The organism is Ralstonia pickettii, assembly GCF_030582395.1.
Classification (GTDB): domain Bacteria; phylum Pseudomonadota; class Gammaproteobacteria; order Burkholderiales; family Burkholderiaceae; genus Ralstonia; species Ralstonia pickettii_D.
The window spans coordinates 905,677-961,846 of record NZ_CP104381.1 but is presented as its reverse complement, the minus strand read 5'-3'; the positions used below and the strand labels follow the sequence as shown (position 1 = coordinate 961,846).

The 56,170-nt window shown below is 63.6% G+C and carries 55 protein-coding genes (2 of these 55 running past the window's edge); 25 read left to right on the top strand and 30 right to left on the bottom strand.

Annotation, left to right across the window (positions count from 1 at the left end; genetic code table 11):
• The 3 genes in view from N5B55_RS04470 to N5B55_RS04460 are tightly spaced (each overlapping or abutting the next) and all read right to left on the bottom strand, a layout consistent with a single transcriptional unit that may run on beyond the window.
• Positions 1 to 29, bottom strand: partial view of a Rieske (2Fe-2S) protein gene (locus N5B55_RS04470; protein ID WP_154207259.1) — the 5' end (the start) only. Its footprint begins 373 nt before the window's first position; 29 of the gene's 402 nt are visible here — the first part of the coding sequence; its start codon is at positions 27 to 29; the stop codon falls past the left edge of the window.
• Positions 22 to 681 carry an HAD-IA family hydrolase gene (locus tag N5B55_RS04465; RefSeq protein ID WP_065857414.1) on the bottom strand — a complete coding sequence of 220 codons (660 nt, stop codon included), beginning with the start codon at positions 679 to 681 and terminating at the stop codon, positions 22 to 24. Before N5B55_RS04465 ends, N5B55_RS04470 begins: the two co-directional genes overlap by 8 nt.
• Complete coding sequence (locus tag N5B55_RS04460; RefSeq protein ID WP_304539759.1) at positions 662 to 1,696, bottom strand: RluA family pseudouridine synthase; 1,035 nt, start codon at positions 1,694 to 1,696, stop codon at positions 662 to 664. Before N5B55_RS04460 ends, N5B55_RS04465 begins: the two co-directional genes overlap by 20 nt.
• A 735-nt stretch (positions 1,697 to 2,431) precedes the next feature.
• On the opposite strand from N5B55_RS04460, the gene N5B55_RS04455 reads away from it, so the two are divergent.
• From N5B55_RS04455 to N5B55_RS04435, 5 genes are all read left to right on the top strand, one after another.
• Entirely contained in the window at positions 2,432 to 5,467 is a 3,036-nt protein-coding gene (locus N5B55_RS04455) for an Rne/Rng family ribonuclease (RefSeq protein ID WP_304539260.1), read from the top strand.
• Positions 5,468 to 5,650: 183 nt separating this feature from the next.
• Positions 5,651 to 6,772: a GTP 3',8-cyclase MoaA gene (moaA, locus tag N5B55_RS04450; RefSeq protein ID WP_304539259.1), complete on the top strand. Its 1,122-nt coding sequence runs from the start codon at positions 5,651 to 5,653 to the stop codon at positions 6,770 to 6,772.
• Positions 6,773 to 6,792: 20 nt separating this feature from the next.
• Positions 6,793 to 7,407, top strand: a complete 615-nt coding sequence (mobA, locus tag N5B55_RS04445; RefSeq protein WP_304539258.1) for a molybdenum cofactor guanylyltransferase MobA — start codon at positions 6,793 to 6,795, stop codon at positions 7,405 to 7,407.
• A gap of 32 nt (positions 7,408 to 7,439) precedes the next feature.
• Entirely contained in the window at positions 7,440 to 8,720 is a 1,281-nt protein-coding gene (moeA, locus tag N5B55_RS04440; RefSeq protein WP_304539257.1) for a molybdopterin molybdotransferase MoeA, read from the top strand.
• Positions 8,721 to 8,871: 151 nt separating this feature from the next.
• Complete coding sequence (locus N5B55_RS04435; protein WP_004635681.1) at positions 8,872 to 9,150, top strand: hypothetical protein; 279 nt, start codon at positions 8,872 to 8,874, stop codon at positions 9,148 to 9,150.
• A gap of 84 nt (positions 9,151 to 9,234) precedes the next feature.
• On the opposite strand, the gene rmuC is transcribed toward N5B55_RS04435, so the two are convergent.
• The 5 genes from rmuC to pncB all read right to left on the bottom strand — a co-directional run bounded on the left by rmuC (position 9,235) and on the right by pncB (position 15,270).
• Complete coding sequence (gene rmuC, locus N5B55_RS04430; protein WP_178959850.1) at positions 9,235 to 10,707, bottom strand: DNA recombination protein RmuC; 1,473 nt, start codon at positions 10,705 to 10,707, stop codon at positions 9,235 to 9,237.
• A gap of 12 nt (positions 10,708 to 10,719) precedes the next feature.
• Entirely contained in the window at positions 10,720 to 11,721 is a 1,002-nt protein-coding gene (locus tag N5B55_RS04425; RefSeq protein WP_304539256.1) for a 2-hydroxyacid dehydrogenase, read from the bottom strand.
• 19 nt (positions 11,722 to 11,740) lie between these two features.
• Positions 11,741 to 13,150: a sodium:proton antiporter gene (locus tag N5B55_RS04420; protein WP_304539255.1), complete on the bottom strand. Its 1,410-nt coding sequence runs from the start codon at positions 13,148 to 13,150 to the stop codon at positions 11,741 to 11,743.
• Between the two features lie 141 nt (positions 13,151 to 13,291).
• Positions 13,292 to 14,011: a LutC/YkgG family protein gene (locus tag N5B55_RS04415; protein ID WP_154207253.1), complete on the bottom strand. Its 720-nt coding sequence runs from the start codon at positions 14,009 to 14,011 to the stop codon at positions 13,292 to 13,294.
• A gap of 89 nt (positions 14,012 to 14,100) precedes the next feature.
• A complete protein-coding gene (gene pncB / locus N5B55_RS04410) occupies positions 14,101 to 15,270 on the bottom strand; it encodes a nicotinate phosphoribosyltransferase (RefSeq protein ID WP_304539254.1) in 1,170 nt (389 codons plus the stop codon).
• Here pncB and N5B55_RS04405 point away from each other — a divergent pair.
• From N5B55_RS04405 to N5B55_RS04385, 5 genes are all read left to right on the top strand, one after another.
• Positions 15,263 to 15,535 (top strand): hypothetical protein, encoded by a 273-nt coding sequence (locus N5B55_RS04405; RefSeq protein ID WP_304539825.1) that lies wholly within the window; start codon positions 15,263 to 15,265, stop codon positions 15,533 to 15,535. The two genes, pncB and N5B55_RS04405, sit on opposite strands and share 8 nt — an antisense overlap.
• Positions 15,452 to 16,556 (top strand): peptide chain release factor 2 gene (gene prfB, locus N5B55_RS04400; protein WP_304539253.1). Its coding sequence is split into 2 segments (ribosomal slippage): positions 15,452 to 15,532 and positions 15,534 to 16,556, totalling 1,104 coding nucleotides; the frame shifts between segments, so codons are not numbered across the junction. Before N5B55_RS04405 ends, prfB begins: the two co-directional genes overlap by 84 nt.
• Positions 16,557 to 16,581: 25 nt before the next feature.
• Positions 16,582 to 17,322, top strand: a complete 741-nt coding sequence (locus tag N5B55_RS04395; protein ID WP_304539252.1) for an SDR family oxidoreductase — start codon at positions 16,582 to 16,584, stop codon at positions 17,320 to 17,322.
• Between the two features lie 24 nt (positions 17,323 to 17,346).
• Complete coding sequence (lysS, locus tag N5B55_RS04390) at positions 17,347 to 18,891, top strand: lysine--tRNA ligase (protein ID WP_304539251.1); 1,545 nt, start codon at positions 17,347 to 17,349, stop codon at positions 18,889 to 18,891.
• Positions 18,892 to 19,156: 265 nt separating this feature from the next.
• Complete coding sequence (locus tag N5B55_RS04385; RefSeq protein WP_304539250.1) at positions 19,157 to 19,900, top strand: glycine zipper 2TM domain-containing protein; 744 nt, start codon at positions 19,157 to 19,159, stop codon at positions 19,898 to 19,900.
• A gap of 99 nt (positions 19,901 to 19,999) precedes the next feature.
• Here N5B55_RS04385 and iscX read toward each other — a convergent pair whose 3' ends face one another.
• The 9 genes from iscX to iscR all read right to left on the bottom strand — a co-directional run bounded on the left by iscX (position 20,000) and on the right by iscR (position 26,032).
• Positions 20,000 to 20,194 (bottom strand): Fe-S cluster assembly protein IscX, encoded by a 195-nt coding sequence (iscX, locus tag N5B55_RS04380; protein ID WP_009238557.1) that lies wholly within the window; start codon positions 20,192 to 20,194, stop codon positions 20,000 to 20,002.
• Between the two features lie 31 nt (positions 20,195 to 20,225).
• The gene (gene fdx / locus N5B55_RS04375; RefSeq protein WP_004635701.1) at positions 20,226 to 20,564 is read right to left on the bottom strand and encodes an ISC system 2Fe-2S type ferredoxin; all 339 of its coding nucleotides are present in this window, start codon (positions 20,562 to 20,564) and stop codon (positions 20,226 to 20,228) included.
• Between the two features lie 46 nt (positions 20,565 to 20,610).
• Positions 20,611 to 22,476, bottom strand: coding sequence for a Fe-S protein assembly chaperone HscA (hscA, locus tag N5B55_RS04370; RefSeq protein ID WP_304539249.1), 1,866 nt, complete (start codon positions 22,474 to 22,476; stop codon positions 20,611 to 20,613).
• Between the two features lie 69 nt (positions 22,477 to 22,545).
• Positions 22,546 to 23,085 (bottom strand): Fe-S protein assembly co-chaperone HscB, encoded by a 540-nt coding sequence (gene hscB / locus N5B55_RS04365; protein ID WP_154207248.1) that lies wholly within the window; start codon positions 23,083 to 23,085, stop codon positions 22,546 to 22,548.
• Positions 23,086 to 23,119: 34 nt separating this feature from the next.
• A complete protein-coding gene (locus tag N5B55_RS04360) occupies positions 23,120 to 23,320 on the bottom strand; it encodes a DUF3565 domain-containing protein (RefSeq protein WP_065857385.1) in 201 nt (66 codons plus the stop codon).
• Positions 23,321 to 23,330: 10 nt separating this feature from the next.
• Positions 23,331 to 23,651 carry an iron-sulfur cluster assembly protein IscA gene (gene iscA / locus N5B55_RS04355; RefSeq protein ID WP_027677785.1) on the bottom strand — a complete coding sequence of 107 codons (321 nt, stop codon included), beginning with the start codon at positions 23,649 to 23,651 and terminating at the stop codon, positions 23,331 to 23,333.
• 26 nt (positions 23,652 to 23,677) lie between these two features.
• A complete protein-coding gene (gene iscU, locus N5B55_RS04350) occupies positions 23,678 to 24,079 on the bottom strand; it encodes a Fe-S cluster assembly scaffold IscU (RefSeq protein WP_004635709.1) in 402 nt (133 codons plus the stop codon).
• A 68-nt stretch (positions 24,080 to 24,147) separates the two neighbouring features.
• Complete coding sequence (locus tag N5B55_RS04345) at positions 24,148 to 25,365, bottom strand: IscS subfamily cysteine desulfurase (protein WP_178959841.1); 1,218 nt, start codon at positions 25,363 to 25,365, stop codon at positions 24,148 to 24,150.
• Positions 25,366 to 25,438: 73 nt separating this feature from the next.
• On the bottom strand, positions 25,439 to 26,032 hold the full coding sequence (iscR, locus tag N5B55_RS04340; protein WP_178959840.1) for a Fe-S cluster assembly transcriptional regulator IscR: 594 nt from the start codon (positions 26,030 to 26,032) through the stop codon (positions 25,439 to 25,441).
• Positions 26,033 to 26,456: 424 nt separating this feature from the next.
• Between iscR and N5B55_RS04335 the strand changes: the two genes are divergently transcribed.
• From N5B55_RS04335 to rbsK, 5 genes are read left to right on the top strand one after another with little or no spacing between them, the layout of a single operon-like run.
• Positions 26,457 to 27,416: a sugar ABC transporter substrate-binding protein gene (locus N5B55_RS04335; protein ID WP_304539248.1), complete on the top strand. Its 960-nt coding sequence runs from the start codon at positions 26,457 to 26,459 to the stop codon at positions 27,414 to 27,416.
• A gap of 29 nt (positions 27,417 to 27,445) precedes the next feature.
• Positions 27,446 to 29,026 (top strand): sugar ABC transporter ATP-binding protein, encoded by a 1,581-nt coding sequence (locus N5B55_RS04330; protein ID WP_304539247.1) that lies wholly within the window; start codon positions 27,446 to 27,448, stop codon positions 29,024 to 29,026.
• Entirely contained in the window at positions 29,016 to 30,023 is a 1,008-nt protein-coding gene (locus N5B55_RS04325) for an ABC transporter permease (RefSeq protein WP_154207246.1), read from the top strand. The genes N5B55_RS04330 and N5B55_RS04325 overlap by 11 nt, the downstream gene beginning before the upstream one ends.
• Before the next feature lie 18 nt (positions 30,024 to 30,041).
• A complete protein-coding gene (locus N5B55_RS04320) occupies positions 30,042 to 31,082 on the top strand; it encodes a LacI family DNA-binding transcriptional regulator (RefSeq protein ID WP_116574778.1) in 1,041 nt (346 codons plus the stop codon).
• Positions 31,083 to 31,119: 37 nt separating this feature from the next.
• Entirely contained in the window at positions 31,120 to 32,085 is a 966-nt protein-coding gene (rbsK, locus tag N5B55_RS04315) for a ribokinase (RefSeq protein WP_304539246.1), read from the top strand.
• Here rbsK and N5B55_RS04310 read toward each other — a convergent pair.
• Entirely contained in the window at positions 32,082 to 34,166 is a 2,085-nt protein-coding gene (locus N5B55_RS04310; RefSeq protein ID WP_304539245.1) for a site-specific recombinase, read from the bottom strand. The genes rbsK and N5B55_RS04310 overlap by 4 nt on opposite strands.
• Before the next feature lie 163 nt (positions 34,167 to 34,329).
• Positions 34,330 to 36,420, bottom strand: coding sequence for an excinuclease ABC subunit UvrB (gene uvrB, locus N5B55_RS04305; RefSeq protein WP_304539758.1), 2,091 nt, complete (start codon positions 36,418 to 36,420; stop codon positions 34,330 to 34,332).
• A gap of 336 nt (positions 36,421 to 36,756) precedes the next feature.
• On the opposite strand from uvrB, the gene N5B55_RS04300 reads away from it, so the two are divergent.
• Together N5B55_RS04300 and N5B55_RS04295 are read left to right on the top strand one after the other, a co-directional pair.
• On the top strand, positions 36,757 to 37,953 hold the full coding sequence (locus N5B55_RS04300; RefSeq protein ID WP_304539244.1) for an amino acid aminotransferase: 1,197 nt from the start codon (positions 36,757 to 36,759) through the stop codon (positions 37,951 to 37,953).
• A 205-nt stretch (positions 37,954 to 38,158) separates the two neighbouring features.
• Complete coding sequence (locus N5B55_RS04295; protein ID WP_009238569.1) at positions 38,159 to 39,430, top strand: polyhydroxyalkanoate depolymerase; 1,272 nt, start codon at positions 38,159 to 38,161, stop codon at positions 39,428 to 39,430.
• A gap of 70 nt (positions 39,431 to 39,500) precedes the next feature.
• Here the strand turns inward: N5B55_RS04295 and N5B55_RS04290 are convergent, their stop codons facing one another.
• A complete protein-coding gene (locus tag N5B55_RS04290; protein ID WP_012761622.1) occupies positions 39,501 to 40,196 on the bottom strand; it encodes a TetR/AcrR family transcriptional regulator in 696 nt (231 codons plus the stop codon).
• A gap of 140 nt (positions 40,197 to 40,336) precedes the next feature.
• Between N5B55_RS04290 and rsxB the strand changes: the two genes are divergently transcribed.
• Together rsxB and nth are read left to right on the top strand one after the other, a co-directional pair.
• Positions 40,337 to 41,167, top strand: coding sequence for an electron transport complex subunit RsxB (gene rsxB, locus N5B55_RS04285; RefSeq protein ID WP_178959831.1), 831 nt, complete (start codon positions 40,337 to 40,339; stop codon positions 41,165 to 41,167).
• Between the two features lie 12 nt (positions 41,168 to 41,179).
• Complete coding sequence (nth, locus tag N5B55_RS04280) at positions 41,180 to 41,824, top strand: endonuclease III (RefSeq protein ID WP_304539243.1); 645 nt, start codon at positions 41,180 to 41,182, stop codon at positions 41,822 to 41,824.
• A 60-nt stretch (positions 41,825 to 41,884) separates the two neighbouring features.
• On the opposite strand, the gene N5B55_RS04275 is transcribed toward nth, so the two are convergent.
• On the bottom strand, positions 41,885 to 42,472 hold the full coding sequence (locus N5B55_RS04275; protein ID WP_009238573.1) for a malonic semialdehyde reductase: 588 nt from the start codon (positions 42,470 to 42,472) through the stop codon (positions 41,885 to 41,887).
• A 607-nt stretch (positions 42,473 to 43,079) separates the two neighbouring features.
• Between N5B55_RS04275 and N5B55_RS04270 the strand changes: the two genes are divergently transcribed.
• Entirely contained in the window at positions 43,080 to 44,885 is a 1,806-nt protein-coding gene (locus N5B55_RS04270) for a S10 family peptidase (protein WP_304539242.1), read from the top strand.
• 71 nt (positions 44,886 to 44,956) lie between these two features.
• Here the strand turns inward: N5B55_RS04270 and N5B55_RS04265 are convergent, their stop codons facing one another.
• Positions 44,957 to 45,892, bottom strand: a complete 936-nt coding sequence (locus tag N5B55_RS04265) for a DMT family transporter (RefSeq protein WP_304539241.1) — start codon at positions 45,890 to 45,892, stop codon at positions 44,957 to 44,959.
• A 114-nt stretch (positions 45,893 to 46,006) separates the two neighbouring features.
• Here N5B55_RS04265 and N5B55_RS04260 point away from each other — a divergent pair, with 114 nt between their 5' ends.
• Entirely contained in the window at positions 46,007 to 46,441 is a 435-nt protein-coding gene (locus N5B55_RS04260) for a DUF1841 family protein (RefSeq protein ID WP_009238576.1), read from the top strand.
• A gap of 59 nt (positions 46,442 to 46,500) precedes the next feature.
• Here the strand turns inward: N5B55_RS04260 and N5B55_RS04255 are convergent, their stop codons facing one another.
• Both N5B55_RS04255 and N5B55_RS04250 read right to left on the bottom strand, forming a co-directional pair.
• The gene (locus tag N5B55_RS04255; RefSeq protein ID WP_304539240.1) at positions 46,501 to 46,899 is read right to left on the bottom strand and encodes a c-type cytochrome; all 399 of its coding nucleotides are present in this window, start codon (positions 46,897 to 46,899) and stop codon (positions 46,501 to 46,503) included.
• Positions 46,900 to 46,910: 11 nt separating this feature from the next.
• Positions 46,911 to 47,279, bottom strand: a complete 369-nt coding sequence (locus N5B55_RS04250) for a c-type cytochrome (RefSeq protein WP_012761617.1) — start codon at positions 47,277 to 47,279, stop codon at positions 46,911 to 46,913.
• Positions 47,280 to 47,579: 300 nt separating this feature from the next.
• Here N5B55_RS04250 and N5B55_RS04245 point away from each other — a divergent pair, with 300 nt between their 5' ends.
• The 4 genes from N5B55_RS04245 to N5B55_RS04230 all read left to right on the top strand — a co-directional run bounded on the left by N5B55_RS04245 (position 47,580) and on the right by N5B55_RS04230 (position 50,822).
• Positions 47,580 to 48,461, top strand: a complete 882-nt coding sequence (locus N5B55_RS04245) for an AAA family ATPase (protein WP_065857353.1) — start codon at positions 47,580 to 47,582, stop codon at positions 48,459 to 48,461.
• Between the two features lie 13 nt (positions 48,462 to 48,474).
• Positions 48,475 to 49,083 (top strand): GNAT family N-acetyltransferase, encoded by a 609-nt coding sequence (locus N5B55_RS04240; protein WP_304539239.1) that lies wholly within the window; start codon positions 48,475 to 48,477, stop codon positions 49,081 to 49,083.
• A gap of 16 nt (positions 49,084 to 49,099) precedes the next feature.
• Positions 49,100 to 50,275: a vWA domain-containing protein gene (locus N5B55_RS04235; protein ID WP_012761614.1), complete on the top strand. Its 1,176-nt coding sequence runs from the start codon at positions 49,100 to 49,102 to the stop codon at positions 50,273 to 50,275.
• Between the two features lie 148 nt (positions 50,276 to 50,423).
• Positions 50,424 to 50,822 (top strand): nuclear transport factor 2 family protein, encoded by a 399-nt coding sequence (locus tag N5B55_RS04230; protein ID WP_304539238.1) that lies wholly within the window; start codon positions 50,424 to 50,426, stop codon positions 50,820 to 50,822.
• Positions 50,823 to 50,889: 67 nt separating this feature from the next.
• Here N5B55_RS04230 and N5B55_RS04225 read toward each other — a convergent pair whose 3' ends face one another.
• From N5B55_RS04225 to N5B55_RS04200, 6 genes are all read right to left on the bottom strand, one after another.
• Entirely contained in the window at positions 50,890 to 51,765 is an 876-nt protein-coding gene (locus tag N5B55_RS04225; RefSeq protein ID WP_304539237.1) for a spermidine synthase, read from the bottom strand.
• An 8-nt stretch (positions 51,766 to 51,773) separates the two neighbouring features.
• Entirely contained in the window at positions 51,774 to 52,532 is a 759-nt protein-coding gene (locus N5B55_RS04220) for a tetratricopeptide repeat protein (RefSeq protein WP_304539236.1), read from the bottom strand.
• Between the two features lie 177 nt (positions 52,533 to 52,709).
• A complete protein-coding gene (locus tag N5B55_RS04215; protein ID WP_304539235.1) occupies positions 52,710 to 53,219 on the bottom strand; it encodes a DUF1993 domain-containing protein in 510 nt (169 codons plus the stop codon).
• 278 nt (positions 53,220 to 53,497) lie between these two features.
• Positions 53,498 to 53,995, bottom strand: coding sequence for a DNA-deoxyinosine glycosylase (locus tag N5B55_RS04210; protein ID WP_178959821.1), 498 nt, complete (start codon positions 53,993 to 53,995; stop codon positions 53,498 to 53,500).
• Between the two features lie 8 nt (positions 53,996 to 54,003).
• On the bottom strand, positions 54,004 to 55,926 hold the full coding sequence (gene htpG, locus N5B55_RS04205; protein ID WP_178959820.1) for a molecular chaperone HtpG: 1,923 nt from the start codon (positions 55,924 to 55,926) through the stop codon (positions 54,004 to 54,006).
• A 104-nt stretch (positions 55,927 to 56,030) separates the two neighbouring features.
• On the bottom strand, positions 56,031 to 56,170 hold the 3' portion of the coding sequence (locus tag N5B55_RS04200; protein WP_304539234.1) for an aminotransferase-like domain-containing protein. The gene runs 1,414 nt beyond the window's last position; the window shows 140 of its 1,554 coding nt (coding positions 1,415-1,554); the start codon falls outside the window, past its right edge; the stop codon is at positions 56,031 to 56,033.

The following is a 56,170-nucleotide window of genomic DNA, read 5'->3' as shown; positions in this document are numbered from 1 at the left end:
ACACGAACGGGCTCGACCATGTCAGGCATGTTGCGTCAGCCAATTGTGTAAATCCGGAACCGACTTGGCGCTATACAACGGCGTAAGCGAATCCAGCACATCAGCAGGATGCGCGCCATATGTCACAGCTACGCCAGCCGCGCCTGCATTGGCAGCCATCTGCAGATCGTGCGTCGTGTCGCCGATCATCAACGTGCGCTCGACGTCCATGCCGAGATCGCGAGTAAGTTCGAGCAGCATCGCGGGGTGGGGCTTGGAAAACGTCTCATCGGCGCAGCGCGTGTTATCGAAGACGCCGGTCAGATTCGTGGCTTCCATCGCACGTTGCAGGCCCACACGGGACTTGCCCGTTGCCACAGCCAGCAGATAATTCTGGCGGCGCAGCGCGTCCAGCATTTCGCGTACCCCCGGAAACAGCACCAGATGCGCGTCGCGACTGAGGTAATGAAAGCGATACCGATCGGCCAGCTTCCCGTAGTCGGCCGGATCGAGGGTTGGGACGGCATATTCCAGCGCGTCCCGCAGGCCAAGGCCGATCACGTGGCTAGCTCGCGCATCGTCGGGCACCGGCAAGTCAAGATCCCGGCATGCAAGCTGGATTGACCGGGTGATGGCCGACGTTGAATCCATCAACGTGCCATCCCAATCGAAGACGATCAGATCAAAGCGTTGCTGCGGCATCGGGATCGAAGCTCTGGAAAGCGTTAAGGAAGTCGGTGCACTCGGCGGGCAGCGGCGCACTAAACGTGACGATTTCGCCGCTTTGTGGGTGCGTTAGCTGCAGCCGATGGGCATGCAAGAACATCCGTCCCAGCCGCGGCGAAGCATTCGCGCGGGACAGCGCCTTGTTCAGGGCGAAATCGCCGTACTTGTCGTCGCCCAGGATCGGGAAACCCGCGTGCGCCAAATGCACACGGATCTGGTGCGTGCGCCCCGTCTTCAGTTCCGCTTCCAGCAAGGTGTACGGACCAAACACGCCGACCTTGTTGAAGATCGTGTGCGCCGCCTGCCCATCGGCCTGCACGCGCACGCGGCGCTCGCCTTCCGGCGTGGTGTGTTTATGCAGTGGCGACTTGATATGTTGACGTTTGTGCGGCCAGACGCCTTTCACAGCCGCAAAGTACCGCTTGTCGAGCTGGCCTTCGCGAATCTGCTCGTGCAACGCCACCAGCGCGGAACGTTTTTTTGCAAGTAGCAGCACGCCCGAGGTTTCGCGGTCCAAGCGGTGCACCAGCTCAAGAAATTTCGCGTCCGGGCGCGACTGGCGCAACTGTTCGATCACCCCGAACGCTACCCCCGAGCCGCCGTGCACGGCCACCCCGGCGGGCTTATCGATGACGAGAAGATGCGTATCTTCGTGGAGGATCGTAAATTCTGCTGCCGGCACCGTGCGCGCGGCCTCTGTCTGCTGCGCAATCCGCAGCGGCGGAATACGCACCAAATCACCGAGTTTCAGCCGGTACTCCGCATCGATGCGGCCCTTGTTAACCCGCACCTCGCCGGAACGCAGGATGCGGTAAATATGGCTCTTGGGCACGCCCTTGGCCAAGCGCATCAAAAAATTGTCGATGCGCTGGCCTTCGGCTTCTTCACCGATTTCGACATAGGCGACTGACTTCCCGTCGAGTGCGTCGCCGAGTGTGCCATGTCCGGCCTGTTGAATGCGGCCATCAAATGGATGGCGTAACTCATTCATTTTCAATATAATTTTCTCGCTGGACAGTCGTTTATGTGCCAGCAACAGCCGGTCGGAACGAAACAACAGGTATTGTACACAGCCACCGTTTCGGTCCGGAACGTGCCGATCTATCGCCCACTTGTGTTACAAAGCTAATCTCGTGGCCGGATGTATCGGCACGAAAGCAGCACGCACCGCTGTCCCATCGCGCAAGACGTGAACCAAAGATCACGTCGGCAACGTCGGCCAGCGTAGAACGAGCAGCTGGTAGAACAGAATTCAAAGGCGGGCGCCACATGGTCATCCATACGGCGCCCGCTTGGTGAAAGAAGCCCTTGCCGCACCAGACTGGTGCCGGCCGGCTGAATATCCGGTTACCGCGTTGCCACGGCGGTCCGGCGGCAAAACTCTAAAAAGCAGCACGCCGCCCGATTCGCCCCGCCGCGGGTTTCGTCCGGACAGGCCGTCCGTCAATTCGCTCTTTGTGGTCGCTTCACGCGACTCGCCGCCGCCGGCCCGCCTGCAATGCATCGGGCCCGTGGCACGAGTGACAGGACGCGCAACTGGACGCCAACCGCGTCCGCAGACTCCGCCCTGCCATCCATGATGACGCGTGGAATGCCCTCATTTCTTTCGCTCGTGCCCCGTCGCGCCTTGTTATTGGCCGACACTTCGGCAATTCGTTGACCACCCGCTCCGCCTTTGCGTGCTCCATGAAGCGCCGTGCTTGCACGGCATTGGAGTGAGGTTGCAATGAAACGCATGTTGTTCAATGCGACGCAGCAAGAAGAATTGCGCGTCGCCATTGTCGATGGTCAGAAGCTCATCGACATCGACATCGAAACCGCCGGGCGCGAACAGCGCAAAGGCAATATCTACAAGGGTGTCATCACCCGCATCGAACCGTCGCTGGAAGCGTGCTTCGTCAATTACGGCGAAGAGCGGCACGGTTTTCTCCCCTTCAAGGAAGTCGCCCGCGCCTATTTCAAGGACGGTGTGGACGTGCGCAATGCGCGCATCCAGGATGCGCTGCGCGAGGGCCAGGAGCTGATCGTCCAGGTCGAGAAGGAAGAGCGCGGCAACAAGGGCGCTGCCCTGACCACCTTCATCTCGTTGGCTGGCCGCTACCTGGTCCTGATGCCGAACAACCCGCGGGGCGGCGGCGTGTCGCGCCGCATCGAGGGCGAAGACCGCCAGGAACTGCGCGAAACCATGGCGCAGCTGGAAGTGCCGGACGGCATGAGCATCATCGCCCGCACCGCCGGCATCGGCCGCTCGGCTGAAGAGCTGCAGTGGGACTTGAACTACCTGATGCAGCTGTGGAAAGCCGTTGACGGCGCTGCCGTCGACAACAAGGCCCCGCTGCTGATTTATCTCGAATCCAGCCTGGTGATCCGGGCGATCCGCGATTACTTCCAGCCGGATATCGGCGAAATCCTGATCGATACGGACGATATCTACGATCAGGCCCGCGCTTTCATGAGCGTGGTGATGCCCGACAACATGAATCGGGTGAAGAAGTACCGCGACGACGTTCCCCTTTTCTCGCGCTTCCAGATCGAACACCAGATTGAATCGGCGTACTCGCGCATGGTGATGCTGCCCTCGGGCGGCGCCATCGTGATCGACCACACCGAGGCGCTGGTCGCCATTGACGTGAACTCGGCACGCGCCACAAAGGGCGCCGATATCGAGGAAACGGCCGCGCGCACCAACCTCGAGGCTGCCGACGAAATCGCCCGCCAGCTTCGCCTGCGTGACCTCGGCGGGCTGATTGTGATCGACTTCATCGACATGGAGTCGAGCAAGGCCCAGAAGGACGTCGAAACCCGCCTGAAAGACGCGCTGCGCCACGACCGTGCCCGGGTGCAAATGGGCAAGATCAGCCGCTTCGGCCTGATGGAACTGTCGCGCCAGCGACTGCGTCCGTCGCTGTCGGAAGGCTCGCACGTCACTTGCCCGCGCTGTAACGGCACGGGTCACATTCGCGATACCGAATCGTCCGCCCTGCAGGTGCTGCGCATCATCCAGGAAGAGGCGATGAAGGAAAACACTGCCGCGATCCACTGCCAGGTGCCGGTGGAAGTGGCTGCGTTCCTGCTCAACGAGAAGCGCCCGGACATCAACCTGATCGAGACGCGCTTCAAGGTCAACGTGCTGCTGATCCCGAACAAGCATCTGGAGACGCCGCATTACAAGCTGGAACGCCTGCGCCACGACGATCCGCGCCTGGACGACGACAAGGCCAGCTACAAGATGGCCGAAGAGGCTGCCAAGGAACTGGAAGCCGACACGGCTTACAGCACGCGCAAGGAAGCTGCCAAGCCGCGCCAGGAAGCCGCCGTCAAGGGCATCACCCCGGACCAACCGGCACCCGTGTCGGTGCCGCGTGCCGAGCGTCCGGCCCGTGCTGAAATTGCTCCGGCACCGCAAGCGCCGACTCCGGCTCCGGTCCCTGCCCAGGGTGGTTTTGTCTCGTGGCTGAAGTCGCTGTTTGGCGCCAAACCGGCCGAGCCGGTGGTAGCGGCGCCGGTCGAAACGCCGAAGCAACGTGCTGAAGAAGGCAACCGTCAAGGCCGCGGCAATCGCCAGGACCGTGGTGGCCGTGGCCAGCGCGGCGAACGTGGCGAGCGCCAAGGTCAAGGCCAGGGCCAGAACGGCCGTGATGGCAACCGCCAGGGCCGCGAGCGCAATGAAGCCCGCGAAGGTCAGCAACAGGGCCTGCGCGAAGGTCAACGTGACGGTCAGCGCGGCAACCGTGATCGCAACCGCCAGCCGGCCCAGGTAGAGGGCGCGGTTCGTGAGACGGCGGAAGCCCGTCAGCCGCAGCAAGGCCAGGAAGTGCGCGGCGAGGGCCAGAACCAGGGCCAAGGCCGCCGCGAACGCAATCAGGAACGTCGTGAGCGCCAACCGCGTGAGGGTCGCGAAGCCCGCGAGGGTCGGGAGCCGCGTGAGCCACGTGAAAGTCGTGAGCCGCGCGAAAATCGTGGCGAACGCGATCAACAAGCGAAGGAAGCCGCAGCCGTGGCCGCCGAAGCCCTGATCGACCAGACCGCCGCCTCGCAAGTGCCGCAGCCGCTGCTCGACACCGCTGCTCCGGTAGAAGGCAGCGAGGGCGAAGGCGTGACGCCGGGCGCGGAGGGCAACGGTGAAGGTGAAGAGCGCCGGCGCCGTGGTCGTCGTGGCCGTAACCGTTATCGCCGTGACCGCGAGGGCGCAGAAGGCGTGCGCTCCGAAGGTGAAGGCGAAATCGAAAGCGCCGAAAGCGCTGACGAAGCCGTCGCCGAAATGCATGCAGAGCCGGTACTGCCCGCGACCGTGACGGAACCTGTGCTGACGACGTCGTTTGCCCCGGTTGAGAACCCGGCTCCGGTGGTGCACGAGCCCGTGCATGCCGCAGAAGCCGTGGCGCCTGTGTCGGCACTGCCCCAAGTGCAGCCGACAGAGCCCGCGCTCGCGACGGCTGTTGCAACGCCCGCGCCCGCACCCGCAGCGGCGGCGCCGCAAGAGGCCATCGTGACGGCGTTTGCCGAAGTGCCGGCACCGGTCAGCACGATCGCCCAGGCTTCGCCGCTGCCGATCGAGACGCTGCAAAGCGTGCTCGACAACGCTGGCATGACGTGGGTCCACACCGATAGCCAGAAGCTGCGTGCGTCGCAGGAAGAAGCTGCGCGCACCGTTGTCGCACCGCGTGTGCCCCGCGAGCGCAAGCCGCTGCCGCCGATCCAGCAAGGCCCGATGATCCTGGTCGAAACCAACCGCCCTGCGGCTGGCACGGACCAGCAGTAAGCAGCACACCGGCGGGCAACCGCCGGAGCAAGTGCCTGAGGGCGGCTTCGGCCGCCCTTTTTTCTGTGCGCGATATATCGAGTATGAAACCCCACCGCCCGCGCGGAACAGGGGCTGCGCTACACTCGAACTTGTATCGGGTGCAACACTCCCGCTTCGTGGATTGACGCACCGCACCACACCATGACCGAAACCGTCATCCCCCTTTACGATCTGCGCGATGGCCAACATCATCGCGCCACGGTGCCGACCGTGCCCAACGTGCTGGTCCCCTCCGAGGGCAAGCTGACGGACACGCGCGGGCGCCGGTTGCACGATTTGCGCATCTCTGTGACGGATCGCTGCAACTTCCGCTGCGTCTACTGCATGCCGAAGGACGTGTTCGACAAGGATTACCGCTTCCTGCGGCATTCCGAGTTGCTGTCGTTTGAAGAGATCGAGCGCATGGCGCGGCTTTTCATCGAGCATGGTGTCGAAAAAATCCGTCTCACGGGCGGCGAGCCGCTGCTGCGCAAAGACATCGAACGCCTGGTGGAAATGCTCGCGCGTCTGACCACCGCCGAAGGCAAGCCCCTGGACCTGACGCTGACCACCAACGGCGCCCTGCTTGCACGCAAGGCCCAGTCGCTCAAGGACGCTGGCCTCAGCCGCGTGACTGTCAGCCTCGACGGCATCGACGATGCGACCTTCCGGCGCATGAACGATGTCGACTTTTCCGTAAGCGAAGTGCTGCACGGCATTGAAGTCGCGCAGAGCGTCGGACTGGCGCCGATCAAGGTCAACATGGTCGTCAAGAAAGGCGATAACGATGACCAGATCGTGCCCATGGCGCGGCACTTCCATGGCAGCGGCATCATCGTGCGCTTTATCGAATACATGGATGTGGGCACGACCAACCACTGGGACATGCGTTCCGTCGTGCCGTCGGCCGAAGTGATCAAGCGCCTTTCGTCCGAGTTTGCGCTCGAGCCGGTGTCGGCGAATTACAGCGGCGAAACTGCCGAGCGCTGGCGCTACGTCGACGGCGCTGGCGAGGTCGGCGTGATCTCGAGCGTGACCCAGGCGTTCTGCCACGATTGCACGCGCGCGCGGTTGTCGACCGAAGGCAAGCTGTATCTCTGCCTGTTCGCCACCGAAGGCTTCGACCTGCGCGCGTTATTGCGCGGCGGCGCGACCGATCTGGAACTCTCCAACGCGATCCGCGGTGTCTGGCAAGGCCGCGCCGACCGCTATTCCGAATTGCGCGCCAGCGGCAAGGCAAAACCGGCCGGCCGGCGCATCGAAATGTCCTACATCGGCGGTTGAATCCGCCAGCGTTCAACGACATGATTCCGATATCCGACATCACCGGCCTGATCCTGGCCGGCGGCCGGGGCAGCCGCATGGGCGGCGTTGACAAAGGCCTGCAGACGTTTCGCGGCGCGCCGATGGCGATGCACACGCTGTTGCGCCTGTCGCCGCAGGTGAGCCACATGTTGATCAACGCGAACCGCAATCTGGCCGCGTATGAGTCATTTGGCGTGCCGGTGGTGGCGGATTCAGTGCCGAATTTTGCCGGCCCCTTGGCGGGCATCCTGGCCGGGCTGGAGCAATGTGAGACGCGCTACCTGCTGACTGCGCCTTGCGATTCGCCCTTCGTGCCGACCGACCTGGCAGTCAAGCTCTCGCACGCAATGGAGGAGGCCCGCGCGCGCATCGCCATGCCGGTGACGATGGAGCCGGACGAGCAAGGTCACCCGCGCCGGCAAGTGCAGCCGGTATTCTGTCTGATCGATACGCTGCTTGCCGACGACCTGATCGTCTATCTGCAAGGCGGTGGCCGCAAGATCGAAAGCTGGACCGCGCGCCACCCGACGGTGGACGTGTTGTTTGACGACAGTTCCGCCTTCGCCAACATCAACACGCTGGAAGAATTGCACCAGCTGGCCGAGCGCCGCTAGAACGCCAAGGCCACCGCTCCCTCATCGACGTCATGACCACCCTTGCCTCCGTCGTTTCGTGTCTGTCCGACTACGATCCGAACGCCCTGCCCGTTGCGCAAGCGCAAGCCATCATGCGCGACTTCGTGCAGCCCGTAAGCGGCGTTGCCCGCGTGCCCATCCGCAGTGCGCTCGATCGGGTGCTGGCCGAAGACGTGCTGTCGTCCATCGACGTGCCTTCGCACGACAACTCGGCGATGGACGGCTTTGCCTTTGCCAGTGCAGAACTTGCAGGCCATGCAGGCGAAATCTCCTTGCGCGTGATCGGCACGGCGTATGCGGGTATCGCCTTTGACGGCGTGCCCAGCGCAGGCGAAGCCGTGCGCGTGATGACCGGTGCCGTCATGCCGGTCGGCTGCGACACGGTCATCCCACAGGAATTCACGCAAGGCGATGCCGACACCGTTCGCTTTGCCCGCGATGCCGTGCGCGCAGGCGACAACCGACGTCTGCGTGGAGAAGACCTCGCGCGAGGCAGCGCCGCGCTGTCCGCAGGCCGAACGCTGCGCCCCGCCGACATCGGTCTGCTGGCCTCGCTTGGCATCGCTGAAGTGTCTGTACGCCGCAAGCTGCGCGTGGCGTTTTTCTCCACCGGCGACGAGTTGCGCTCCATTGGTGAACCGCTCGACGCCGGCTGCGTGTACGACTCCAACCGCTACACGCTGCACGGCATGCTTTCGCGCCTGGGTGTTGAACTGCTCGACATGGGCGTCGTGCGCGACGACCCGGCGGCACTCGAAACCGCCTTCCGCACCGCCGCTGAAAACGCCGATGCGATCATCACTTCGGGTGGTGTCTCCGTCGGCGAAGCAGACTTCACCAAACAGATGATGGCCAAGCTGGGCGACGTGACATTCTGGAAGATCGCCATGCGCCCAGGCCGGCCGATGGCTTTCGGACGCATCGCGTCAAATGGCCGCAGTGCGTTCCTTTTTGGATTGCCCGGCAACCCAGTGGCGGTGATGGTGACGTTCTATCACTTCGTGCGCGGTGCGCTGCTGCGCATGATGGGCGCCACCGACGCCGGCGCACCGTTGGTGCCGGCCGTGAGCGCCGCCCCGATCCGCAAGCGGCCCGGGCGTACGGAATACCAGCGCGCAATCGCCGCCCTGAACGAACGCGGCCAGCTCGAAGTCCGCCTCACCGGCCAGCAAGGTTCGGGCGTGCTGCGTTCCATGAGCGAAGCAAATTGCTTCGTCGTGCTCGCTCACGAACAGGGTCAGGTCAACGCTGGCGACGGCGTGCAGGTCTTGCTGTTCGACGGTCTCGTCTAGGCGGCGTGGCAACGGCGGCTTTTGTGCCGACAGCAACATCGCATGCTGTCGGTTTTTTGCGTCACCTCCGGGCTGCGGGTATCGGCGCATCGGTCGATTCGCTACACTCTGCGCCAGTTTGATTGTTTCGGATTTGAGCCTGAGCACTGCCATGATGACCAAGGAGATTGCGTATCTTCACCCGGCCCATACCGCCCGCGCGCTGGTACTGGTGTACCTCTGTTTCTCGCTGCCGGTCGTGGGACTGTTCTTCTTCGTGGGCTTCGTCCGGTACGGTGAACTGCCGACGATCGTCGTGCTCAGCGGCCTGATCCTCAACGCCCTGGTCGGTTTTGGTGCACTGTGGCTGGCCTGCCATGCCTATAACTGGGTTGCCGAGCGCTTTGGCGGCATCGAAATCCTGCTGCGCGACGTGCCGGAAGAAGCCTGATCGCGGCTGTGCGGTTCAAGAAAATGGGGCGGAAATATCCGCCCCTTTTCTTTTGCTGATGCCGATGACCTATCCGGCCTGGCCTTACTCGGATTCGGTTTCCTCGTCCGGCGACACAGTGGACTCGAGCCCCAGCACGCTCTGCGCAGAATCGCTCGGCAACGCCTCCACCGCCTTCAGTTTGCGGTTCATCTGGCGCGTCCGCACCTCGGCCTGCTCGATATTGCTGACGGCGCGCTCCAGCGTCTTCTTCGTCGCGGCCAGCACGTCGCCAAACTTTCCGAACTCGCTTTTCACGGCACCGAGCACCTGCCAGACTTCGCTGGAGCGCTTTTCGAGCGCCAGCGTTCGGAAGCCCATCTGCAGGCTGTTGAGGATCGCGGTGAGCGTGGTCGGGCCCGCCACCGTCACGCGGAACTTGCGCTGCAACTCGTCGGTCAGGCCCGGACGGCGCAGCACTTCAGCGTAGAGTCCCTCGGTAGGAAGGAACAGGATGGCGAAGTCGGTCGTGGCCGGCGGCGCAATGTACTTCTCGTGGATGGTCTGCGCCTCCTTGCGCACCGCGACTTCCAGCTCGCGGCTGGCAGCTGCGGCTGCGTCGGCATCGGCCCGCTCCTGTGCGTCGAGCAGGCGCTCGTACTGCTCTTTCGGGAATTTGGCGTCGATCGGCAGCCACACCGCTGCATCGTGATCGGCATCGGTCTTACCGGGCAGGCGGATGGCGAACTCCACGCGCGCACCAGTACCGTGCACGGTCTCCACGTTCTTGTCGTATTGCTCGGGCGTGAGCATCTGCTCCAGCAGCATCTCCAGCTGGACTTCGCCCCAGGTGCCGCGCGTCTTCACGTTGGTCAGCACCTTCTTCAGGTCGCCCACGCCCTGCGCCAGCGCCTGCATTTCGCCAAGGCCGCGATGCACCTGCTCCAGCCGGTCCGACACCAGCTTGAACGATTCGCCCAGACGCTGCTCCAGGGTGGCGTGCAGCTTTTCGTCGACCGTGCGGCGCATCTCGTCGAGCTTGGTTGCATTGTTCGCCTCGATGTCCTTGAGCTTCTGCTCCAGCGTGGCACGCACCTCCGCCAGGCGGCGCTCGTTGCCCTCGCCGAGTTGGGCGAGCTGCTGCTGCATCGTCTCGCCAAAGCGGCGCAGCGCGTTGCCCTGCTCGTCGCGCGCCTGCTGGGCTTGCTGCTGCAGGTTCTGACGCACGGCCTCAAGCTGCTGCGTGTTCGTCTCGGTCAGCTTGGTGAGCTGCTGCGCGAACGTGTCGATCTGGTTGTTCTGCAGCGTGGCGACGCTGGTGAGCTGCGTCGCCAGCACCTGCTGGAATTGCCCCAGTTGCTGCGTGACGTCGCTGCGGCCGATGCGGGCCGTCTCAGCGATTTCGCCGCGCAGTTCGCGCTCGATGCGTTCATTGCCGCGCGCCAGTTCATCACGCAGTGTCGCGAGCATCGGTGATATATCGCTTCCTGCGGGGCGAGAGACCCCACGCCAGATCAATACGCAGAGCACAGCCACCACAGCTACGCCCAGCAACGTCAGTAAAGCCAACCAGTCCATATCAGCGTTCGATCAGGAGGACGCGCGCTGCGCCAGCGCGTCCGGGTTCAACAAGTTAGGCGGCCGCCCTGCGTGCGGGCCGAAGCCGAGTGCAGCGATCAAGTTGTCGGCGGCCAGGTTGGCCATGCCCAGGCGCGTGCCCAAGGTGGCACTGGCAATGTGCGGTGTGAGCGCGACGTGCTCAGCGTCGAGCAATGCCGGATGTACTTTAGGCTCACCCTCGTACACATCCAGGCCGGCAGCAAAGATGCGCTTGTCCGCCAGCGCCTGTGCCAACGCGGCGTCATCAACGATGCCGCCGCGCGCGAGGTTGACCAGCGTGGCGGTCGGCTTCATCTGTGCCAGCTCGGCCGCGCCGACGGCGTGGTGGCTTTCCTTGGAATACGGCAGCACCAGCACAAGGTGATCTGCCTGTTTCAGCAACTCATCCTTGCTGACATACGTGGCGCGCGTGTCCTGTTCGAGTTCAGGCGAAAGCCGGCTGCGGTTGTGATAGATCACGCGCATCGAGAAGCCGCTCGCGCGCCGCGCCAGCGCCTGGCCGATGCGGCCCATGCCGAGAATGCCCAGGGTGCTGCCGTACACCTCGGCACCAAGGAACATGTCGTAAGTCCAGCGCTTCCATTGTCCCGAACGCAGCCAGCGTTCTGACTCTGAGACGCGCCGTGCGGCGGCCATCAGCAGGGCCCAGCCGAAGTCGGCGGTGGTCTCGGTCAGGATGTCCGGCGTGTTGGTGGCCAGGATGCCTGCACGCGTCATCGCGGCAAGGTCAAAGTTGTTGTAGCCGACGGCCATGTTGCACACCGCGCGCAGCGTCGGCACGCGGCTGATCAACTCGGCGTTGATGGTGTCGGCGGCGTTGGACAGCAGGCCTACACGGCCTTGCAGCCGCTCGGCTAGCGCTTCGGGCGGATACTCGATGTCCGCCTGGTTGTCGATCACGTCGAAGGTCTCACGCAAGCGCTCAAGCACTTCGGGAAACATCGCGCGGGTGACGAGGATTCCGGGTTTCATACGTTCAGCACACGTTCGGTTAGCGGAAGAAGACGAAGGTCATCAGAACGAAAATCGGCAAGAGAATGCACACGGACCACAGCATGTAGCCAAAGAAGCTCGGCATCTGCAAGCCGCGGCTTTCGGCGATGGCCTTCACCATCAGGTTGGGCGCGTTGCCGATGTAGGTGTTGGCGCCCATGAACACCGCCGCGGCGGAAATCGCGGCCAGCGTGGAGGCGCCCTCGCTCATCAGCATGGAGGCGTCACCGCCGGCGGTGTTGAAGAACACCAGATACGTCGGCGCATTGTCCAGGAACGACGACAGCAACCCCGTCGCCCAGAAGTACATCGCGTTGTTCGGCTGGCCCGCGCTGTCGTTGACGAGATGGACGATGCCCGCAAACGGGCCGTCCACGCCAGCCTTGAGCATGGCAATCACGGGCCCGATGGTGACGAAGATGCCGGCGAAGAGCTTGGCGACTTCCAGGATGGGCTCCCAGTTGAACTCGTTGCCGGCGCGCGCGCTGCCCGGCGTGAGCCACAACGACAGCAGCGCAATCACCACCAGCCCAACATCGCGCACGACGTTTTGCAGCAGCACCTCCGTGCCCATCACGTGGAAGACGATGCCGGGCTTCCACAGTCCACTCATCAGCACGAGGCCGAGAATGCCTGCCAGCAGCACAAAGTTGACGTTGCCTTCGAAGCGCAGTGGGCCCGCGTCGTCCGGCGTCGCGTCAGTGATGTTGGGCAGCTCTTCTTTGCCGGTGTGATAGAAGTAGCTATCGATGATGAAGAAGATCGCCAGCAGCAGCACCCACATCGTGAGCGTCTGGCGCCACAGATGTTGTGTGGTCCAGAAGAAATCGACGCCCTGCAGGAAGCCCAGGAACAGCGGCGGATCGCCTAGGGGCGTAAGCGCTCCGCCGGCATTTGCCACCAGGAAGATGAAGAACACGACGACGTGTGCGCGATGCCGGCGTGCTTCATTGGCCCGCAGCAAAGGCCGGATGAGCAGCATCGCTGCGCCAGTCGTCCCCATGATGCTGGCCAGCGCCGTGCCAAGCGCAATCAAGCCCGTATTGAGCTTTGGCGTGCCATGCAGGTTACCGCGAATACAGATGCCGCCCGCAACAACGTACAAAGCGGCAATGAGCGCGATGAAGGGAATGTATTCGGCAAGCGCCGCGTGATTGACGGAAGCGATGGCTGCCTCCGGGCCAAACACCATTCCGAAAGGCACCAGCAGCACCAACGCCCAAGCCGCTCCGATCTTGCCGTAGTGGTCGTGCCACAGCTTGGGCACGAGGAGCGGTGCGATGGCGATTGAGAGCAGGATGCCCGCGAACGGCACACCCCAGAGCACGGACAACTCCGCGCCGTTCACATCAGCGGCGCGCGCCAGGCCACAGACAAACAGGAATACAAGGGGCCACAGGCGTTTCACGTAGGCGTTCTCCTAAGCGTGGGGGCGCACCGCAAACGCGGCCGCGCCACACAAACAAAGACGCCAGTGTAAACGCCCGAGGTCTGTCGCCTGCTAAACGTCCACGGATGTTTGATGGGCCAATGACAAGACGACAACGCCTCAGGCAGCCGTCACCACGATCACGTGAACGCGATAGGGGCCATGTGCACCCAGCACGATGGTCTGCTCGATATCGCCCGTGCGCGACGGCCCGCTGATGACGTTCGTGGCGCGCGGCAGTTCGCCCCGCTCCGTGCGCATCAGCGCATAGGCGTCCTCCAGATTCGCGACGATGCGCGACTGCGGCACCACGGCGATATGCGTCTCGGGGAGTAGCGCCGTCGAGGCGACGTTCTCCGGCCCGGACAGCAGCATCAGCGAGCCCGTCTCTGCAATCGCGCAGAAGCAACCCGTAATGCCGACAAGATCCCCGTGTTCCTGGTCGGCTTGCGCCTCGCGAACGGGCGGGCGGAACTCAACGCCTATGCCCGCCCCCGCCCAGTCCAGCGATTGCAACGTGGTCCAGGCCACCGCCTGCGGCTTGAGGTTCAGGCCAGACAGATAGCGGGCCACAGCGCCAGGCACGTCGGACAGCGTTTCGACCGTATCGAGCGTCGAAGCCATCTTCAGTGCTTGCTCGGCGAAATACGCGGCGAGATCTGCAGGCACTGGCGGGCGCGGCCCGGCCGGATGGCGCGCGAGGTAATCCGCCACGGCATCGCGCTCACCCTGCGTCGGTTTCGCGGGACGATGCTGCGCATTGCGGATGCGCGCAAAGATGGCGTCGCGTGCGCGGCTGGTGTCGAGCGGGTCGACGGGGGTGTCCGGTTGTGATTCCATGGCGGCTCCGAAAGATCGATCGATTATACGAGCCGCTTCCTGCACGATCCGCCCCCGCCGTTGAAACTTATTCGGCGTCGGCGTGAGCCTTATTGCACGCCAAATACCTGCTTCAGGTACGTGAGGTACGCCGGATCGTCGCACATCGTCTTCTCTGGCGCGTCCGACAGTTTGGCCACCGGCTGGCCGTTGCAGCGGACCATCTTGATGACGATCTGCAGCGGCGTGTAGCCCAGGTCGTTTGTCAGATTGGTCCCCACGCCAAACGCCAGCTTGCAGCGGCCATGAAAGCGCTCATACAGGCCGATGACCTTGGGCATGTCGAGGCTGTCGGAGAAGATCAACGCCTTGGACTTCGGCTCGGCGCGCATGTCGTCGTAATGCTTGAGCATGCGCTCACCCCACTCGAACGGATCGCCGGAATCATGGCGAACGCCGTCGAAGAGCTTGCAGAAGAACATGTCGAAATCGCGCAGGAAGGCGTCGAATCCATAGGTATCCGACAGCGCGATGCCGAGATCGCCGCGGTATTCCTTGGCCCAGGTTTCCAACGCAAAGGTCTGGGAATCGCGCAGGCGCGGGCCCAGCGCCTGGCAGGCCTGCAGGTATTCATGCGCCATGGTGCCCAACGGCGTCATGCCGTGCTTCATGGCGAAGTAAACGTTGCTGGTGCCCGCGTATTGAGCACCAAGCTGCGCACGCGTCTCCAGCAGCACATGCTCATGCCAGGTGTGCGAAAAGCGGCGGCGGGTGCCGTAATCGGCAATGCGGCATTCCTCCAGGCCGGGGCGCTTGAGCGACGCCAGCTTGTCGGTCAGGCGGCGTTTGCCCTCCTCCCACTGCGGGTGCGTCTGCGTGCGGCTGAAGAACACCTCGTTGACGATGGCGAGGACCGGCACCTCGAACATGATCGTGTGCAGCCACGGCCCCGCAATGACGATCTCGATCTGCCCATCGTTGCTCGGTGCAGGGCGCACGTCGATGTACTTCTCGTTGAGATGGAACAGGCCGAGAAAATCGACGAAATCGCTCTTGATGAAGCGCATGCCGCGCAGGTAATCGAGTTCCGCATCGGTAAAGCGCAGGGTGCAGAGCTGGCGGATTTCGGCGCGAATCTCCTCAACGAACGGCACCAGATCGACGCCCGCGTTGCGACACTTGAAGCGGTATTCGACATGCGCGCCGGGAAAGTGATGCAGCACCACCTGCATCATCGTGAATTTGTACAGATCGGTATCGAGCAGCGAGCGGATGATCATCGGACAGCGCCAAAAGCCATGTGGACTGGTCGTCATGCTAACCGAAGCCAGGCGGGACGCCTGTGGCGGTCAGATAAATGCCGGCGCCCCGGCGCGGAAAATGGGCGTTTCGACGGTCAATGCGGGCGAGAAACCCCTTGATTCCGCTATAATTTCCGGTTTCCGACCGGATTTTTGCACCATGGAAGCAGAACGCCTCAATGCCATCCAGAACACGTTGGCCGACCTGAAGTCGCGCGCCAACGACCTTCGGAGGTATCTTTGACTACGACGTCAAATCTGAACGTCTAGTCGAAGTCGACAAGGAACTCGAAAACCCCGAGGTCTGGAACGATCCCAAACGCGCCCAGGAGTTGGGCCGCGAGAAGAAGTCGCTTGAAACCGTCGTGCTGGCGCTGACCAAGCTCGACGAAGATCTCACCGGCGCCGCCGAACTGTTCGAGCTCGCCCGCGAAGAGGGCGACGACGAGACCATCGAAGCCATCGAGGCTGACACCGCAGGCATGCGCGCCATCGTCGAAGACATGGAATTCCGCCGCATGTTCTCTGGCCCGATGGACGCCGCCAACTGCTTTATCGACATCCAGGCCGGCGCTGGCGGCACCGAGGCGTGCGACTGGGCATCGATGCTGCTGCGCCAGTACCTGAAGTATTGCGAGCGCAAGGGCTTCAAGACCGAAGTCCTGGAAGAATCCGAAGGCGACGTGGCAGGCATCAAGAGCGCGTCGATCAAGGTCGAGGGCGAATACGCGTTTGGCTTCCTGCGCACCGAAACCGGCGTGCACCGTCTGGTGCGCAAATCACCGTTCGACTCGGCGGGTGGCCGTCACACATCGTTCTCGTCGATCTTCGTGTATCCGGAAGTCGATGATTCGATCGAGATCGAGATCAACCCGGCGGACCTGCGCGTCGATACGTACCGTGCTTCCGGTGCGGGCGGTCAGCACATCAACAAGACTGATTCGGCCGTGCGGATTACGCACATCCCGACCGGCATCGTCGTGCAGTGCCAGAACGACCGCTCGCAGCACCGCAACCGCGCCGAAGCGATGACGATGCTGAAGTCCCGTCTGTACGAGCACGAGCTGCGCAAGCGACAGGCCGCTGCCGACGCGCAGGAAGCCGCCAAGACCGACGTGGGCTGGGGCCATCAGATCCGCTCGTACGTGCTGGACCAGAGCCGCATCAAGGATCTGCGCACCAACGTGGAAATCTCCAACACGCAGAAGGTGCTGGACGGCGACCTTGACCCGTTCATTCAGGCCAGCCTGAAGCAGGGCGTCTGATCCGAGCCAAACCAGAGCGACTGCCATGTCAGACACGTCCCTGTTCATCCTGACCGGTGCCTCGCGCGGCCTGGGCGCCGCGCTGGCCCAGGCGCTGATGCAACCTGGCCACCGCCTCATCTGCGTTGCACGCGGCGATAACGCCGAATTGCGCGCGCAGGCGGCAGCCGCCGGCGTGACGCTCGACTGGCACCAGGTCGACCTGTCGGACGCGCATGCCGCCGAGGCGTGGATGACCAAGACGCTTGCCGCCCTGCCCGCCTTTGCCAAGGTGACGCTGGTGCTCAACGCCGGCGCGGTGGAGCCGATCGGCACCGTCGACACACTGCGCGCCGATGCGCTGCTGCCGCACCTGCAACTGAACCTCGCTGGCCCGATGGCGCTGACCGCTGCCCTGCTGCGCGGCACCGCCGGGTGGAACGCGCAGCGCCGCGTGCTGGCGATCTCGTCGGGCGCTGCGCGCCGGCCGATCGCCGGCTGGGCGGCGTATTGCACCGGCAAGGCCGGGCTGGACATGTTCGTGCGCGCCATCAATGCCGATGGCGATGCGAGCGTGCGCGCCGTGGCACTCGCCCCCGGCGTGATCGACACCGACATGCAACGCACCATCCGTGGCGCCGACTTTGCCGGCGTGCAGCGCTTCCGCGATCTGCACGCGCATGGCGAGCTGGTGTCGCCGCAAGACGCCGCCACGCGCATCGCCGCCTACCTCGTCCGCCCCGACTTTGGCGCGACCGAGCTGGATGACCTGCGCAACATCGCCTGAACCGACATTCCTCTCATCACCATCATGACCGAACAAAACAACCCGGCCGAATCGAACACCGCGGCGGCCGAGCCGGCGCAGGACGACAACAAGATCATCGCCGAGCGCCGCGAGAAGCTGGCAGAGATCCGCCAGCACGGCGTCGCCTTCCCCAACGATTTCCGCCCGACGCACCACGCCGGCGATCTGCAAGCCAAGTACCGCGAATTCGAGCAGGCCATGCTGGAACCGGAACCGGTGCAAGTCGCCATCGCCGGCCGCATGATGCTCAAGCGCGTGATGGGCAAGGCCAGCTTTGCCACCGTGCAGGACAGCACCGACCGCATCCAGTTCTACATCAGCCGCGACGCCGTGGGCGAAGACGTCTACGCCAGCTTCAAGAAGTGGGACTTGGGCGACATCGTGGCGGCGCGCGGCACGCTGATGAAGACGAAGACCGGCGAACTGTCGGTGGCTGTGACGGAGCTGCGCCTGCTCTCGAAGAGCCTGCGTCCGCTGCCGGGCGACTACTACGGCCTGGCTGACCAGGAGCAGAAGTACCGCCAGCGCTACGTCGATCTGATCGTCTCGAAGGAAACGCGCGACACATTCCGCGCCCGCACCAAGGCCATGGCCTCGCTGCGCAACTTCATGGCAGGCAACGGTTTCATGGAAGTCGAAACGCCGATGCTGCACCCGATTCCGGGCGGCGCGGCGGCCAAGCCGTTCATCACGCATCACAACGCATTGGACATGCAGATGTTCCTGCGCATCGCGCCGGAGCTGTATCTCAAGCGACTGATCGTCGGCGGCTTCGAGCGCGTGTACGAGATCAACCGCAACTTCCGTAACGAAGGCGTGTCGCCGCGACACAACCCCGAGTTCACGATGATGGAATTCTACGCGGCTTACACGGACTACCGCTGGCTGATGGACTTCACCGAGCAGTTGATCCGCCAGGCGGCGATCGACGCGTCGGGCACCGCCACGCTCACCTATCAGGGCCGCGAGCTGGATCTGGCCAAGCCGTTCCATCGCCTGACCATCTGCCAGGCGATCCAGAAGTACGCGCCGCAATACACGGACGCCCAACTGGCTGACGTCGACTTCCTGCGCGCCGAGTTGAAGAAGTTCAAGATCGACACCAATGCGCCGCAATTCCTGAACGCCGGCGTGGGTACCCTGCAGCTTGTGCTGTTTGAAGAAACCGCCGAGTCGCAACTGTGGGAGCCCACCTTCATCATTGACTACCCGGTCGAAGTATCGCCCCTGGCACGCGGCTCCGACACGCTGCCTGGCATCACCGAGCGCTTCGAGTTGTTCATCACCGGCCGTGAGATCGCCAACGGCTTCTCCGAGCTGAATGATCCGGAAGACCAGGCCGAGCGCTTCCGCAAGCAGGTTGAACAGAAGGACGCCGGCGACGAAGAAGCCATGTTCTATGACGCCGATTACATCCGCGCCTTGGAATACGGCATGCCCCCGACCGGCGGCTGCGGCATCGGCATTGACCGTCTGGTGATGCTGCTCACCGACAGCCCAAACATCCGCGACGTGATCCTTTTCCCGCACCTGCGCCGCGAAGACTGACCGGTTCGGTCGAGCGCCGTGGAAAAACGCCCCTAGGGGCGTTTTTTTGTTGCCTGCACAAGCGCAAAAGACGCGCCCACCCCGCTATTTGTAACATCGCCCCGTTTGCACAACATGTATCAAAGTACGCCAAATAACTGATTTTCAAGGGAAAAATCTCGGTACAGATGCTTACAAATTAAAACGGCATCTGTTTCGGCGATGAACCACACTGTGTTCATCGAAAGGCCGCAACGAACCCACCACGGGCCGCAGGAGAACGAAGATGAACAACAACATTCAACCGAACCAAGGTCAACAATACGGCGGCACGTCGCCGGGGCAAGTGCCTCCGTCTTCGCGCCGCATGCATCCACTGATGACGACGGCTGCTGTCGCCGTGATCATCGCCAGCCTGACGGCGGTGGCCGCCATTACCGGCGTGCTGCCCACCTCGAAGGCAACGCAGGGCAGCACCGATCCGAATGTCGCAGCACAATCGGCAGCGGCCATGCCCGGCGCTTCGGCGCCGATGGCGCTGGCTGCACCGGGCCAGACGACGCAACCGGCCCAGGCTGCTCCGTATCCGGCACAAAACGTGGCGCCCGCCCCGGTGCGCGCCCGGGAGCCGTCGTATGCCGAGCGCGCGCCGTCGGGCAACCCCAGCTATGCGCAGACACAACCGCGCCAGTCGGCCAGCCCCTATGCAGGCCACGTGACGTCGGTCACGCCGATCACCATGCAAGGCAAGGAAACCGGCCTCGGCATGATTGGTGGCGCTGTGGTGGGCGGGTTGCTGGGCAACCAGATTGGCCGCGGCAATGGCCGTACACTCGCAACAGTCGGCGGCGCCTTGGCAGGCGGTTACGGCGGCCATGTGGCAGAAAACTACTACCACCGCGATACGGAGTACCGTGTGAACGTCCGCATGGACAACGGCACGACCCGCAGCTTCATGTACAAGGCGGCCCCGGGCTTCCAGGCAGGCGAACGCGTGCACATCGAGAACGGGACGCTGGTGGCCGGCTAAATCGGCATCGCCTTTTCGCCCAAAAGAAAACCGGCCTTCGGGCCGGTTTTTTCATGCGCACGCGTTTGAGCGTTCGAGGCTGCGCGCTTATTCCCGCGCTTATTCCGCCTCGTCGATCCAGGCTTGCTGGATGGCTTCAAGGAATTTCTCGCCGCCACGCTTGTGGTCGTCGTCAAAGCCTTCCAGCGTGACGACTTTGTTATGCAGGTCGACAAAGTTCAGGCGCGTCGGATCGACGTCGGGGTACTTGTCGTACAGCGCTTCGGCGATCTGCTGGATATCGTTCCATTTCATGATGGGCTTCCTCCACCGCTGGCTGCTCGGCTCAGTGGTTTTCCTTGGCGTGGTTGATCGTGTACTTCGGAATCTCGACGGTCAGGTCCGACTCCGCCACCTTGGCCTGGCAGGACAGGCGCGAGTTCGGCTCCAGGCCCCAGGCCTTGTCGAGCAGATCCTCTTCCTTCTCGGTCGCCTCATCGAGCGAATTGAAGCCCTCGCGCACGATCACGTGGCAGGTCGTGCAGGCACACGACTTCTCGCATGCGTGCTCGATCTCGATATCGGCACCCAGCAGCGCATCGCAGATGGTCGTGCCGGGCTTGGCTTCGATCACGGCCCCTTCCGGGCAGTATTCGACGTGAGGAAGGACGACGATGTGTGGCATGAAGAAACTCGTTCGATAAGTGTGTTTTAGGAGATGCGATCGGCGATCAGCCGAGCTCCTCGATCCGTTTGCCGGCGAGCGCCTTGCGAATGCCGCGGTCCATGCGGCGCGCGGCGAATTCGTCGGTGCCGTGCGACAGGGCATCCACGGCGTCCTTGATGGCGCGATGGTCTTCGCCCTGCATGGTGGTGCGCAGCACAACGATCTCGGCGTCGATGGCGGCGCGCTCCTCGGGCGACAGCAGATCGCCATCAGCCGCCAGGGCCTGCGACAGCGCCTCAAGCAGGCGCTCGGCCTCAACACGCTCCTCCGCAAGCGCTCGACGTCGCATGTCGTCTTCGGCTGACTGGAAACCTTCCTGCAGCATGCGCGCGACATCGTCATCAGCCAGGCCGTACGACGGCTTTACAGTGATCGACGCTTCCACACCCGACACCGTTTCGCGTGCCGAAACCGACAGCAAACCGTCAGCGTCCACCTGATACGTCACACGGATGCGTGCGGCGCCGGCCACCATCGGCGGGATGCCACGCAACTCGAAACGCGCCAGCGAACGGCAATCACTCGCCAGCTCGCGCTCGCCTTGTAGCACGTGAATCGCCATGGCCGTCTGGCCGTCCTTGAACGTGGTGAACTCCTGCGCGCGCGCAACGGGAATCGTGCTGTTGCGCGGGATGATCTTCTCGACCAGGCCGCCCATCGTCTCGACGCCCAGCGACAACGGGATCACGTCGAGTAGCAGCCAGTCTTCACCCGGCGCACGGTTGCCGGCCAGCAGGTTCGCCTGCATGGCTGCACCAATGGCGACCACCTGGTCCGGATCGAGGTTCGTGAGCGGCGTCTGACCGAACAGCTGACCCACGGCACGGCGGATGATCGGCATCCGCGTCGCTCCGCCCACCAGCACCACCCCCTTCACTTCTTCGATCGTCACGCCTGCATCGCGCAATGCGCGGCGCACGGGCGACAGCGTCTTTTGCACGAGATTGGCGGTCAGTTCGGCGAAGGTCTCGGCGGTCAGCACGAGGTGCACGGTCTCGCCGGTGGAGAGCATCGCGTCAATCTCGGTGCTGTCGGCAGTGGAAAGCCATTCCTTGGCCGCGCGGGCCTTGTTCAGCAGCAGGCGCGTGTCTTCAGCAGAGAGCGGTTGCAGGCCGGCCTGCTCGACGATCCAGCACACGACGCGCTGGTCGAAATCGTCCCCACCAAGGGCGGAGTCGCCGCCTGTCGACATCACCTCGAACACGCCCTTGGTGAGCTTGAGCACCGAGATATCGAACGTCCCGCCGCCCAGGTCATAGACGGCGTAAATGCCTTCGGCGGCGTTGTCCAGGCCGTAGGCGATGGCGGCTGCGGTCGGTTCATTCAGCAGGCGCAGAACGTTCAGGCCCGCCAGCTTGGCGGCGTCCTTGGTGGCTTGGCGCTGTGCGTCGTCAAAGTACGCCGGGACGGTGATGACGGCGCCGACAAGCTCGTCGCCGAGCGTGTCTTCGGCGCGCTGGCGCAGCGTGGCGAGAATCTCGGCCGACACTTCCACCGGACTTTTCACGCCGGCCACGGTCTTCAGTTGGACCATGCCGGGCGCGTCGACAAAGTCGTACGGCGTGTTCTCGATGTGGGCGACATCCTTGAGGCCGCGCCCCATGAAACGCTTGACCGAGATGATGGTGTTTTTCGGGTCGCGCACGGCTTCGGCCTGCGCCTTGTAGCCGATGTGGGCGCCGCCCGTGGGCAGATAGCGCACCACGGAGGGCAACAGCGGGCGCCCCTGATCGTCAGGCAGCACTTCCGGCACGCTGCTGCGCACCGAGGCCACCAGCGAGTTGGTCGTGCCCAGGTCGATGCCGACCGCCAGACGGCGCTGGTGCGGTGCGGGTGATTCGCCAGGTTCGGAAATCTGCAGTAAAGCCATGGGGATATCTCGATTGCGCGGATGGGCTGCCTGCCGGGGCAAACCCGGCATTGTCGCAAATTCTGGGTTCTAGTCGTCCAGCCGGTCGATGGCCTCGGCGGTGTCGCGTTCGATCTTTTCGATGAACATCAGTTGGCGCACGGCATCGGCTGCCGCCGCGGTGTTGCCGTCGCCACCGAGCAGGCCGGACAGGGCCTGATAACGCGCGCGTTTTTCCTTTCGCAGCATGCCTAGCAAATCGTCCAGCGCATCGACGTTGCGCTCTGCCTTGGCGTCGCCCAACGCCTCGCGCCATTCCATTTGCTGCATCAAAAACGCTGGCGGCATGGCCGTGTTGTTTTCGGCCTGCACGTCGACACCGCGCAGGTGCAGAAGATACGTCGCCCGTTTGAGCGGATCGCGCAGCGTCTGGAACGCCTCGTTGGCGCGCGTGGCCCATTGCATGGCGACGCGGCGTTCGGCATCGCCTGCGTGGGCATAGCGATCCGGATGTGCCTGCGACTGCACGGTGCGGTATGCAGCGTTCAGCGCGTCGTCGTCGACCTCGAAGTGCTCGGGCAGACCGAAGAGTGAAAAATGCGTGGTGTTCGCTGACAAGCCGGAATTCATGAATAAAAAAAGCGGCCGCGCCGCCTCGTGTTCCTTATTCGACCGGCTCGCCCCGGTCGCACTTCAGGCATTCCACCAGCACGCCGATCTTGCTGGCGCGGCCGGCTCCCGTTTCAGTCCAGGGCCGCAGTTGCCAGGGCGGTTCGTGGCGCATGTGCTGCCCGTGTCCGCAAGCGAGACGGGCGACCCAATGGCCCTCCTCGTCCCGCTCGAAACCGACAATCGCCTGCTTCAATATGCCCCGCTCACACGCGGAACGACTCGCCGCAGCCGCACTCGTCCTTCACGTTCGGGTTGTTGAAGCGAAACCCTTCGTTCAGCCCCTCGCGCGCGTAGTCCAGCTCGGTACCGTCGATGTAGGGCAGGCTTTTCGGATCGACGATCACCTTGACGCCGTTGGATTCGAAAACCTGGTCTTCGGCGGCAATCTCATCTGCGTATTCGAGCTTGTAAGCCAAGCCAGAACAGCCCGTGGTCTTCACGCCCACGCGCAGGCCCACGCCCTTGCCACGGCGGGTCAGGTAGCGGGAAACGTGCTGCGCGGCCTTGTCGGTCAGGGTGATCATGCTGCTTCCTTTCTATCCAATCCGGCTCAAGCAGCCTTCTGCTCGGCCGAGCCGTGCTTTTCCTTGTAGTCGGCCACGGCTGCCTTGATGGCGTCTTCGGCCAGGATCGAGCAGTGAATCTTCACCGGCGGCAGGGCCAGCTCTTCAGCGATTGCCGTGTTGCGGATTTCCAGTGCCTGATCCAGCGTCTTGCCCTTCACCCATTCCGTCACCAGCGACGACGAAGCGATGGCCGAACCGCAGCCGTAGGTCTTGAACTTGGCGTCTTCGATCACGCCCTGCTCGTTGACCTTGATCTGCAGCTTCATCACATCGCCGCAAGCCGGTGCGCCGACCATGCCGGTGCCGACCGTGTCGTCGCCCTTCTCGAACGAGCCGACGTTGCGCGGGTTTTCGTAATGGTCCAGAACTTGGTTGCTGTAAGACATTTCACACCTCTATCAATCGTTGGCTGGCGCGGGGGCGCCGTTATCCGTTGTTCGTCAAACGCCGCGCCTTAGTGCGCCGCCCATTGAATGCTGTTCAGATCCACGCCGTCCTTGTACATCTCCCACAGCGGAGACAGGTCGCGCAGCTTGCCGATCTTGCTCTTGAGCAGTTCGATCACGTAATCGACTTCTTCTTCCGTGGTGAAGCGGCCCACCGTGAAGCGGATCGAGCTGTGCGCCAGTTCATCGTTGCGACCCAGCGCACGCAGCACGTACGAAGGTTCCAGCGAGGCCGACGTGCAGGCCGAGCCCGACGACACGGCGACGTCCTTGATCGCCATGATCAGCGACTCGCCTTCCACGAAGTTGAAGCTGATGTTGAGGTTGTGCGGCACACGCGCTTCCATGTCGCCGTTCACATACACCTCTTCCATCGTGTTGAGGCCGCGATACAGGCGATCGCGCAGCATGCGGATGCGCTCGTTCTCGGTCGCCATTTCTTCCTTGGCGATACGGAAGGCCTCGCCCATGCCGACGATCTGATGCGTCGCCAGCGTGCCCGAACGCATGCCGCGCTCGTGGCCACCGCCGTGCATTTGCGCTTCGATGCGGATACGCGGCTTACGGCGCACGTACAGCGCCCCGATGCCCTTCGGACCATACGTCTTATGCGCCGAGAACGACATCAGGTCGACCTTCAGCTTCTGCAGGTCAATTTCAACCTTGCCCGTGGCCTGGGCAGCATCGACGTGGAAGATCACGCCCTTTTCGCGGCAGATTTCGCCCAGCGTTTCGATGTCTTGAATGACGCCGATCTCGTTGTTCACCATCATCACCGAGGCGAGGATGGTGTCGGGGCGGATGGCTTGCTTGAAGACGTCGATATCGATCAGGCCGTTGTCCTTCACGTCCAGATACGTCACTTCGAAGCCCTGGCGCTCCAGCTCACGCGTGGTGTCCAGCACAGCCTTGTGCTCGGTCTTCACTGTGATGATGTGCTTGCCCTTGCTGCTGTAGAAGTTGGCAGCGCCCTTGATTGCCAGGTTGTCGGATTCGGTGGCGCCGGACGTCCAGACGATTTCGCGCGGATCGGCATTCACCAGCGCAGCCACTTGCTCGCGCGCAGTCTCGACGGCCTTCTCGGCTTCCCAGCCAAACGGGTGGCTGCGCGAAGCCGGGTTGCCGAAGCTCTCGCGCAGATACGGAATCATCTTGTCGACAACGCGCGGGTCCACCGGCGTCGTCGCGGAATAGTCCATGTAGATGGGAAGTTGCAGGGTGCTCATATCTTGTCTGCCTTGTGTGGGGGCGGTGTTCTTGTGCGGGGCTGGCGTCGTGGCCGGCCTCACGCTCGCGCAATCAGGATTGCGCCAGACTGAAAACGGAGTTGACCAGCGGGGCGCGCTTGACCGGCTCGGCGGCCACCGAGGTGGCGGCCGGCGCGTCGACACTGCGCGCGCGTGCCGGGGCACGTTCGCGGCGCGCCGGACGCGCTTCACGCATGTCCTGGATCACTTCGGGCTGACGCTCCCGTTGCTGATCGACCAGGTTCTGCAGCGACACCGAATCGAGATACTCGACCATCTTCTGATTGAGCGTGGCCCACAGGTCGTGCGTCATGCAGCGGCCGGTATGGCCGCCGACATGCTCTTCGCCGCCGCAGTTGCCCTTGCCGCCGCATTGGGTCGCATCGAGCGGCTCATCCACGGCGATGATGATGTCAGCAACGGTCACGTCGTCGGCACGGCGCGCGAGGCTGTAGCCGCCGCCCGGGCCGCGCACGCTTTCCACGATTTCGTGGCGGCGCAGTTTGCCGAACAGCTGCTCCAGATACGACAGCGAAATTTTCTGACGCTGGCTGATGCCAGCCAGCGTGACCGGGCCCTGCTCTTGGCGTAGCGCCAAGTCAATCATGGCGGTGACCGCAAAGCGGCCTTTGGTGGTCAATCTCATGGCGTCGGGGAAATACCTGATCGTTTTGCTCAAGTATAAAGGAACCCGACAAAATCGGTCAACTAAGGTGTCGGGGGATTCCGCGTCGCAGCAAGGGGATTTGCGAAGCCCGAAAAACGGGATGGCCACGCGGCAGGCCGTATTGTGGACCAAAACAATCAACCACGTCCGATAGGGCTATCCAGCCACTTCCGCGGCGCAACTTGGACGCCCGTCGCGAACGCACCGTCGCTAGGGGTTTTTCCTTATGCGGTGACGAGCGCAATTTCATTGACTTCTGTTGCGCGGTAGCCGAGACTTTGAGGTACGCAAACGTTTGCGAAGAGCGAGGCGCGATTGCCCTTAGGAATGCCTTACGGCGTGACACGGCAGCGACGCCCCGCACCCACCCGCCTCAGACAGGCCTCTTCCTGGAGGAGACACCATGGATATCCGCCGTCGCCGCGCCCTGCAACTTGGCGTGGGCTCTGCCGTAGCCGCTGCTCTGCCGTTCCCGTTTTCGCTCGCGCATGCCGCCAACAAGCCGCCCAAGGTGGCGCTGGTCATGAAGTCGCTCGCCAACGAGTTCTTCCTGACCATGGAGAACGGCGCCCGCAAGCATCAAAAGGAGCACGCGTCGGACTACACGCTGCTGACCAACGGCATTCGCGACGAAACCGACACCGCCGGGCAGATTCGCCTGGTCGAGCAGATGCTCGTGGCGCGTGTGGATGCGCTGGTGCTCGCGCCGGCCGACTCCAAAGCGTTGGTGCCCGTCGTCAAGAAGGCTGTGGACGCGGGCATTCTCGTCATCAACATCGACAACCGGCTGGACCCGGCGGCGCTCTCGGAAAAAGGCCTTAACGTGCCTTTCGTGGGGCCGGACAACCGCAAGGGCGCGCGATTGGTGGGCGACTTCGTCGCCAAGTCGCTCAAGCCGGGCGATGCCGTGGGCATCATCGAAGGCATTCCGACCACCACGAACGCCCAGCAGCGCACCGCCGGCTTCAAGGACGCGGCAGAGGCCGCCAAGCTGAAGATCGCAGGCGTGCAATCGGGCGAGTGGGAGATCGACAAGGGCAACAAGGTGGCGGCCGCCATGCTGCGCTCCGAGCCCAACCTGAAGGCGCTGCTGTGCGGCAACGACAACATGGCGATCGGCGCCGTCTCGGCAGTGCGCGCAGCCGGCAAGCTGGGCAAGGTGCTGATTGGCGGCTATGACAACATCGACGCCATCAAGGCCATGCTGGCGGATGGGCGTGTCGTCGCGACTGCCGATCAGCACGCCGATCAGCAAGCCGTCTACGGCATCGAAACCGCGCTGAAGGCGTTGGCCTCCAAGACGCCGCAGGCGAAGCTGTCAGGTGTCGTCGAGACACCGGTCAACCTCGTCACGCGCTCCTGACGCCACAGACCGGCCAGGCGCCGCCAGCCATGTCTGCCGCTTACGAACCCCGCACGCCGCTGCTGCGCGTCTCCGCGCTCAGCAAGCACTACGCCGCCCCCGTGCTGCGAGATATCGATCTTGACGTGCACGCGGGCGAGGTGCTTGCCCTGACGGGGGAGAACGGCGCCGGCAAGAGCACGCTCTCCAAGATCCTCTGCGGGCTTGAGACGGCGACTTCCGGGTCGATGACGCTCGCTGGCGCGCTGTACGCACCCGATTCGCGCAGCGCAGCCGAAGCGCTGGGCGTGCGCATGGTGCTGCAGGAACTGAGCATGGTGCCCACACTGACGGTGGCCGAAAACCTGTTCCTGGGCGACCTGCCCCGGCGGCTCGGGTTCGTGGATCGCTCCGCGTTGCGCCATCGGGCCGCACAAGCGCTCGCTCGCGTCGGCCTGGACCTCGACCCGTGGACGCCCGTCCAGACGCTCGGCATCGGCCACCGGCAGATGATCGAGATTGCCCGCGCGCTGGCCAGCGCATGCCGTGTGCTGATCCTCGACGAGCCGACGGCGATGCTGAGCGCGCACGAGAGCGCCACGCTGTTCGAGCGCATCGACGCGCTGCGCCGCGAAGGCGTGGCGATCCTCTACATCTCTCATCGACTGGACGAACTCGCGCGCATTGCCGATCGCATCGTCGTGCTGCGTGACGGCAAGCTCGTGACCGATGCGCCGGCTGCGACGGTCACGCAGGATGCGCTGATCCAGGCGATGGTCGGTCGCGAAGTGGCCGCGGCATCCGAAACGCAACGTGCCACGCGCGCGCCGTGGCCCGGTGACGGCTCACCGGCGCTGCGGGTCACCGGCCTCACGCGTACGCCGGCGGTGCGCGACGTGAGCTTTGACGTGGCGCCGGGGGAAATCTTTGGCATCGCGGGGCTGGTCGGCGCGGGGCGCACGGAAGTGCTGCGGTTGATCTTCGGTGCAGACCGTGCGGACGCGGGCACTGTCGAAGCGGGCTCACCGCTGGCGCCGGTGCGCATCCGCTCGCCAGGCGACGCGGTACGCAACGGCATCAGCCTGCTCACCGAAGACCGCAAGGACGAAGGCTTGATGCTGAGCCTGCCCATCGCGACCAACATCGCGCTAGGCAACATGCCGGTCGTGACGAAACGGGGGTGGCTGCAACCTGCGCAAGAGCGAGCGCTGGCGCACCGGCACATTGGTGCCCTGCGTGTCCGGTGCGCGGGTCCGCAACAGCCGGTGGGAGAGCTGTCCGGCGGCAATCAGCAGAAAGTGGCCATTGCCCGCTGGCTGGAGCGCGACACGCCTGTGCTGCTGTTCGATGAGCCGACGCGAGGCGTCGATGTCGGCGCCAAATTCGACATCTACACGCTGCTCGAGGCGTTGGCCGCGCGAGGCAAGGCGCTGGTCGTGGTGTCGAGCGATCTGCGCGAACTCATGCAACTGTGTGATCGCATTGGCGTTATGCGCGCCGGACGCCTCACCCACATCTTCCAACGCGGTGGCTGGAGCCAGGACGCGTTGCTCGCCGCTGCCTTCGGTGAATCGGAAGAATCCGAGTCCCCTGCACCTCAATTCCCCTCGGAGACCGCAGATGCGCTCTGATTCCACCCTGCCCCCGACGCCGCCCGCTGCGACTGCCGGCGCGCGCGCGGCGCTGGGCATGTCGCTTGGCACGATTGGCGGGTTGCTCGCTGCGCTGGTCGCCATGCTGGTACTGTTCGGCACGCTGTCGCCGACGTTCTTCTCGCTGCCCACGTTCACGACCATCGCCAACGAGATCCCCGACCTGCTGGTGATGGCGGTGGGCATGACGTTCATCCTGATGATCGGCGGCATTGATCTGTCGGTTGGCTCGGTGCTGGCGCTGTCGGCGTCGGTGCTGTCCGTGGCCATGACCAAGTTCGGCTGGGGCGTGTTGCCCGCAGCGCTGGCGGGCGTGGCGCTGGCCACGGCGGCCGGCATGCTGACCGGCGCAGTCACGGTGCACTGGGGCATCCCGTCGTTCATCGTGTCACTGGGCGTGCTGGAAATGGCGCGCGGCCTCGCCTACAGCCTTACCGATTCGCGCACCGTGTACATCGGCAGCGCGGTCGACTGGCTCGCCAACCCGATCGCGCTGGGCATCGCGCCGTCGTTCCTGATTGCGGTTGCCATCACGGTGGTTGGCCAGATCGTGCTGGTGCGCACGGTGTTCGGCCGCTACCTGGTAGCCATCGGCACCAATGAAGAAGCCGTGCGGCTGGCGGGCGTGAATCCGCGCCCATACAAGATTGCGGTGTTCGCGCTGATGGGGCTGCTCTCGGGCCTGGCTGCGTTGTTCCAGGTCTCGCGCCTGGAAGCCGCCGATCCGAATGCTGGCGTCGGCATGGAACTGCAGGTGATCGCGGCCGTGGTGATCGGCGGCACGAGCCTGATGGGCGGGCGGGGGTCGGTCGTGCGCACGCTGTTCGGCGTGCTGATCATCTCGGTGCTCGAATCGGGCCTTGCGCAGATTGGCGCCTCCGAGCCCACCAAACGCATCATCACGGGCGCGGTCATCGTCGCAGCCGTGGTCATGGATACCTATCGCAGCAAGCGCAACCGCAGCAAGCACCATTAAGAGACCGAGGAGATCGTCATGGCAACCATCAAGGATGTGGCCGCGCTGGCCGGAGTTTCGTTCACCACCGTCTCGCACGTCATCAACAACACAAGGCCAGTCAACGCCGAGACGCGCAAGCGCGTGGAAGAAGCCATCCGGGCCACTCGCTACGTGCCCAGCGCCGTGGCCCGCTCGCTCAAGCACCGCACCACGCGCACCATCGGCGTGCTCGTGCCCACGGCCACCAACCCCTACTTTGCAGAGCTGGCGCGGGGCATTGAAGACGTGTGCGCCGCCGCCGGCTACAGCGTCATCCTCTGCAACTCCGACGACGACCCCCGCAAGCAGCGCGACTACCTGCGCGTGCTGATGGAAAAACGCGTCGACGGCATCATCGTCAGCAGCGCCGGGCCCGACACGGCATTGATCGAAGCGCTCGGTGAATCCGCCCTGCCCATCGTGATGGTCGACCGCCCGACTGAAGGCATCCAGGCCGATCAGGTCCAGGTCGACCACGAAGAAGGCGCCTACCTTGCGACCAAGCATCTGCTGGACCTCGGCCACCGCCGTATTGCCTGCATCAGCGGTCCATCGTCGCTGAGCGTGACGGCAGAGCGCCTGGCCGGATTCCACCGCGCGCTGCGCGAGGCGGGTGTGCCCGAAGCCGCCGCCCGCATTGCCGAAGGCGATTTCACCAGCCCCGGCGGCTACCGCGCCGCGCGCCAGTTGCTGACCGAGGGCGAAATGCCCACCGCGATCTTTGCCGGCAACGATCTGATGGGCATCGGCGCACTGCGCGCCGCCGCCGAGCTGGGCATTCCCGTTCCGAAGGCCCTATCGGTGATCGGCTTTGACGACATCGAACTGAGCCGCTACGTCTATCCGGCGCTGTCCACGGTCGGCCAATCGATCCGCCAACTCGGCGAGACCACCGCGCAGACGCTGCTCGAGCATCTCGGCGACAACGCCCTGCGGCATCCTGTGGAAGAGCCGCGCGCACGCCGCATCGTGCTGCCGCCGCGCCTGTCCTTGCGCGAGTCGACCGCCGAACCCGAACGCCCGGCCCGCGCCGCCTGATTCCGTCTTCCTTTCACGCTTTCGACGTCGTCCCGACATGGTGGCCAAGCGCCCTTCCGCCTCTTCTGCGCACCCCGCTGCCGACGTGCTGATCGTCGGCAGCCTGAACATGGATCTCGTGATCCGCACGCCCCGCTTGCCGCGTCCCGGGCAAACGGTTGCAGCCCCTGCGCTGGAAACCATCCCCGGCGGCAAGGGCGCCAACCAGGCCGTGGCAGCCGCACGCCTGGGGGCCCGTGTCGCCATGCTCGGCTGCGTGGGTGATGACGCGTACGGCACCGCGTTGCGCGAGGGCCTGCGCCGCGAAGGCGTGGACACATCGATGGTGTCGGTGCACGCCGGGGCGGCGACCGGCATCGCGTGCGTGACCGTGGCCAACAGCGGCCAGAACACCATCGTCATCGTGGCCGGCGCCAACGAAATGCTGACGCCAACGATGATCGAAGCGCAGCGTGCCGCGTTCGAGCGCGCACGCGTGATCGTCTGTCAGTTGGAATCACCACCGGATGCGGTGGAATGTGCGCTCAAGCTGGGCCAGCGGCTTGGCAAGACGGTCATCCTGAATCCGGCACCTGCGATCGGTCCATTGCCGACCCCGTGGCTCGCCGCCTGCGATTACCTGATCCCGAATGAAACCGAAGCCGCGTTGCTCACAGCGCGGCCGGTCGATTCGCCGGAAGCGGCTCTGGATGCCGCCGCGGATCTCCACGCGCAGGGTGCGCGGCACGTGATTGTCACGCTGGGCGCGCGAGGCGTTGCCTATGTGGATGGCGACGCGGGCCAACTGATGCCTGCCCCCGTTGCACAAGCCATCGACACCACCGCTGCCGGCGATACGTTTGTGGGCGCATTGGCTGCGGTTCTGGCAGAGGGCGCAGCGCCCAGTGCCGCCATCGCGTTTGGGCAAGCTGCGGCGGCCGTGTCGGTCACGCGGCTTGGCGCGCAGCCGTCCATTCCGTTCCGCAGCGAGTTGGGCGCACCGGCCGCGCCCGCACCTCACTAGACCGGCGTGCTGGTGCTCGGGGGTGTGCTCGCAGTCGGGGGGCGCGGCACGAGCAGGCACAACGGATCCCGCAGGATGCGGCGCCACACGGCGCCCGTCACGCGCTTGCGATCGACCCCACGCAGGTTGCGCGAGCGCATCGCCATATTGAACGCCAGCGCGAACGACACCAGCACATTCAGTACGCCCATCAGCGCGATGCCGGCCACGGCCAGCCAGAACGCAGTGGTATGCATCACGCTCGGCCCCAGCACGCCCACGGCGGTAGCCACCGCGCCGGTTGACAGCGTGACGTGACGCACTTCCATATGCGGGCCGAAAAACGACAGGATTTCTGGGCCCAGCCCGAGCATGAAGCCCAGCGACACATTGGCCACGATGCCCGACAGATTGCGCTTCCAGAAGCTGGCAATGCGTTGCGCCCCCTGCGGGCCGACCATGAAACGCAGGCGCCTGTGGTAGGCAATCACGTCGTGCACACGGTGCAGCGCAAACCAGTTGTCGGCCCAACCCGCGGCCAGGCTTGACGCCCACAGCAAAACGCCTGTGAAGATGGCATACAGCGGCGTCGGGCCAAGAATGGAAAACGAATCGATGGTCGCCATCGCTTTTGCGGCCGAAATCAGGTCCGCATGGAAGAACCGCCCGGCCAACCACTGCACCAGAAAGGCCACCGGCGCCACCGCCACGAGGTTGCCCGCAATCGCTGCCGCGTTGGAGCGGATCATGGCGACGGTGTCGTCGACAAAGCGGTCCAGCCCTTCCGGACGGCCCACCTGGTCGAGCCGGTGCGCCAGTGCGGGCGCCGTCATGGCAGGCTGCTTGGTCGCCAGCGTGAAATGCGCGAAATGGATGCCGAGAAAGCTGACCGCATAGTTGATCGACGCGAACAGCCCTTCGGTAAAGCGCGACAGATGCGCTCCCGTGATCAAGAACTTGATGTAGACCGTCGCTGCCGTGATGACGCCGCCACCGGCCGCCGCCTTGACCATCGCGCCGTATTCCTTGCTGTCGCGCGTAATGTAGTGCTCGCCGCTCTGGGCAGACCGCTCGACCACCTTGCGTGCCAGATCGGCAAACGTGGAGCGGATCAGATACCCCACGCTGCGGCGATGCTGGCTCGCCGATACCAATTCGGCCGTCATATGCACGAAGCGGCGCGAGCCTTTGGCGTCGGCCCACGCCGTCAGCAGCAAATCGATGCGGCCCAGCCACGCCTTCATGCGCTCGACCTGGAACACGACCTCCACCGAGACGCCGTTCTCGTCCAGATGCTGATACACGCTGGCCGTCGCCGTGCGGCAACGGTCCAGCACCGCGCGGAAATAGTTCAGTTCCTGCAGAAACCGCTCGGGGCTTGCCAGCTCCGCGTTGGGTCGCTCCAGGAAGATCGCGTTGGCCGCATCGGCCAGCAGATAGAACGGAGAGTCGGTGATTTCCGCATGGTCCATGCGGCTGCGGATGCCCCGCGACAGCCCCGCCGCGCGTACCTGGCTGATCAGGATCTGGATACCGATGCCGAGGCTGCGCTCCAACCGTGTCTGGCCCGCTGCAAGCTCGTCAGCGGTCATCCCCGCGCGGAACAGCGCGTGGAGGCGCGCGACCAGTTCGTCGTCCAGGCCATCCACCCACTGCGCATCGGTCGGCCCGACAAACATGAGCGCGAACAATGTCGCCAGCTGCGGCTGATTCGGTGCGGGCGGCAGCAGACGCGCCTGCCAGCGGTCGAGCAACTCGCTCCAGAAACCGGAGCGTGAGGACAACCCCGTATCGCACAGCAGCGACACCGGATCATTGTCTTGCACGATGCTACGCAGTGTCCGCCCGACACGCTCTGCCAGGGCGGGATTGTTTTCCAGCACCTGCAGGAGATAACGCAGGCGGGCATAACGCCAGGACTCCGATGCGGCCCCCGCTGGCCGGTCCGCCCGGCGCAACCAGTAAGCCAGCTCGATGAGCCATTCATTGCGTTCGGCGAGACTGCGCGTGGGCTCGAACTGCGCCAGGATGGCATCGAGTTGGTGGCTGGCGTGCCGGGAATCGCGCCACTTGCGCCACGGGCTAAGCAAAAATTTGAACATCGAACTCCCTTGAGGGCAGACGCGCGCAGCCACGCGCTGCCGCAGATGCCGGCTTCCCGGTCAGACGACGCGACCGCCGCCCGAATTTGATCCGAAATGGTGTCAACAGCAACCTCCGCTACCCGGCACGAGGTAGCGAGGTGTCAAGCGACGGCCGCGCGGTTCAGGCGGCCGGAACGATATGGTCTTCGCCGCTCGCCCCAAAGAGCTGCGACTTGAGCTTGGCAAGCTGATCGCGCACCGCTGCCGCCTTTTCGAATTCGAGGTTCTTGGCGTGGTCGAGCATCTGTTTTTCCAGGCGCTTGATTTCCTTGGACGCCTGCTTCTCGCTCATGTCTTCGTACTTGGCGGCGTCTTGCGCGGCCTTCAGCTCGGCGCGCGCATCGTCGACGTTGTACACACCGTCGATGATGTCCTTGATGCGCTTGACCACGCCGCGCGGCGTAATGCCATGCGCCTCGTTGTGGGCGATCTGCTTGGCGCGGCGGCGCTCGGTTTCGTCGATCGCCTTCTTCATCGAATCGGTCATGCGATCCGCATAGAGAATGGCGGTCCCGTTCACGTTCCGCGCGGCGCGGCCGATCGTCTGGATAAGCGAACGCTCGGCGCGGAGGAAGCCTTCCTTGTCCGCATCCAGGATCGCCACGAGCGACACTTCGGGAATATCCAGGCCCTCGCGCAGCAGGTTGATCCCGACCAGCACATCGAACGTCCCCAGACGCAGGTCACGGATGATCTCCACGCGCTCCACGGTATCGATGTCCGAATGCAGGTAGCGGACCTTGATGCCGTTCTCTGACAGGAACTCGGTCAGCTGCTCGGCCATGCGCTTGGTCAGCGTGGTCACCAGCACGCGCTCGCCAGCCTTGACGCGCACATGGATCTCGGAGAGCAGATCGTCGACCTGCGTCGTGGCCGGGCGCACCTCGATGAACGGATCGACGAGGCCCGTGGGGCGCACGACTTGTTCCACGACTTCCGTGCCGGCGGTCTTCTTTTCGTAATCCCCCGGTGTGGCAGACACGAACGTCACCTGCCGCATCTTGGTCTCGAATTCGGCGAACTTCAGCGGCCGGTTGTCGAGCGCAGAAGGCAAGCGGAAACCGTATTCGGCCAGCGTTTCCTTGCGCGCGCGGTCACCGTTGTACATGCCGTTCAGCTGCCCGATCAGCACGTGCGATTCATCGAGGAACATCAGCGCATCGGGCGGCAGGTAATCGACCAGCGTCGGCGGCGGTTCGCCAGGCGCGGAACCCGACAGATGCCGCGAATAGTTCTCGATGCCCTTGCAGAAGCCCAGCTCCTGCAGCATCTCCAGATCGAAGCGCGTGCGCTGCTCCAGCCGCTGCGCTTCCACCAGCTTGTTTTCCTTGTAGAAGAAATCGAGCCGTTCGCGCAGCTCGGCCTTGATGGTCTCGATGGCGCGCAACACGGTATCGCGCGGCGTCACGTAGTGGCTCGACGGGTACACCGTAAAGCGCGGAATCTTCTGCCGCACCCGGCCCGTCAGCGGGTCGAACAACTGCAGCGATTCGACTTCATCGTCGAACAGCTCCAGGCGCACCGCCATTTCCGCATGCTCGGCGGGGAAGATGTCGACCGTATCGCCACGCACCCGGAACGTGCCGCGTTGGAAATCCGTCTCGTTGCGCGTGTACTGCATGGCGATCAGGCGCGCGATCACGTCACGCTGGCTGACCTTGTCCCCCGCGCGCAGCGTCAAGATCATCTGGTGGTATTCGCTCGGGTTGCCGATACCGTAGATGGCCGACACGGTGGCCACGATCACCACGTCGCGGCGCTCCAGCAGGCTCTTCGTCGCGGAGAGCCGCATCTGCTCGATGTGCTCGTTGATCGACGAATCCTTTTCGATGAAAAGGTCGCGCTGCGGCACATAAGCCTCAGGCTGGTAGTAGTCGTAGTACGAGACGAAGTACTCGACTGCATTGCGCGGGAAGAACTCGCGGAATTCCGAATACAGCTGCGCCGCCAGGGTCTTGTTCGGCGCAAACACAATGGCTGGGCGCCCCACCTGGGCGATCACATTGGCCATGGTGAAGGTCTTGCCCGAGCCCGTCACGCCCAGCAGTGTCTGGTACGACAGGCCGTCTTCGATGTTCTCGACGAGCTGACGGATCGCCTCGGGCTGGTCACCGGCCGGCGGATACGGCTGGTATAACTGGAACGGCGAACCCTCGAAAGTCACGAACTTCGACTCGTCGTGCGGGCTGGGGACTTGGCTCAGATCGGTCATGGCGGCGGGTAGGATGGCAGCGCGGGAAGTCGACAAAGTGACTCGCACGCCCTGTCCAGATGAGGGCAGCAGCGGCAATTGCAACCAATCGTCTAGTGTAGCCTGCAGCTCGAGCAATCGTTTGGACAGCCGGGGCCGCACATCTGTACTGGCCTTTGAACCGCTTTAGGCCCCTGTTCTGCAAGGATTTTGCGGGCGATTAGAGCGTGTATTCGGTACAATTCATCCTCGTGCGCGCCTCGTTGTGCATCTGGCGCCGGGCGACCCGCCCCGGAGTCCACGCCGCACCGCCTGCAAGATCCCACTGAATTCCGAACCAACCGATCGAGACATCTCATGTCGCTTTTCTCCGCCGTCGAACTGGCTCCGCGCGATCCCATCCTGGGCCTGAATGAAGCTTTCAACGCCGATACCCGCAGCACCAAAGTGAATCTGGGCGTGGGCGTGTACTTCACCGACGAAGGGAAAATTCCGGTGCTGCGCGCCGTGCAGGAAGCCGAAAAGGCCCGCCTGGCCGCCGCTGCTCCGCGCGGCTACCTGCCGATCGAAGGCATCGCCGCCTACGACCAGGCTGTGCAGAAGCTGTTGTTCGGCGCTGATTCGCCCCTCATCACCGAAGGCCGCGTGGTCACCGCGCAAGCCCTGGGCGGCACCGGCGCGCTGAAGATCGGCGCCGACTTCCTCAAGCGCCTGTACCCGAACGCCAAGGTCGCCATTTCCGACCCGAGCTGGGAAAACCACCGCGCGCTGTTCGAGTCGGCCGGCTTCGAAGTCGTCAACTACGCGTACTATGATGCCCCGTCGCACGGCCTGAACTTCGCCGGCATGATCGATTCGCTGAACAGCTACGCGCCGAACACCATCGTCGTGCTGCACGCCTGCTGCCACAACCCGACCGGCGTGGACATGACCACCGAACAATGGAAGCAGGTCGTGGAAGTCATCAACGCCAAGAACCTGATCCCGTTCCTCGACATGGCCTACCAGGGCTTTGCCGACGGCATCCAGCAAGACGGTCTGGCCGTGCGCCTGTTTGCAGAATCGGGCCTGCCGTTCTTCGTCTCCAGCTCGTTCTCGAAGTCGTTCTCGCTTTACGGCGAGCGCGTCGGCGCGCTGTCGATCGTGACGACCAGCAAGGACGAAGCCACGCGCGTGCTGTCGCAAGTCAAGCGCGTGATCCGCACGAACTACTCGAACCCGCCGACGCACGGCGGCACGATCGTCGCCAGCGTGCTGACGAGCCCCGAGCTGCGCGCGATGTGGGAGCAGGAACTGGGCGAAATGCGCGATCGCATCAAGTCGATGCGCAATGCACTGGTCGACAAACTGGCCGCCAAGGGGGTGAAGACCGACTTCTCGTTCGTGAAGGCACAGCGCGGCATGTTCTCGTACTCGGGCCTGACCTCCGCACAAGTGGATCGCCTGCGTACCGAGCACGGCATCTACGCTGTGTCGACCGGCCGTATCTGCGTGGCCGCGCTGAACACCCACAACATCGACGCCGTGGTGAACGCCATTGCAGATGTGCTGTAAGGTGCCGTAGGCGTCACGCCCTCCAGGCAATTGCAAAAAGAAAAGCGGCTTCGGCCGCTTTTTTGCTGCATGGGAATAGACTGACACGGGCGCATCATAGAAGCAGCGCAACACTCTCGTATCAGGGTTTATGCTGCATCGCAGTAACCTGCACTCAGGTGCATAATCGTTTGCGTCGTCCTCGCCACCAAAGACCGGTCCAGCCATGCTTTACCAGCTTCACGAATTCCAGCGCGCCCTCCTCAGCCCCATGACGGCTTGGGCCCAGGCAACTGCCAAGACTTTCACCAACCCCCTGAGTCCGCTGTCTTTGATGCCGGGCGCCCAGCGCTACGCTGCGGGCTACGAACTGCTGTATCGCCTGGGCAAGGAGTACGAAAAGCCGGAATTCGGCATCCGCTCCGTCAAATCCAACGGCCGCGACATTCCGATCGTCGAGCAGACCATCATCGAGAAGCCGTTCTGCCGCCTCATCCGCTTCAAGCGCTACGCCGACGACGCCGAGACCATCAAGCTGCTCAAGGATGAGCCGGTTGTGCTGGTGTGTGCGCCGCTGTCTGGCCATCACTCCACGCTGCTGCGCGACACCGTGCGCACGCTGCTGCAGGATCACAAGGTGTACGTGACCGACTGGATCGACGCACGCATGGTGCCGATTGAAGAAGGTGCGTTCCACCTGTCGGACTACATCAACTACATCCGCGAATTCATCAATCACATTGGCGCCGACAAGCTGCACGTGATCTCGGTGTGCCAGCCGACCGTGCCCGTCCTGGCCGCCATCTCGTTGATGGCTTCGGACGGCGAGAAGACGCCGCGCACGATGACCATGATGGGCGGCCCCATCGACGCACGTAAGAGCCCGACCGCCGTCAACTCGCTTGCGACGAACAAGGCGCATAGCTGGTTCGAAAACAACGTGATCTACACGGTGCCCGCCAACTATCCGGGCCACGGCCGCAAGGTGTATCCGGGCTTCCTGCAGCACGCCGGCTTCGTGGCGATGAACCCGGACCGCCACCTGTCATCGCACTACGATTACTACCTGAACCTGATCGAGGGCGACACAGAAGACGCTGAGGCCCACGTGCGCTTCTACGACGAGTACAACGCTGTGCTGGACATGGCCGCCGAGTACTACCTGGAGACCATCCGCGACGTATTCCAGGAGTTCCACCTGGCCAACGGCACGTGGGTGGTGGAAGGCAAGCCGGTGCGTCCGCAGGACATCAAGAGCACCGCGCTCTTCACCATCGAAGGCGAGCTGGACGACATTTCCGGCAGCGGCCAGACCGAAGCCGCGCATGGCCTGTGCACCGGCATCCCGAGCACGCGCAAGCAACACCTGACGGCGCCCAAGTGCGGGCACTACGGCATCTTCTCGGGCCGCCGCTGGCGCGAGCAGGTTTATCCGCAGTTGCGTGATTTCATCCGCCGCAACGAAGAAACCGCACCGCGCATCAAGGCCGTCGCCTGAGCCTTAGCTACCCAAGAAAAAGCCTCGCAACTGCGAGGCTTTTTTTGTTGCGCGACGATGCTTTCGCCGATCAGCCCTTCGGCCGATCCAGATACGCCAGCAGCATCTTGATATGCAGTTGCGCGAAGGCTTCGTGCTCGTCGGCAGAGGCAATGTCGCGCCCCACCACGGCACTGATCGTGTAACGGTTGGACAGCACGTAATAGCCCAGCGCCGAGATCGTCAGATACAGACGCGACACATCGACGTCATCGCGAAAGATGCCGGCGCGCTGGCCGCGCTCAACCACACCGCGCAGCACCTCGATGACCGGGTTGACCAGCTCGCCCAAGTGCGGCGAGGTCTTCAGATGCCGTGCCTCGTGCAGGTTTTCGCTGTTGAGCAAGCGGATGAACTCGGGGTTCTCGTAATAGAAATCCCAGACGAACCGCGCAAGCTGGATGACCGCCTCACGCGGGTCCGACGACTCGATCTGCACCTGCTCTTCCGCCTCCTTGAAGCGGAAATACATATGCTCGAGCACGGTCAGAAAGAGCTTTTCTTTGCTGCCGTAGTAGTAATACAGCATGCGCTCGTTGGTCTCAGCGCGACGGGCGATGGCGTCGACGCGCGCGCCGGCAAACCCGCCGCGCGAAAACTCCTCGATTGCAGCCGCAAGAATGCGTCGGCGCGTGCCTGCGGGGTCGCGACGCGTTCGGGGTGCGGCGGATTCGCCATGTGCATCGGCTTCGATGTCGACAAGCGGCGCAGCTGTGTGAGACGGCATGGCACCTCGGTGCGTTTTGAACGCGGGAATTATGTCATAGGGCTAAGACGTGCCCGCGGCATGACATCTCAGGGCATGCACCGCTTGCGCGTCCGGCAAATCGGCGATAATGGCAGGCTATTCAAACGATCAATCCCATCGTGGTTTCCTTGGTCCCCGCCGTGGCCGCTCCCTTGGCCGACCGGCTCGAAAACCTCCTGCCGCAAACGCAATGCACGAAGTGCGGCTACAACGGCTGCCGTCCCTACGCGGAAGCCATGGCCAGCGGCGAGGCGCTCCCCAACCGTTGCCCGCCCGGCGGGGCGGAAGGTATTCGCCGGCTGTCTGACGCACTTGGCCACACGGGTGACCTGCTGCCGCTAGACCCGTCCAACGGCATCGAACAGCCTCGCGCCATCGCAGTCATCGACCCGGAACGCTGCATCGGCTGCACGCTGTGCATCCAGGCGTGCCCGGTCGACGCCATCGTGGGCGCGCCCAAGGCAATGCACGCGGTGCTCGAAGATTGGTGCACCGGCTGCGATCTCTGCGTGGCGCCCTGCCCCGTCGATTGCATCGACATGGTCCCTGTCACCGGCGACCGCACGGGCTGGGATGCCTGGAGCCAGCAACAGGCCGATGTCGCGCGGGACCGCTACGTCTTTCGCAACGCGCGCCTGAAGCGCGAACAAGCCGAGAACGAAGCGCGCCTCGCCGCCAAGGCAGCGGCCAAACTCGCTGCCCTCAGCGCTGAACAACCGGCCGATGAGGCTGAGGTTGCCGCGCAAGCGCGCAAGAAGGCGATCATCCAGGCCGCCATTGAACGGGCGCGCCAGAAGCAGGCCGAGATGGCCGCGCGCGGACAAGGTCCACGCAACGTGACCAACGTGACGGCGGACGTGCAAGCCCAGATCGATGAGGCCGAAGCCCGCCGCAAGCGCATCGCCAGCCAGATCGAACAGAGCACCAAACCCGACGCAGACGCCCACTGAACCAGCCCGACGATGAATCCTGCCAAGCGCCACGCCATCTTCGAGACCCTGCGCGAGAACAACCCGACGCCGACCACCGAGCTGGAATACACCACGCCGTTCGAACTGCTGATCGCGGTGCTGCTCTCGGCACAGGCGACCGACGTTGGCGTAAACAAGGCGACGCGCAAGCTGTTTCCGGTGGCCAATACGCCTGCCAAGCTGCTGGCGCTTGGCGAGGAGGGCGTCACCGAATACATCAAGACCATCGGGCTGTATCGCACCAAGTGCAAGCACATCCTCCAGACGTGCCGCATCCTGCTCGACCAATACGGCGGTGAAGTACCGCGTGACCGCGCCGCGCTGGAAGAACTCCCGGGTGTAGGCCGCAAGACCGCCAACGTGGTGATGAACACGGCCTTTGGTGAACCCACGATCGCGGTCGACACGCATATTTTTCGCGTTGCCAATCGCACCGGGCTGGCGCCGGGCAAGAACGTGCTCGAAGTCGAGCTGAAGCTGATGAAGGTGGTGCCGGAGGCGTTTCGGCAGGACGCGCACCACTGGCTGATCCTGCATGGGCGCTATGTGTGCAAGGCGCGCAAGCCCGAGTGCTGGCATTGCGCGATCGAGCCGCTGTGTGAATTCAGGCCGAAGACGCCAGCGCCGAAGGAATGAAAAACGGGGACAGCACCGTCTGATGCGAGTCCCCGTTTTCTTTGCGCGACCGGTCGTCGATCAAAGGATCTTGCACGCCTCTTCGAACGACAGGCGCGGGTTGCGCGGGTGCAGCTTCTCGGCGTCGCCGTAGCCGATGTTCATGATGAAGTTGACCTTCCACTGACCATCGGGGAAGAACGTCTCGTTCACCTTGTCGGCATCGAAGCCGGCCATCGGGCCGCAATCCAGGCCGAGCGCACGCGCGGCGAGCACGAGATAGCCGCCCTGCAGCGAGCCGTTCATCAGCGCGGCGGCGTTGATCTTGGCCTGGTCGCCGGCATACCACGAACGTGCATCGGCGTGCGGAAACAGCTTGGGCAGTTGCTCGTGGAACTGCGTGTCATACGCGACGATCACGGCCACGGGCGCTTGGCGGGTCTTTTCCTGGTTGCCGGCCGACATGCATGGAATCAGACGCTCCTTGGCAGCAGCGCTCTTGACGAATACGAAGCGGGCCGGCGTGCTGTTTGCAGCAGTCGGGCCGTACTTCACGGTGTCATACAGCGTGTGCAGCAGTTCGTCATCGACCGGCTTGTCCAGCCACACGTTGTGGGTACGGGCTGCGTGGAACAGTTGGTCCAGCGCGGACGGTTCAAGCATCGGCATTGCAAGGTGCTCCGGAAAAAGTTGAGGACCGCATTGTAATGCGCCATATCCGTGTGCGCCGGACACCCGCACGCCCCGGATGGGCACCCGGGCGCCATCAGCAGCCCAGTGGCTTTAGAAAAAACGACATGCCTTCTTTGTATTTAATCGCACTTACTGCGATGCACCACCGCATTGGCATGGCCATTTTTACAGTCCATCGCGCACGATGAAAAACAGCCCTTTACAACGGTTTGCTTACGAACTACTTTTTCGTTCGTCATTGCATTACCCGCAGGGTTGGACGTATCGGATTCGCGCCTTGTTTTAAAAAGGGCGCGTAGTTCCGTTCATCCCCATGTTTTCGCACAGCCCTTGCCAAGCTTTGCGCAAACGCCTTGAGGGCTTGACCCCGCAATCCATTTCTTTTTGAGATCCGCTTGGATTTCAGGGGCTTCTTTTGCCGAATAAAAAACAATTGCATTAATTTCCGCAAACAAGGCGGGAAATCAGAATATTCGTTTCGCGTCGCATAGAAATGAAAAAACGCAAAGCGAATATGGAGCCCACTTAAAACCACACGTTTTAAGTGATGGCGTTCGTCACCCTGAAAAAGGCCATTATCGCCATGAAAAAATCCAGGTTATCGACCAGTGATTTTGCAGGTTTGTCCCGGACCCTTGGTGTATCGTTTGCGGCCGCGGCGCTGTCCGCCGTGCTGCTTGCGGGTTGCGGCGGCGGAGACTCGTCCGCCACGGCCAACCCCAGCGGCGTTGCCGCCAACGCCGGCAACGCAACCACACAGCCGGTGACAGCCGCCGTGCCGCCCGACCAGCCCTACGTCGACCCGAACGTCTACGGCACCGGGCCCAACGACGCACTTGCCGCCGATCCGGGCGAAAGCGCGGCCATCACGCACCATACGGTGACAATCGGCGGCAAGAGCATCGCCTACACGGCCACCGCGGGCCACCTGACTACCATCGACCCGGTCACGTCGCAATCGAACGCGACGATGTTCTACGTGGCCTACACGCAAGACAACCCCGATCCGGCAAAGCCACGTCCGGTGACGTTCTTCTATAACGGCGGCCCCGGCTCGTCGTCGGTGTTCCTGCTGCTGGGCTCGTTCGGCCCGAAGCGGCTGCAGTCGTCGTTCCCGAATTTCACACCGCCTGCCCCGTACAAGTTGCCCGACAACCCGGACAGCCTGCTCGACCGCTCCGATCTCGTGTTCATCAACCCCGTGGGCACCGGATACTCGGCCGCGATCGCCCCGGCCAAGAACAAAGACTTCTGGGGCACCGACCAGGACGCCCGCTCCATCGACCGCTTCATCCAGCGCTACCTGACGAAGAACTCGCGCTGGAATTCGCCCAAGTTCCTGTATGGCGAGTCGTATGGCACGGCGCGCAGTGCGGTGCTGTCATGGGTGCTGCATGAAGACGGCATCGAGCTGAACGGGATCACGCTGCAATCGTCGATCCTCGACTACGCGAATGCGCTCTCGGCCGTCGGCACTTTCCCGACGCTGGCCGCCGACGCCTTCTACTGGAAGAAGACGACGCTCAACCCGGCACCGACGGACCTCGACAGCTACATGGTCCAGGCCCGCAACTACGCCGACAACACGCTCGCCCCGCTGGCACAAGCACCGAGCGCCGCAGATGGCGGGTTCGTCAACGTCCGCCTGAACCTGAACCTGGCGACGGCGCAGACGATGGGCTCGTACATCGGCACCGATCCGGTCTCGCTGATCCAGACGTTCGGCAACCCGGCGGCGCTGGGCAACGTGCCGTCGCAGAACAACAACCCGCCGTACACGTTCTTCCTGACGCTCAACCCGGGCATCCAGATCGGCCAGTATGACGGCCGCGCCAACTACACGGGCCAGGGCATTGCGCCGTTCATCCTGCCGAACTCGGGCAGCAACGATCCGTCGATCTCGAATATCGGGGGCGCGTATACGGTGCTGTGGAACAGCTACCTGAACACCCAGCTCAAGTACACGTCGACCTCCTCGTTCGTGGACCTGAACGACGCCGTGTTCAACAACTGGAACTTCAGTCACATCGACCCGACGGGTGCCAACAAGGGCGGCGGCAATACGCTGTACACGGCTGGCGACCTGGCCGCGACGATGAGCCTGAACCCCGACCTGAAGGTGCTGCAGGCGAGCGGCTATTTCGACGCCGTCACGCCGTTCCACCAGACCGAGCTGACGTTGGCGCAAATGCCGCTCGATCCGACACTCAAGGCGAAGAACGTGACGATCAAGAACTATCCGTCGGGCCACATGATCTATCTGAACGATGCGTCGCGCACCGCACTCAAGGGCGACCTGGCTTCGTTCTACGATGGCGTGATGGCCGATCGTCCGGCCCTGATGCGGGTGCAGAGCCTGCAACGCCTGCCGAGCGGCCCAAAGAAGTAATCGCCTGAAGGCCGAAAGCAAAACCGCCCAGTTCTTGCTGGGCGGTTTTTTTAGGCCGTGAAGATTCCGCTTCAGGCCATTTCGTCCGCGCTGTGACCGGCAGGCTTGGCATCTGCGCGGGTCAACCACAGCACGCCCGCCAGGATCAATGCGCCGCCGGTCATCTGCATGGGCGCGATCGACTCGCCGAGCAGCAACGCCGCGAGCAGCACGGTCACCACCGGCTCCAGCGTCGACAGCATCGACGCCTGCGCCGCCCCCAGTTTCTGCAGGCCGGCAAAGAAGGTCAGAATCGCCACCACCGTCGACAAGCCTGCAATGGCCAGCGCCGCGGCCCAGCCGCTGAACGTGCCCGGCAGATGCGCCGGCGCACCGAGCAACGCCATCCCCGTGTACACGACGGCTGCAGCGGTACAGATGACGGTCGTGCACGCCAGTGGATCGAGCCCGCGCGTCACACGGGCACCGACCGTGATGTAGATCGAGTAGATCACCGCGGAAGCCACGCCGAGCGCAATGCCAAGCACGCTGCCCCCCGACAGCCCTGCACCGCCCACTGTCAGCCCCGCCCCCACCGAGCACAGCACCAGCGCGATGATTGCCCCGGCGGTCAGCCGCTCGCGCAGGAAAAGCGCTGCCAGCACTGTCACGAACATCGGATACAGGTACAGCAGCAGCGCCACCAGGCTGGCTGGTGCGTAATTCAAGGCCGTAAAAAACGCGAACGATTGCCCGGCATAACCGATTCCGCCCATCGCCGCGAGCCCCGCCACACGCGACCACGGCGGCATGCCGATGCGACGAACACGCATCACCGCCATCAGCGCAGCAGCCGCGATCACGAAGCGCACGATCAGGAGACCAACGACGTTGGCACCGCTCGCATAGGCGTAATGCGTGAAGATGGCCATCGCGCCGAACGATGCGGCAGACACGGCGATCAGCAGTACGCCGAAGAGCTTGTCGGCGGCGCGTGCTGCGAGGGGGGAAGCGATCGGTTGTCTCATGGCATGCGGCGTTCTTGTTGGGGTCGCCGTCTGGAGATGGGGGCGCCATTGTAGCGTTGCCGCCTCGCCAAGCTGCCGGCAGGCGTCAAGGCGCGCCGGTACAATGTTGAAATCATGTTCAATCCATCCCGCGACGAAGTCCGTCAATTCTTCTGTGGCGCATGGCGCAAGCACCGCCAGGCAGAAATCCTCACGCCGCTTGAGGCCATGGCGCTCGACTGGATGCTGCAGCATCCCGAATACCACGACACCCTGGAGGCCGGCGAAGAAGCGCTCGCCCGCGACTACACGCCGGAAAGCGGACAGAGCAACCCGTTCCTCCACCTGTCGATGCACCTGTCGATCAGCGAGCAGGTTTCGGTGGATCAGCCGCGCGGCATTCGCGCTGCGTATGAAGCGCTGGCCCAGCGGCTCGACTCGCCGCACGAGGCGCAGCATCAGGTGATGGAATGCCTCGGCCAGATGCTCTGGACGGCGCAGCGCACGGGCCTGCCGCCCGACGGCGACGCCTATATCGAGTGCGTGCGCAAGCGCGCCACCGCCCGCTGAATCTGAAGCCAACAAAAAACCGCTCCGAAGAGCGGTTTTTCTTTACCGGCGATGCCGCATTACTTCTTGAGCACCAGCGAGCCCGGCAGCGATTCGATGTACGCAGCAATGTCCTTCAGCTCAGCCTGCGTAAAGGGACGCGGCTTGCCGTCGGCACCGACGGTGGCGGGGTTGCTGTTGACCTGGCCCGCCATGATGGCGTTGCTGCGGCCCACCAGCGGGTTGTTGCTGGTCTGATAGGCCAGCAGCGCGTGATAGATGTAATCGCCGTGCTGGCCTGCGAGCTTCGGATAGTCCGGCGAGATCGGAGCGTTCAGGCCGGCGCCATGGCAGGCCACGCAAGCGCCCTTCTCCACCAGTTGCTTGCCCTTTTCAATATCAGCAGCCTGCGCCGACACAGCGGCTGCCAGCATCAGCGCGCCCAGATTGAACGAGATTGCGAGCGAGATCTTCTTCATATTCGTCCTCGTCACTTCTGCGGATTGTTTTGGGTGGCCGGCGTCTGCGCCGCGTAGTACGCGGCGAGGTTGGCGATGTCCTGGTCAGTCAGCGACCCGGCGATGGCGCGCATGGTCGGGTGCTTGCGGTCACCCTTCTGATACGCATGCAGCGCGCTTTCAATGTATTTGGCGTTCTGGCCGCCCAGATAGGGCACGCGATACACCTCGGGGAACGACGTCTTGTAATCGGGGATGGCATGGCAGCCGATACACATGGCGACCTTGTTTTCCGCGGCGGCAGCGTTGCCCTGGACGTCGGCTGCGGCGGCGCTGCTGGGTGCGGCGAACAGTGCGCCTAACGTGCCCAATGCGGCCACCATGGTGAGGATCTTTTTCATCTCGTTCTTAAGCGTGGAGTTTCAGAATCCTGCTCGCCCTGCCGGCTTGGCTCGTCTCAGCCGGCTGTCTCGCTGGGCGCATTCACCCGCCGTTGGCAACAAGCCAGAAGACGGTCATTTGAGGTGCGTCAAACCGGCGCATTGTACCGCACCGTTTTTTTGCCAGTCCAGTTAGGGCTCCCGTGACTTGACAGCAAGGAATGGCACGGCGCGCGCGCGCCGCTGGCGTTCGGCGTCAAACACCCAAATGCTCTTATACTGGCCGTTTCCAAATCTTTTACCGCTCAGTAGGCTTGCACGATGAACACCACAACCTCGCCTGCCCCATCCGATCAGCGCACACGCTTCGAAGGCTCTGACCAGTACGTGGCCACCGATGACCTCAAGCTTGCCGTCAACGCATCGATGACGCTGCAGCGCCCGCTGCTCATCAAGGGCGAGCCGGGAACAGGCAAGACCATGCTGGCCGAGGAAGTGGCCGCCGCACTGGGTATGCCGCTATTGCAGTGGCACGTGAAGTCGACCACCAAGGCCCAGCAGGGCCTGTACGAATACGATGCCGTCTCGCGCCTGCGCGACTCGCAGCTCGGCGATGACAAGGTGCACGACATCCGCAACTACATCGTCAAGGGCGTGTTGTGGCAGGCCTTCGAGGCGGACGAACCTGTCGTGTTGCTGATCGACGAGATCGACAAGGCCGACATCGAATTCCCTAACGATCTGCTACGCGAACTGGATCGCATGGAGTTCTACGTGTACGAAACGCGCGAAACCATCCGCGCCAAGCACCGCCCGCTGGTGATCATCACGTCGAACAACGAGAAGGAATTGCCCGACGCGTTCCTGCGCCGCTGCTTCTTCCACTACATCAAGTTTCCCGATGCCGAGACGATGCAGGCGATCGTCGATGTGCACTATCCGGGTATCAAGCCGGCGCTGGTCAAGGCCGCGCTGGATGCGTTCTACGAGATGCGCAACCTGCCGGGGCTGAAGAAAAAGCCGTCGACGTCGGAGCTGATCGACTGGCTCAAGCTGCTGCTGGCCGAGGACATTCCGCCGGAATCGCTGCGCAGCCAGGACAAGAACGCCGCCATTCCGCCGCTGCACGGGGCGCTGCTCAAGAACGAACAGGACGTACACCTGTTCGAGCGCCTGGTATTCATGAACCGCGCCAATCGCTGAGCGAGCCACCACCATGCCGCGCCTGATCGAGCCTGTCACGCTGTGCGGCCAGCACGCCTGGCTGGAGCCGCTCGGCCCGGAGCACGAGGACGAAGTGCGCGCCGCGGCCGCCGATGGCGAGCTGTGGAAGCTTTGGTACACATCCGTCCCCTCGCCCGACAAGACCGGCGAATGGCTGGCCATTGCCCTCGACATGCGCGAACGCCTGGGTGCCATGCCGTTCGTCGTGCGAGAGATGCACGATGGGCAGCCGGGCAAGGTGGTCGGTGCCACGCGCCTCTTCAACGTGGACGAAGCCAACCGGCGGCTCGAAATCGGCCACACGTGGTACGCCAAATCCGTACAGCGGACGGCGGTCAACACCGAATGCAAGTTGCTGCTGCTCACGCACGCATTCGAGACACTGCGCTGCATTGCGGTGGAATTCCGCACACACTGGATGAATCACCAGAGCCGCGCGGCCATCGCCCGGCTGGGCGCCAAGCAGGACGGCGTGCTGCGCAATCACCAGCGCATGCCGGACGGCAGCTTCCGCGACACGGTCGTGTTCTCGATCATCGAATCGGAATGGCTGACCGTGAAACGCCATCTGCAATACAAGCTCGAGCAACCGCGCGCCTGAGCGCCGGAGGACCACCATGCTCATCGATTTCTTCTTCACGCTGCGGCACGCCAAGCTGCCGGTCTCGGTCAAGGAATACCTGACGCTTCTTGAAGGGCTCAAGCAGCAGGTCATCGCGCCGTCCCTCGACGAGTTCTACTTCCTGGCGCGCATGACGCTGGTGAAGGACGAAAAGCATTTCGACAAATTCGATCAGGCGTTCGGCGCCTACTTCAAGGGCGTGGAAGGCGCGGTGGATTGGCGCGCGGACATTCCGCTGGATTGGCTCACCAAGAAGCTGGAGCGCGAACTCTCGCCCGAGGAAAAAGCCAAGATCGAGGCCATGGGCGGCCTCGACAAACTGATGGAGCGGCTGAAAGAACTGCTGAACGAGCAGCACGAGCGTCACGAAGGCGGCAACAAGTGGATCGGGACGGGTGGCACGTCGCCGTTCGGGCACGGCGGTTATAACCCCGAAGGCATCCGCATCGGCGGGCCATCGAAGGGCAACCGCACTGCGGTCAAGGTATGGGAAGCGCGCGCGTACAAGGACTACGACGACACCGTTGAGCTCGGCACCCGCAACATCAAGGTGGCGCTGCGCCGCCTGCGCAAGTTCGCGCGTGATGGTGCCGACATCGAGCTGGACCTGGACGACACCATCCACTCCACCGCTGCCAACGCCGGCATGCTCGACATCAAAATGCGCCCCGAGCGGCACAACAACGTCAAGGTGCTGATGCTGATGGATGTGGGCGGCTCGATGGACGACCACATCAAGCGCGTGGAAGAACTTTTCTCCGCCGCCAAGACCGAGTTCAAGCACCTCGAGTACTACTACTTCCACAACTGCGTCTACGAATGGCTGTGGAAGAACAACCGGCGCCGCCACGCGGAGCGGTTCTCCACCTGGGACGTCATCCGCAAGTACCCGCCCGATTACAAGCTGATCTTTGTGGGTGATGCGACCATGAGCCCGTATGAAATCCTGCAGGCCGGCGGATCGGTGGAATACAACAACGCTGAAGCCGGTGCCACGTGGCTCAAGCGGCTGATCGAACAGTTCCCGAAGTTTGTCTGGCTCAACCCCGAGCCGGAGGGCCTGTGGGAATACCGGCAGTCCATCTCGGTCATCAACCAGATCATGAAGACGCGGATGTATCCGGTGACGATTGCGGGGTTGGAATCCGCGATGCGGTTGTTGTCAAAGTAACGCCACACCTCTGTTTCTCCGGGCATGGACGCGGTGATTACCTGGCGCGTAATCGACACCATCCACGCTGGCGCCGAACATGGAGCCATCCAGTGCGGTCGATCATCACCGCGCTGGGCAGGCTCCCCACTTCGAACGGAGAAACGCCATGACTGCCACCCTACTCGCCGCCAACGACACACTCGCCGATACGCTGGTCGACCGTTACATCGCCGCGTGGAACGCAACAGACGCTGCCCGGCGCCGCGCCCTCGTCGCGCAAACCTGGACTGAAAGCGCCACGTATGTCGATCCTCTGATGCAGGGCATTGGCCATGACGGCATCGAGGCGCTCATTGCCGGCGTGCAGGCCAAGTTTCCGGGCTTCCGCTTTGCGCGCGACGGCGGCGCGGATGTCGTGCAGGACACGATCCGCTTCCGCTGGACGCTCGGCCCCGAGGGGCAGGCGCTGGTCAAGGGCACCGATTTCGTACGCATCGAAGGCGACCGCATGCAGACGGTGACCGGCTTTATCGACCAGATGCCAGGCATGGGCGGCGCCGGCTGAGCGCGCCCGCACAAAAGCAAACGCCCCGAAAGTCGGGGCGTTTTGCATGGGCGGCACGCGGCAGCGATCAGATGGACAGTGCGTCTTCCTGGCCGGCGTTGGCACTGCGCAGGCCGTCGACCCAGCCCTTGGCCGGCAGTTTGAGCGAGGCCTGCAGCGCGGCGGCGCGCGCCTGCACGGCTTCCCAGCTGACCTGCAGCGGCGGGCCATTGAATGCCAGCGCAATCACGTTGCCGTCATGCACTTCGGGGAAGACCAGCACGCGATTGTCGAACGCGTCACAGATGCGCTCGATATTGCGCGGGAAGCTGGTGTGGTCGCCAAAAAGGTTGATCGTCATCACACCCGGCGAGCGCAATACCTGGCGGCAAGCCTTGTAGAACGCCGGCGTATCGAGCACGGGGCCGCGCGCGGTGGCGTCATACAGGTCGATCTGCAGCGCATCGACGGTGCCGTGGTGGCTCGCGTCCGTCACCCAGTCGTACGCATCCTGCTCGTGCACGCTCAAGCGTGCATCGTCAAACGGCAGGCCGAACATGCTGCGCGCTGCGACGATCACCGACGGGTTCAGCTCCACCGCCGTCACCTGCGCGGGCGCGAGATGACGATGGCAGAACTTGGTCAGAGCGGCAGCGCCGAGACCCAGTTGCACGACGTGGAAGTCCGCTCGCGCAGCCGGGTCGAGAAACAGCAGCCACGCCATCATCTGCTGCGCGTATTCCAGTTCGATGGCATCGGGCTTGGACAAGCGCATGGCGCCCTGCACCCATTCCGTACCAAAGTGCAGATAGCGCACACCGGCCAGTTCAGAGAACGTGACCGGTGCGAAGCGCGGGGCCATGCGCTTCGGTTCGTCATCGCGGTCCTGGCGGGTCTCGCGCTTTGCGTGGGCGGGGCGGCGCGAGGCGACGGCCTCGATGGATTTACGTTTCAACAGCGTCATAAAGGGGATCAACGGGAAGAAGACTGAACGGCCGCGGCACGCTGCAGCCATTCGCGATTGTGGTCTTTGGCGTAGCGCGTCCAGTGCTTGGCGTCGCGCAGGATTTCCTCAAACAGGGCCTGCGCCCGCTGCTTGTCGGCATCGTTGTTCTGGGCGAGGAGCCATTCGCCGAAGAGGCAACGGGCCGCGCCATCGTTCGCGCAGATCAGGGCCTGCTCGAAGGCTTCACGCGTATTCGGCGCGTTGGTTGCGGCCAATGCACGTGCGTACAACAATGTCGGATCAGGCTGCTGGCGTGTCACGCGATGCGCTTCGAACAGTTTGTCCAGCGTGTCCTTGGCGAGCGCCGCATCGCCCGTGGCGAACTGCGCCCGGGCCAGACCCAGCAGCACGGCCGGGTCGCCGGCAAACGGGCCGGTCGCTGCCTGCTCGAAGTGCTGGCGGGCTTCCTTCGCATCGCCGGCCTCCAGCAATGCTTCGCCCAGACGCAGTCGGTGCTGCACGGTCGGCGCACGGTCGAAATCGTTGCGGGCTTCGCGCACGGCGCGGTTGGGGTCGATCAGTTGCGTCACTGCGCGACTGGCAACGCGGGCACCGCGCGAGTGGCGCATCTCCGGAAGATAGATCGCGAAGAAATAGACCACGCTGCCCAGCAGCGGGAACGCAAACAAGATGAACAACCAGTAGATGTTCTGGTTGTTGCGCACGACGTGCACCGCAAAGAACAGCGCGACGATGACGTGAAACCCGATTCCAAGAAACGGCATGTGAAGGCCCGATAGAGAAATGCACCGACGCCCCCCGCGTCGGCCTCGGGCGCGATTGTGACAGATGTGCTGCAGCGGGGGGATGCCGCGCCCTTGACGTCTGCACCCTGCTCGCCCGGAAGCCGCATAGAGCCGGTCTTCAGGGTCGATGGGGCAATGGCCTAGGCGAAGCGAACCTCAGGGATGACCCAGGAAGTCCAGCTTGCCGATCTCCACGCCGTTGTGGCGCAGCAGCGCGTAAGCCGTGGTGACATGGAAATACAGGTTCGGCAGCATGAAACCGCGCAGATAATCGAGGCCCGTGAACTGCAGTTCACGTGTCGGGCTCTTGAGCGTAATCCGGCGGTCTTCGCTGCCGGCAAACGCTGCGGGGTCGATGCTGTTGACGAACTCCAGCGTCTTGGCAATGCGCGCCTTCAACTCCGGGATGGTCGTCTCTACATCCGGGTACGACGGCACCTCGTTACCCGACAAACGCGCCGCGCCGCCCTTGGCCTGATCGCAGGCAATCTGCACATGCCGCGTGAATGGGTGCATGTCCGGCGCAAGACGCGCGGTCATCAGATTGGCCGGGTCGAACTTCTTCGCTTCTGCATGGGCGGCAGCCTTGTCGAGCAGGGCCGACAGATTGCCAAGCATGCGGTTGGCAGTCGGTACGAGAAACTCGTACATCGAAGGTGTGGTCATGGGAGTGATTTCCTTGGTATCCGTGTTGTGGCCGCCAACAGTCTTCAGGCAACCGCGGGCGCAGCGCCTTCTTGCGCTGGGCACAGTGTAGGCCAGCGATTCGGGCGGTGCATGGCGCGCACGCATGCCTTGTCATGCGGCATTTGGCACGAGATTGGTGGGGCGGAGCCTTTGGCCATGCGCCGCTCGACATGCACGTCGGCAGCTCTTGCGCAGCATGGCAGTTGGCTGGACAAGAAATGACGCGACCACTTCGTAGTCAGATTTGCCAAGCCGCGCTACGACAGCCACTCGCGCAATGTCAGCCACGCGGCCAACTTCTGGTCATACGGCACGGCTGCATAGGCGGGACTGCTGGAAGGGAGTTTGAGGATGGCGTGGCGGTCGCCAATGTCGCCCAGCGCCTTCATGCCGATGCGCGCTGCGGTGCCGCCGTTAAAGGCAATGACGGCCAGTTCAGGTAACGAGGCGATGAGCCCGGCAAGGTCATTCCCGGCATGATCCCGAATCTTGCTGTCGAGGCTGCCTTCGCGCTTGGCTTCGGCCACCACGTCCCACAAGCCGATGCGATGCGCGAGCAGCGCCTTCAAGCGCGCGGCGTATTCCATGCCCGGCAGGTCCTGGCCGATGACCGCACCGGCCAGGCGCCAGAACTGGTTGTGCTTGTAGGCGTAGTACTGCGACTGCGCAAGCGATGCTTCGCCGGGCAGGCTGCCCAGGATCAGCACGCGCGTGTGCGCGTCGACCACAGGCGGAAAGCATCGCTTGAGAGTCACGCGGGTCGTCAGGCCAGCAGGCGGTTCACGCGCTGCACGTACGCCGCCGGGTCGGCCAACGCGCCGCCCTCAGCCAGTAGGGCCTGGTCGAACAGCACGTGCAGGCGATCCTCAAAAGCGGCGCGATCGGCTTCGTTGCCGGTCACGGTTTCCAGTAGCGCGAGCTTGCGCACGAGCGGGTGCGTCGGGTTCAGCTCCAACACCGGCTTGCTGTCCGGGGCTTGTTGGCCGGCTTGCTTGAGCAGACGGGCCAGCGTGCCGCTGATGTCGCCTTCATCGGCCACCAGGCACGACGGCGAATCGGTCAGACGATGCGTGATGCGCACGTCCTTGGCCTTGTCGCCGAGCACAGCCTTGGCACGCTCGACCAGCGGCTTGAACTCGCCTTCCACCTTGGCGTGCTCGGCCTTCTCGGCTTCGTCTTCCAAGGCGCCCAGGTCGAGATCACCGCGCGCCACCGACACCAGTTCCTTCTCTTCAAAGTCGTGCAGGAACGACAGCATCCACTCGTCCACGCGGTCGGTCAGCAGCAGCACTTCCACACCCTTCTTGCGGAAGATTTCCAGATGCGGGCTCGACTTGGCGGCCGTCCAGTTTTCGGCGGTCACGTAGTAGATCTTGTCCTGGCCTTCCTTCATGCGGCCGACGTAATCGGCCAGCGAGACGGTCTGGGCGCTGTCTTCGTTGTGCGTGGAAGCGAAGCGCAGCAGCTTGGCAATGCGGTCTTTATTGGCGTGGTCTTCGCCGATGCCCTCCTTGAGCACCTGGCCGAAGTTCTGCCAGAACGTGGCGTACTTTTCCTTCTCGGCCGCATCATCCGACTCGGCCATCGATTCCAGCATGCCCAGCACGCGCTTGGTGGAGCCTTCGCGGATAGCCTTCACGTCGCGGCTTTCCTGCAGGATTTCGCGCGAGACATTCAACGGCAGATCGGCCGAATCGATCACGCCCTTCACAAAACGCAGGTAGCCCGGCAGCAGTTGCTCTGCGTCGTCCATGATGAAGACACGCTTGACGTACAGCTTCAGGCCGCTGCGGCGCTCGCGGTCCCACAGGTCGAACGGCGCGTTGGTCGGGAGGTACAGCAGCTGCGTGTATTCGCTACGGCCTTCCACGCGGTTGTGCGTCCAGGCGAGCGGCTTGCCGTTTTCGTGGGCAATGTGCTGGTAGAACGCGATGTACTGATCATCGGTCACGTCAGCGCGCGGACGGGCCCACAGCGCGCTGCCCTGGTTGATGGTTTCCCATTCGTCCTGGGCCACCATCGCCTTCTTCTCTTCGTCCCACGCTTCCTTGCGCATCTGGATTGGCAGGGAGATGTGGTCCGAATACTTTTGCACGACCGACTTGATGCGCCACGCGGAGAGGAAATCGTCCTCACCTTCGCGCAGGTGCAGCGTGATGGTGGTGCCTCGCTCGGCACGTTCGATGCTGTCGACGGTGAATTCGCCGTCGCCGGTGCTTTCCCAGCGCACGGCTTCATTGGCGGCCACACCGGCGCGGCGCGATTCCACCGTCACGCGGTCGGCCACGATAAACGCCGAGTAGAAGCCCACGCCAAACTGGCCGATCAGGGCAGCATCCTTCTGCTGGTCGCCCGAAAGCTGGCTGAAGAACTCGCGCGTGCCCGAGCGGGCGATGGTGCCGAGGTTGCGGATGGCCTCGTCGCGGCTCATGCCGATACCGTTGTCGGCGATCGTGATGGTGCGCGCGGCCGCATCAAAGCCGATGCGGATGCCAAGCTCGCCGCCGCCTTCGAGCAGCGACGGATTGGCGATGCCCTCAAAACGCAGCTTGTCCACCGCATCGGACGCATTGGAAACCAGTTCCCGCAGGAAGATTTCCTTGTTGCTGTACAGCGAGTGGATCATCAGATGCAGAAGCTGCTTCACTTCTGCCTGGAAAGCCATCTTCTCGTGCGGTGCGCTCATCGTCTGCATCAAAATGGTCTGAAAAATGGAAAGAGAAGCGGGCGACACCTTGCACGCGCGCCCGCATGGATTTGTGAAGCTAGATAGGGCGTCGGGCTCGGTTTTCAAGCCCCACGATCGAGCTGCCCGGCCAGGAACCGGAGCAGATCCGGGTCCGCACTGGTCGCAATGTTGAAGCGCATCCACGTCGACGGCATCTGCGACGGCGAAAACAGGCTTCCGGGCGCAAACACATAGCCCTGTT

Excerpts from the sequence above, each read along its gene's own strand:
- N5B55_RS04465 (WP_065857414.1), bottom strand. The coding sequence starts at position 681 with ATGCCGCAGCAACGCTTTGATCTGATCGTCTTCGATTGGGATGGCACG.
- N5B55_RS04460 (WP_304539759.1), bottom strand. The coding sequence starts at position 1,696 with ATGAATGAGTTACGCCATCCATTTGATGGCCGCATTCAACAGGCCGGA.
- N5B55_RS04455 (WP_304539260.1), top strand. The coding sequence starts at position 2,432 with ATGAAACGCATGTTGTTCAATGCGACGCAGCAAGAAGAATTGCGCGTC.
- moaA (WP_304539259.1), top strand. The coding sequence starts at position 5,651 with ATGACCGAAACCGTCATCCCCCTTTACGATCTGCGCGATGGCCAACAT.
- mobA (WP_304539258.1), top strand. The coding sequence starts at position 6,793 with ATGATTCCGATATCCGACATCACCGGCCTGATCCTGGCCGGCGGCCGG.
- moeA (WP_304539257.1), top strand. The coding sequence starts at position 7,440 with ATGACCACCCTTGCCTCCGTCGTTTCGTGTCTGTCCGACTACGATCCG.
- N5B55_RS04435 (WP_004635681.1), top strand. The coding sequence starts at position 8,872 with ATGATGACCAAGGAGATTGCGTATCTTCACCCGGCCCATACCGCCCGC.
- rmuC (WP_178959850.1), bottom strand. The coding sequence starts at position 10,707 with ATGGACTGGTTGGCTTTACTGACGTTGCTGGGCGTAGCTGTGGTGGCT.
- N5B55_RS04425 (WP_304539256.1), bottom strand. The coding sequence starts at position 11,721 with ATGAAACCCGGAATCCTCGTCACCCGCGCGATGTTTCCCGAAGTGCTT.
- N5B55_RS04415 (WP_154207253.1), bottom strand. The coding sequence starts at position 14,011 with ATGGAATCACAACCGGACACCCCCGTCGACCCGCTCGACACCAGCCGC.
- N5B55_RS04405 (WP_304539825.1), top strand. The coding sequence starts at position 15,263 with ATGATCATCGGACAGCGCCAAAAGCCATGTGGACTGGTCGTCATGCTA.
- pncB (WP_304539254.1), bottom strand. The coding sequence starts at position 15,270 with ATGATCATCCGCTCGCTGCTCGATACCGATCTGTACAAATTCACGATG.
- N5B55_RS04395 (WP_304539252.1), top strand. The coding sequence starts at position 16,582 with ATGTCAGACACGTCCCTGTTCATCCTGACCGGTGCCTCGCGCGGCCTG.
- lysS (WP_304539251.1), top strand. The coding sequence starts at position 17,347 with ATGACCGAACAAAACAACCCGGCCGAATCGAACACCGCGGCGGCCGAG.
- N5B55_RS04385 (WP_304539250.1), top strand. The coding sequence starts at position 19,157 with ATGAACAACAACATTCAACCGAACCAAGGTCAACAATACGGCGGCACG.
- iscX (WP_009238557.1), bottom strand. The coding sequence starts at position 20,194 with ATGAAATGGAACGATATCCAGCAGATCGCCGAAGCGCTGTACGACAAG.
- fdx (WP_004635701.1), bottom strand. The coding sequence starts at position 20,564 with ATGCCACACATCGTCGTCCTTCCTCACGTCGAATACTGCCCGGAAGGG.
- hscA (WP_304539249.1), bottom strand. The coding sequence starts at position 22,476 with ATGGCTTTACTGCAGATTTCCGAACCTGGCGAATCACCCGCACCGCAC.
- hscB (WP_154207248.1), bottom strand. The coding sequence starts at position 23,085 with ATGAATTCCGGCTTGTCAGCGAACACCACGCATTTTTCACTCTTCGGT.
- iscA (WP_027677785.1), bottom strand. The coding sequence starts at position 23,651 with ATGATCACCCTGACCGACAAGGCCGCGCAGCACGTTTCCCGCTACCTG.
- iscU (WP_004635709.1), bottom strand. The coding sequence starts at position 24,079 with ATGTCTTACAGCAACCAAGTTCTGGACCATTACGAAAACCCGCGCAAC.
- N5B55_RS04345 (WP_178959841.1), bottom strand. The coding sequence starts at position 25,365 with ATGAGCACCCTGCAACTTCCCATCTACATGGACTATTCCGCGACGACG.
- iscR (WP_178959840.1), bottom strand. The coding sequence starts at position 26,032 with ATGAGATTGACCACCAAAGGCCGCTTTGCGGTCACCGCCATGATTGAC.
- N5B55_RS04335 (WP_304539248.1), top strand. The coding sequence starts at position 26,457 with ATGGATATCCGCCGTCGCCGCGCCCTGCAACTTGGCGTGGGCTCTGCC.
- N5B55_RS04330 (WP_304539247.1), top strand. The coding sequence starts at position 27,446 with ATGTCTGCCGCTTACGAACCCCGCACGCCGCTGCTGCGCGTCTCCGCG.
- N5B55_RS04325 (WP_154207246.1), top strand. The coding sequence starts at position 29,016 with ATGCGCTCTGATTCCACCCTGCCCCCGACGCCGCCCGCTGCGACTGCC.
- N5B55_RS04320 (WP_116574778.1), top strand. The coding sequence starts at position 30,042 with ATGGCAACCATCAAGGATGTGGCCGCGCTGGCCGGAGTTTCGTTCACC.
- rbsK (WP_304539246.1), top strand. The coding sequence starts at position 31,120 with ATGGTGGCCAAGCGCCCTTCCGCCTCTTCTGCGCACCCCGCTGCCGAC.
- N5B55_RS04310 (WP_304539245.1), bottom strand. The coding sequence starts at position 34,166 with ATGTTCAAATTTTTGCTTAGCCCGTGGCGCAAGTGGCGCGATTCCCGG.
- uvrB (WP_304539758.1), bottom strand. The coding sequence starts at position 36,420 with ATGACCGATCTGAGCCAAGTCCCCAGCCCGCACGACGAGTCGAAGTTC.
- N5B55_RS04300 (WP_304539244.1), top strand. The coding sequence starts at position 36,757 with ATGTCGCTTTTCTCCGCCGTCGAACTGGCTCCGCGCGATCCCATCCTG.
- N5B55_RS04295 (WP_009238569.1), top strand. The coding sequence starts at position 38,159 with ATGCTTTACCAGCTTCACGAATTCCAGCGCGCCCTCCTCAGCCCCATG.
- N5B55_RS04290 (WP_012761622.1), bottom strand. The coding sequence starts at position 40,196 with ATGCCGTCTCACACAGCTGCGCCGCTTGTCGACATCGAAGCCGATGCA.
- nth (WP_304539243.1), top strand. The coding sequence starts at position 41,180 with ATGAATCCTGCCAAGCGCCACGCCATCTTCGAGACCCTGCGCGAGAAC.
- N5B55_RS04275 (WP_009238573.1), bottom strand. The coding sequence starts at position 42,472 with ATGCCGATGCTTGAACCGTCCGCGCTGGACCAACTGTTCCACGCAGCC.
- N5B55_RS04270 (WP_304539242.1), top strand. The coding sequence starts at position 43,080 with ATGAAAAAATCCAGGTTATCGACCAGTGATTTTGCAGGTTTGTCCCGG.
- N5B55_RS04265 (WP_304539241.1), bottom strand. The coding sequence starts at position 45,892 with ATGAGACAACCGATCGCTTCCCCCCTCGCAGCACGCGCCGCCGACAAG.
- N5B55_RS04260 (WP_009238576.1), top strand. The coding sequence starts at position 46,007 with ATGTTCAATCCATCCCGCGACGAAGTCCGTCAATTCTTCTGTGGCGCA.
- N5B55_RS04255 (WP_304539240.1), bottom strand. The coding sequence starts at position 46,899 with ATGAAGAAGATCTCGCTCGCAATCTCGTTCAATCTGGGCGCGCTGATG.
- N5B55_RS04250 (WP_012761617.1), bottom strand. The coding sequence starts at position 47,279 with ATGAAAAAGATCCTCACCATGGTGGCCGCATTGGGCACGTTAGGCGCA.
- N5B55_RS04245 (WP_065857353.1), top strand. The coding sequence starts at position 47,580 with ATGAACACCACAACCTCGCCTGCCCCATCCGATCAGCGCACACGCTTC.
- N5B55_RS04240 (WP_304539239.1), top strand. The coding sequence starts at position 48,475 with ATGCCGCGCCTGATCGAGCCTGTCACGCTGTGCGGCCAGCACGCCTGG.
- N5B55_RS04235 (WP_012761614.1), top strand. The coding sequence starts at position 49,100 with ATGCTCATCGATTTCTTCTTCACGCTGCGGCACGCCAAGCTGCCGGTC.
- N5B55_RS04230 (WP_304539238.1), top strand. The coding sequence starts at position 50,424 with ATGACTGCCACCCTACTCGCCGCCAACGACACACTCGCCGATACGCTG.
- N5B55_RS04225 (WP_304539237.1), bottom strand. The coding sequence starts at position 51,765 with ATGACGCTGTTGAAACGTAAATCCATCGAGGCCGTCGCCTCGCGCCGC.
- N5B55_RS04220 (WP_304539236.1), bottom strand. The coding sequence starts at position 52,532 with ATGCCGTTTCTTGGAATCGGGTTTCACGTCATCGTCGCGCTGTTCTTT.
- N5B55_RS04215 (WP_304539235.1), bottom strand. The coding sequence starts at position 53,219 with ATGACCACACCTTCGATGTACGAGTTTCTCGTACCGACTGCCAACCGC.
- htpG (WP_178959820.1), bottom strand. The coding sequence starts at position 55,926 with ATGAGCGCACCGCACGAGAAGATGGCTTTCCAGGCAGAAGTGAAGCAG.